A 57671-nucleotide genomic window follows, 5' to 3' on the forward strand; every position below is an offset into this window, starting at 1 on the left:
CTATTTTTCTCCATGCCCCGAATTTGACAAAGAGCCTATTTTTAAAATTGTTGGACACATTCTTTGAATTTAGTTATTAATTCAGGAATTAGTTCTTTATCTAAGCATGAAAATGCTATTCTTATATGTTCATCATCCATAGAATATACCCCGTACTTGTATTCGTTTAGAAATTTTAGTCTGAATTCGTGAGCGTTAATTGTGTTTGGTAGTTTAATAGTAAAGAAATAGCCAGAGTTGAATGGTAAGATAGTGATTAGTGTATCTATTTTTTCTTTAGCGATAGCTGATTTAAGTTCGTTGTATCTATCTTGGATAATACTGTCATTTTCTTCTTTTTCTTTAATTGATTCCTTATTATCTAATAATCTTATTGCAATTTGTTGAGATAAGTTTGAAGGAGAAGATGTAGTACTTCTTAAGAATCCTTGAGTTTTTTCTAAAAGTTTTTGTCGTAAAGATGAATCTTTAGTGTAATATGTGATGAAACCTACACGTAATCCCCAACTATAATATTCTTTAGTGATTCCATCTAATTTAACTATTAAGCAGTTTGAATTCTCTGCAAGTTTATATGTTGCACTAAGAGTAGGAGTTTTGTGATTATCCTCGAAAAACAGTCCGAAGTACGCATCATCAGAAACGATGATAAGTTGTTTATTTGGGTACTCTTTAGCAAAAATATTAATTACTTCAACTAATTGAGTTAATTCATCATCTGATGGTGTATATCCTGTTGGATTATTTGGGAAGTTTAATATTAATGAAATTTTATCTTGTTTTATACTATAGAGTGCATTTTTAAAGTTTTCAATACTAAATTTATTATTTTCATCAAATTGATTGTATTTATAGATGTTGTTGCCTAACTTAATAGTGTATATTTGTGCATAGTTTTGCCAAAACAGATTTGGTAAAAGTAGAGCATCTCCTGCTTCACTAAATAAGTTTGCCGCAATATCAATACCTTGTGTAATACCTGTAGTTACCATTGGTAAAGATAAATATTCATCTTTAATTTTTGGATTATCTTTTAAGATTTTTTCTTTCCATAATGCTCTCATTTTTGGTAATCCTGGCGTTGGAGAATATGGTAAATATTCTGAATTGTTAATTTCTGTAATTACTTTATTAATTGACGGCAATGCCATCGCTTTTTTATTTGCTGTAGCAATACCTATAGTAGCATTTATTGCCCCTTTAACTGCTGCTGTTTCTTTCGATTGAATCAGTACGTCTTGAGGTAAAATAATATTTTCACCTAATTTTGAAAAAAATGACATAGTATTCCTCCTATTTCGTATATAAATTAATTATACCACTAATAGCTGATTACTAAAAGATTTTAACAAGAGTATTTTTTTAATTATAGCTAAAATTTATTATTTGTGTTAGGATAGTAATATCTGATTAAAGTAGGAGAATTTGAATGAAAAGTGTAGATTTATTAAAAAATAAAGGTGTAATGAATTTTACTCCTATATTCTTACTAATTATTGCATATTCATTTTTACAAGGAATACTATTTGAATATGTTTTAAAAAATATAGTTGGTTATAATATTATTTCTGTTTTATGTTCGTATATATTTTCAGCGGTTATTTTATTATTTTTTGTTAAGTATTTTGAAAAAACAACGTTTGAATATTTTGGTTTTAGTAAAGAAAATTATTTAGATGCAGTTAAAGTAGGAGCAGGATTAGCTATATTTAGTATTGTAGGAATAGTAGCTATTTTATTGATGTCGGATAACATATCTCTATCCTTATCAAAGGATCTAAAAATTGGTACAATAATCATTCTTATTATATTAGTTTTAATGCAAGGCTTTTTAGAAGAGATTGTTTTTAGAGGTTATTTGATGACTAGATTAGCAGCGAAAAAAGGAAAATGGATATCTATTCTATTGAGTTCGATATTTTACTTAGTATTTCGTATGTCTAATCCAAGTACATCGAAATTAGATTTAATAAATATATTTTTAATATCAATTGTAATGTCATTATTATATTGGTATTTTGATAATATTTTAGTTATTGCAATTTTTCATGCTTTCTGGAATTGTATATCTGGTGTAGTATTTGGATTTAATATAAGTGGGATTAAAGTATCCGATACAATATTTACTGTTGAGGCAATTAGTGATAAGCAAATACTAACTGGAGGAAGTTATGGAATAGAAGGTAGTATTATTGCTACAGTTTTCTTTGCTATTTTAGGACTTTTAGTGTATATGGGCTTATATTTAAAAATGTTTAGAAGAATTGCAAAAAATAAATAGAAATTGAATAAGATATAAAATTTTAAGTTTTGAATTTTATATCTTATTTTTTTATTTTAAATTAAGATATAGTATGTTATTAAACTGTCGTTAAATAGTGTTAGTATTAATAATTTTATAGTACTATATGCTAGAAAATATAGTTAGAATATGTTATAATAATGTGTATCTTTTTGGGCTTTATATCGATTTGATAATAAAAAGATAATAAGATATAAGAAAAGTTCAATAATGCGAGGTGTAATTATGGTTAAAAATAAAGATGAAGTAAGATGTTCATTTTGTGGAAAAAATACTAATGAAGTTTTTAAAATGATTGCTGGGAATGACGTATTTATATGTGATGAGTGCGTTGATTTATGCTCAGATATTATCGAAGAAGAAATTGACTATAGAAATGCGAAAAATAAACCAGTGTTTAAGTTATTAGAACCTCAAAAAATCATGGAGCACTTGAATGAATATGTAATCAGTCAGGATAAAGCAAAAAAATCAGTAGCGGTAGCTGTTTATAATCATTATAAAAGAATTATTGCAAAAGAGAATAATGATATTGAGTTACAAAAGAGTAATATTGCTTTAATAGGTAGCACAGGATCAGGGAAAACATTAATAGCTCAAACATTAGCGAAGATGCTTGATGTACCTTTTGCGATTTCTGATGCAACTACATTAACAGAAGCAGGATATGTAGGTGAAGATGTTGAGAATATTCTTCTTCGACTTATCCAAAGTGCAAATTATGATATAGAAAGAGCTGAAAAAGGTATTATCTATATCGATGAGATTGATAAAATCGCTAAAAAAGGTGAGAATGTTTCAATAACTCGTGATGTTTCTGGGGAAGGTGTTCAACAAGCTCTTCTTAAAATTTTAGAAGGAACTGTTGCTAGTGTTCCACCACAAGGAGGAAGAAAACACCCAGGTGAAGAAATGATAAAAATAAATACGAAGAACATACTATTCATCATTGGTGGTGCATTCTCAGGTATTGAAGAAATCATTAAACGTCGTCTTGGGGAAAAAGTTATTGGTTTTTCTAAGAGTGATGAGTTAAATGACAATGAGGATATCATTTCTAAAGTAAAACATGAAGATCTAGTTAAGTTTGGTATGATTCCAGAATTTATAGGGCGTATTCCTGTCGTTTGTTATCTGGAAGAACTTGATGAAAAAGATTTAGTAAGAGTTTTAACTGAGCCTAAGAATTCGGTAGTTAAACAATATGAATATTTATTTGAACTTGATGGAGTAAAACTAGTATTTGAAAAAGAAGCGTTAGAAGAAATTGCTAAAGAATCGATTAAGAGAAAAACAGGAGCTCGAGGCTTACGTTCTATTATCGAAGAGCTGCTTTTAGATGTAATGTTTGAAATTCCAAGTAAAAAAGATATTAAAACATGCACGGTAACACGTGATAATGTAATTAATAAAACAAAACCAATTTTAAAATAAATAGGTTAGAGAGGAGTTCGTTTTGACAAAATATTATTTATTAGAGAATAGAGATTTATTCTTTCCGTCTAATACTTATACAATAGATGTAACGGACAAAAAATTTTTAAAAACGATAAAAACTGTAAAAAAAGATAAAATTCCAGTTTTTGTAACGTATAAGAGAAAACCAATTGATAGCTATGATGATTCATTTTCTGAAGAGGATGTATTTGATAGTAATGGGTTCAATGTTTTCTTTGGGACATATGGTCAACTTACAATTGATAAAAAAAATAAAAAGTATGAATATCATTGCTACGGTATAGCTGAGGTTAAAAGTGGTGTTTATAACAATAATCTTGTAGAACATTTAGATATTAATATTAGAGAGATTGTAGATAATGGTTTTGATAAAGCAGGATTATTAAATAGTATTAAAACAAAATTTGAAAGTTATTTAAAGAGAGAGAACTTTGATATAGACTACTATAAAACTGATGATTTAGAGAAATTTATAAATAAAAATATTAAATTTTTCCCAATCGATAAAATGCTTAAACAAAGAGTGTTGTTTTTACTAGATTTAGAGAAAAAAGCAATATTCTTAAATAGAAGTCTAGAAGCATTCTTAGTTGGTAATAGTTTTAAACGAGAAATTGATGAAAAAGTTCGTACAAATATAGATAATCAACAGAAAGAATACTTTTTACGTGAACAGATGAAAGTAGTTCAAGATGAACTAAGACAAATTTCACCTGAAGATGATGATATTGAAAAAATTCGTCAGGCGATTAATGAAATTGAATTATCTGAAGAAGATAAAGCAGTATTATTAAAAGAAGTAGATCGTTTAGAAAAAACACCTGTTATGAGTCCAGAACACTCAATTATAAGAACATATCTGGATACAGTAATTGCTTTACCTTGGAACACATTAACAGCAGATGAAATAGATATAAAAAATGCTGAAAAAATTCTTAATGAAGATCACTATGGTCTAGAGAAAATAAAAGAAAGAATTTTAGAATTCTTAGCTGTTAAAAAGTTACGTGATGATATGAAGTCACCAATATTATGTTTATCAGGACCTCCAGGTGTTGGTAAGAGTTCATTAGCTAAGTCAATTGCCGCTTCTATGGGAAGAAGTTTTGTACGTATTTCTCTAGGAGGAGTTCATGACGAAGCTGAAATTCGTGGTCATAGAAGAACATATCTAGGTGCATTACCAGGTAAAATCATTCAGTCGCTGAAAAAAATTAAAACTAAGAATCCTGTAATATTATTAGATGAAATTGATAAAATGGCATCTGATATTAAAGGGGATCCAGCAGCTGCGATGCTAGAAGTAATTGATCCTGCGCAAAACAATGAATTCGTCGATCACTATTTAGATATTCCATTCGATTTATCAAAAGTACTGTTTATTGCTACAGCTAATAATCTAAGCTTAATTCCAGCTCCGCTAAGAGACAGAATGGAAGTTATCGAATTAGAATCATATACAATTAAAGAAAAAGAAAATATTGCTGCTAAATATTTAATTCCACGTCAAATTAAAGAAAATGGTCTGAAAAAAGGACAAATTACTTTTAGTAAACAAGCTATTAATAAAATAATTAATGGTTATACGTATGAAGCGGGAGTAAGGAATTTAGAGCGTGTTTTCGGAGCTATCTGTAGAAAAGCTGCTTTGAAAGTTCTTCAAGGTGAAGAAAAAATTAAAGTTGGAGTTAATAACCTAGAAGATTTTGCCGGTCCTGAAAAATACAGTGGAAAAGATAAGAATGTAAAACCAGAGATTGGATTAGTTAATGGATTAGCATATACAGTAGTTGGTGGAGATACATTGGAGATTGAAACGAGTATCTCAAAAGGTACAGGAAAAATTATCCTTACTGGTAAACTAGGTGATGTAATGAAAGAATCAGCTCAAATGGCTATATCATTCTTACGCTCTAATGCAGAAAAATTAGGAATTGAAGGTGTTAATTTCTCAGAAATTGATATACATCTACATGTACCAGAAGGAGCAGTTCCTAAAGATGGTCCATCAGCAGGTATTACGATTACTACTTCAGTATATTCAGCTTTAACTAAAAAGCCAGTTGATAATAACATTGCGATGACTGGAGAAATGACTCTACATGGTAAAGTACTGCCAATCGGTGGGGTTAAAGAGAAAATCTTAAGTTCTGAAAAAATGAATATTAACACTATTATTATTCCAACTAAGAACAAAAAAGATTTAATTGACATACCTGAAGAAGTTCTTGAAAAATTAACTATTTACACAGTAGACAATATTCAAGAAGTGTTTAAAATAGTATTTGGAGAATAATAATGAAAAAGTTAAATACACATAATGTAGATTTACTTATAAGTGCCGTATCAAAAAAACAATATCCAGAACATGACAAACCAGAAGTTGCGATGTGTGGTCGTTCAAACGTTGGGAAATCATCTTTTATTAATACAATTTTAGAAAGAAAAAACTATGCTCGTGTTTCTTCTAAACCAGGGAAGACTCGTACACTAAACTTTTTTGATGTAAATGATCAAGTAGTTCTAGTAGACGTACCGGGATATGGGTATGCAAAATTATCAAAACCTGAAAAAGAAAAACTATATGATATGATAGTTGAGTATTTTACTAATAGTGAAAACCTTGGATTTGTATTACACTTAATTGATAGTAGACACAAGCCTTCACAAGATGATATTGAGATGAATGAATTTTTAAATTACTACGAGATACCATTCGTAATCGTTATGACAAAAATTGATAAAATATCAAAAAATGAATTGGCTAAAAATACGGGTATTATAAAGCGAGAATTAGACCTAACGAACAATATGGCTATTATTCCATTTTCTTCGGTTACAAAAATAGGTAAAGATCAAGTACTTAGTGAAATTGCTAAAGTATTAGAAGATTAAAAATTGAAATATAGATGAGAGGTGACTCGATAATCATGATTTCGTAGAAATAGATTTTGTCGAGTCACTTCTTTTTTTGATTACTCTTATAGTACAAGAGGTGTTTTTTTATAAATATTTTATCTTTACATGGTAGAATAAACCTGTTATAATAAGGTTTAGGTGAGTCAACAAAAAAAGTTGACATTTTTCACCGAAAAGTATTGACATACTTTTAGTTTAATGTTAGAATAATATCTAGCTTAGAAAACTTAGCGTTATAGATTCAACTTTTTCATTAAAACACTTCATAAACACACACACATAAAATTAATAAAAAAGTTGAAACATAAGGAGTACAAACATGGCAGTAAAAATCCGTTTAAAAAGATTAGGTGCTAAAAAATCACCTTTCTACCGTATCGTTGTTGCTGATTCAAGATCTCCACGTGATGGACGTTCTATCGAAACTATCGGTACTTACAATGCTGTTAAAGAACCAGCAGAAGTTAAAATCGATGAAGAGTTAGCATTAAAATGGTTAGGTAATGGAGCTCAACCTTCTGACACAGTTAGAAGTTTATTATCAAAAGAAGGAATTATGAAAAAATTCCACGATTCAAAATTAAATAAATAATATATTTAGCCCCTTAGTTAATAAGGGGTTTTTGTTTTATAAAAATTGTGCTATAATTAAATATAAAATTTTTAAAACAACCAATTTCATAATTAGTAATGAAAACAAATTAATATAAAAGGAGGATAATATATGGAATATTTAATAGAAATATTACCTAGTCTGATGAGTGGTGCACTTATAACATTAGAAGTGTTTTTTCTAGTTTTAGTATTATCGATTCCGTTAGGTGTAGTAATAGCGTTTATTATGCGCTTTAATATTAAGTTATTAAATTACTTTATTAATATCTATATATGGATTATGCGTGGGACGCCGTTGTTACTACAATTGATTTTTATATATTATGTATTACCATCTGTGGGAATACGATTTGATAGATTACCTGCTGCAATAATCGCATTTACGTTAAACTATGCAGCATACTTTGCTGAGATTTTCCGTGGAGGTATTGAATCAATACCAAAAGGGCAATATGAGGCAGCTAAAGTATTGAAATTTACTCAATTTCAGACAATTAGATATGTTATTTTACCGCAGGTAATAAAAATTGTACTACCTAGTGTATTTAATGAAATAATGAGTCTTGTTAAGGACACATCTTTAGTTTATGCATTAGGAATTAGTGATCTAATATTAGCAAGTAGAACTGCAGCTAATAGAGATGCTAGTTTATTACCGATGTTTGTTGCGGGGGCAATATATTTAATCTTAATAGGTATTGTAACAATCGTATCTAAACAAGTTGAAAAACGTTATAACTACGACAGGAGGTAATGTATGTTAGAATTAAAAAATATTAGTAAAAAATTCAAAGATAGACAAATACTTTCAGATTTTAATTTAACTGTAGAAGAGAATAAAATTTTAGCGATAGTTGGTCCTTCTGGTGGTGGAAAAACAACATTATTAAGAATGTTAGCTGGTCTTGAAAAAATAGACTCGGGTGAAATTATTTATAATGGTGAGTCTCTTCCGATTGATGAATTGGAAAAAAGAAATCTTTTAGGTTTTGTATTCCAAGATTTTCAGCTTTTCCCTCATCTTACTGTCCTAGAAAATCTAGTTTTATCTCCAATCAAAACTATGAATATGGCAAAAAATGATGCTGAGAAAAAGGCAATCGAATTGTTAGAAAGACTTGGTTTAGAGAAACAGATTAATAATTATCCAACATCATTGTCTGGAGGACAAAAACAGCGTGTTGCATTAGCTCGTGCTATGATGATAGATCCAAAAATTATAGGTTATGATGAACCGACTAGTGCATTAGATCCTGAATTAAGATTAGAAGTAGAGAAGTTAATACTTAAGAATAGAGAGCATGGTATTACACAAATTGTTGTAACCCATGATTTACAGTTTGCTGAAAACATTGCTGATAGCATTCTGAAAGTAGAACCGAAATAAGAGGTGATAAGATGAGAAAATTAAAATTCTTTCTAACACTTGTTATTACTGTTTTAATAATTACGGGTTGTGCTTCTGGAGGGAAAGATAAGCCTAAAAAAGATAATTGGAATGATTTTCAAACAGATAGGAAAATTGTTATTGGTTTCGATAATACATTTGTACCAATGGGATTCCAAGATAAAAGAGGAAAAAATGTAGGTTTTGATATAGATTTAGCAAATTCTGTCTTTGAGAAATATGGAATTAAGGTAGAGTGGCAAGCTATAAACTGGGATTTAAAAGAAACAGAATTAAAAAATGGGAATATTGATTTAATTTGGAATGGATATTCGAAAACTGCAGAAAGAGAAGCTGTTGTGCAATTTACTAAGCAGTATATGGTAAATGAACAGGTTGTAGTTGTAAAGAAATCTAAAGGTATTAAAAAAGTAACAGACTTAAAAGATAAGGTTCTAGGTGCTCAAAATGGTTCATCTGGATACGATACTTTTAATGAAAATCCAGATGTTCTTAAAAATATTGTGAAGAATAATGATGCTACTCAATATGAAAGCTTTAATGAGGCTTTAATCGACTTAGAAAATGATAGAATAGATGCATTATTAATTGATAGAGTGTATGCGAACTATTATTTAAAACAACAAAACAAATTAGAAGACTTCGATATTTTAAATGCTGGATTCGATAGTGAGGCTTTTGCAGTCGGAGCTAGAAAAGCAGATGTAACTCTTGTTAATAAAATTAATGAAGCATTTTATGAAATGTATAAAGAAGGTAAATTTCAAGAGGTTTCTAATAAATGGTTCGGAGAAGATGTTGCAACTGAAGAATTAAAAAGTAAATAACAATATTTGGGAATGACTCAAAATCATGATTTCGGGGAAACAAGATTTTGTTGAGTCATCCCATTTTTTGTAATTTGATATAACAAGTTATAGCTATATATATGGTTAAAAAATAAATAAGGGTGTCAACAAAAAAAGTTTACAAATATTAGTAAAAGTACTTGATTTTTTTTAGAATATTATTTATAATAAGTAGGTATGTGATTAACTCACTGAAAAATAACTCTGTTCGTATTAAAAGCGTTCAGGGCAGAAGGAGACGATAATAATGAGAGAAGGAATTCACCCAGATTACCGTAAAGTTGTATTCATGGATACTACAAGTGGTTTCAAATTTTTAAGTGGTTCAACTAAACCATCTAAAGAAACTATCGAGTGGGAAGATGGAAATACATACCCATTATTAAAAGTTGAGATCTCTTCAGATACACACCCATTCTACACAGGGCGTCAAAGATTCGCTCAAGCAGATGGACGTATCGAACGTTTCAACAAAAAATACGGTATCAAGTAAGAAAAATAAAACAGACATTTCTTTATTGGATTGTCTGTTTTTATTCTATTAGTAATTGTATAATATAAGCCCGAGGGGATATGTAATGATAGAAAATAGAAAATTCGGATGGATAGAATGTATTTGCGGTAGTATGTTCTCTGGTAAATCAGAAGAACTGCTAAGACGTATAAAACGTGGAGTAATTGCTAAACAGAATGTACTTCTATTTAAACCGTCTATAGATAATAGATACGAAGAGAACAAGGTCTCTACTCATAATGGAAATAGTTATGAATCTGTAAATATTGATAAAGCAGAGCAGATTTATGACTATATAAATGATAAAAAATATGATATCATAGGAATTGACGAAGTACAGTTCTTTGATGATAAAATTGTTGAAGTTATTAATAAACTTGCTGATGATGGAGTTCGTGTTATTGTTGCAGGTTTAGATATGGATTTCAAAGCTGAGCCATTTCATCCTATGCCTGAGATTATGGCTATTAGTGAAATGGTAACTAAGCTTCATGCTGTATGTAATAAATGTGGAAAAGAAGCTAGTCGAAGTCAAAGATTGATTAATGGTGAACCTGCTAAGTATGACGATCCAATAGTAGTTATTGGAGCAAGTGAATCATATGAAGCTAGATGTCGTCATTGTCACGAAATTAAAAGATAAATTAGGAGGAACAAATGGAAATTATTGGACAACTTGAGATAGTTGAAGAGCGTTATGAGAAATTAAACGAATTACTTAGTGATCCAGATGTTGTAAGTGATACGAAGAAACTTATGGAATATTCAAAAGAACAACGCTCTATTGAAAAAACAGTAGCTGTATTTAGAGAATATAAAGATATTGTTCAACAAATTAAAGATACAAAAGAACTTCTTGAAATTGAAGAAGATAAAGAAATGAAAGAAATGATGCAAGAAGAGATTAAGGAATTAGAACCAACTCTTGCACCTATGGAAGAAGAATTAAAAATTCTGTTATTACCAAAAGACCCTAACGATGGTAAAAACGTTGTTGTTGAGGTTCGTGGAGCAGCTGGTGGTGATGAAGCACAATTATTCGCAGGTGATTTATTGCGTATGTACACTAGATTTGCAGAATCTCAAGGATGGAAAGTTGATGTCTTAGAACGTTCTGAAACTGGAATCGGTGGTATTAAAGAAGCAATCTTCATTATTTCTGGTGAAGATGTATATTCTAAGATGAAATTCGAAAGTGGAGCACACCGTGTTCAACGTGTCCCTACAACAGAATCAAGTGGACGTATTCACACATCTACTGCAACAGTAGTAGTACTACCGGAAGCAGAAGAGATTGAAATCGATATTAATGAAAATGATATTCGTGTTGATACTTTCGCATCTAGTGGTGCCGGAGGTCAATCGGTAAATACAACTATGTCAGCTGTACGTTTAACTCACATTCCTACAGGTGTTGTAGTATCTATGCAGGATGAACGTTCTCAGATTAAGAATAAAGAGAAAGCTATGAAAGTTTTACGTGCTCGTGTATATGATAAATATCAACAAGAAGAACAAGCTAAGTTCGATGCTGAACGTAAATCTAAAGTTGGAACAGGGGATCGTTCTGAACGTATTAGAACATATAACTATCCTCAAAACCGTGTTACTGATCATAGAATTGGATTAACTATTCAAAAATTAGACCAAATTATGGAAGGTAAACTTGATGAAGTTCTAGAAGCACTTCGTATTGCAGAACAAGCTGAAAAAATGGCAGAACTTAATAAAGGTGAAGAACTATAATGAACAGAAGGCAAGCTATAACAAAAGCTTGTCTTCTTTTAAGAAGACAAGGAAAAGAAGAATCTTTAGCAAGATTTTTACTAATGTATATGTTAGACGAAACTCAACAGTTATTCTCGAATAGCCTTTCGGAGAAATTATCTAAAGAAAATGAAGAAAAATATTTTTCTTTAATAGAAAAACATATTAAAGAAGATGTACCGTTAAGTCATTTAGTAGGTTTTGAATATTTTTATAATAGGAAATTTAAAGTTACTAAAGATGTTTTATCACCAAGGATGGAGACTGAGGAGCTTATTTATAAAGTAGTTGAATATGTGAAAGCAACTAAGAAAAATAATTTAAAAATTCTAGACCTTTGTACAGGAAGTGGTATTATTGCTATTACATTAAAAAAAGAACTAGATCAATTCTCGATTGATGTTGTGGCTAGTGATATTAGTCAAGAAGCTATAAAAGTTGCAAAAGAAAATGCACAGTTTCATGATGCTACTATTAAATTTATACAATCGGATATTTTCGATAATATAGATGACAAATTTGATGTTATTGTTTCAAACCCTCCTTATATAGACCGTAAGGATAAGGTTACAATGCAGGATAATGTACTAAAATATGATCCACATCTAGCTTTATTTGCTGAAGAGGAAGGTATGTACTTTTATAGAAAAATTATAGAACAAGCAAATAATTATCTAAATGACAATGGAGTTATATTTTTTGAAATAGGATATGATCAGAAAGAAAAAATTATAAAATTAGCAGATTTGAATGGATATTCTGCTGAAGTTTATAAAGATATAAACGGCAGAGATAGAATGGCGTTTTTAGAACGTAAATAAAAAAGACGAGGGAGTGACTTAGAAAAATATCTAAGTTGATTAACTCTCGTCTTTTTTTCGTATGATAATCTGTTTAAAATCAAAAAATTATAGTTCCCTATATACTCCAACGCATTCTCCGATTATTTCCACATTACGTGTAACGATAGGTTCGTAATCAGGATTGCAAGGATAAAGAATAACATTGTCATTTTTCACAAAAATTTTCTTTAAAGAAGCTTCGTTCCAATCAGTTAAACGAACTGCTGCAATTTTCCCATTTCTAACTGAATTTTGTTGGCGGATAAATACTAAATCGCCATCAAAAATACCAGCTTCAATCATACTATCTCCCTTTACTCTCAGAGCAAAATCAGCTCTCATACCTTGATCTATAAAAATATGCTCATCATATTCCTCTTCAATATAAACGCCATCACCAGCACAGATAGTTCCAAGTATAGGTAGCTTAGAAACATCATCAGAAAAATCCTCTGTGTTAAATGATTTTTCTTTAGGAGTTTCGATATCCATTGTATCACTGTCGCCGACAAGCCAATCCGGATTAACAGATAAATATTCAGCTAAAATAATAAGTTTATCTCTTTTTGGAGTATATTTCCCTTTAGACCAATCACTAATTGATGATGGAGTAATATTAGTAGAACGAGCAAGTTCAGCTTGCTTTATATTCTTTTCTTTTAAACATTGTTTAAATCTAATACTAAATGTTGTAGTCATAATATTTTTTCCAATCTTTTTTTATCTATATATAAATTATAAAGTAAACCGTATATAAAATCAAGTAACTTTATAAAAAAAATTAAGAAATATGAATTTTTTGCTTGATTTTCGGTTTTCCGTATGGTATTATATAAGTACGATAAGAAATTAAGTTTTACGTATAAAAAGAAAGAAGGTAATTTTATGTTTATATATTGGATAATTATACTAGTTTTATTAGCAAAAGTATTTACTTTTTTTGAAACTAATAAATTAAAAATTGTAAAAAGAGGAAAGTTGAACCGTAAAGTGTATTAATATAAACATTTTCTGTTCTGAAGGTTATTATGATAAAAAAATATTGTTTACTACTTTAAGATTAGGTGTACTGTAATTAGAGCCTAATCTTATTTTTATATACTAATATATATCAGTTAATACTATTTGATAAATATTTTCATTAAATCTTGTAGCTATAACGTTTTCAATTGTGTTTTTCAGATAAAAACTATGTACTAATACTAGAAAATATTGTATAATAAAATTATAATAACAAAACTAGGAGGATTTCTTAAATGAAATTAGTATTAACTAGACATGGTGAAAGCCAATGGAACCTTGAAAACAGATTTACTGGATGGGTTGATGTAGACATCACTGATAAAGGTAGACAAGAAGCTATTAAAGGTGGACAAACTCTTAAAGAATTAGGTCTTACTTTTGATGTAGCTTACACTTCATACCAAAAACGTGCTATCAAAACTTTAAACCTATTCTTAGAAGAATTAGACTTATTATGGATTCCAGTACACAAAAGCTGGAGATTAAACGAAAGACACTATGGAGCTTTACAAGGTCTTAACAAAGCTGAAACAGCTGAAAAATACGGAGACGAACAAGTTCACATTTGGAGAAGAAGTTTTGATGTAGCTCCTCCTGCACTAGATAAATCTAGCGATATGTACCCAGGAAACATCGATAGATATAAAGAAATTCCAGAAGGAGAAATCCCAACAGGAGAAAGCTTAAAACTTACTATTGATCGTGTATTACCATACTGGGAAAGCGATATTTCTAAACAAATTAAAGCTGGTAAAAACGTGCTTATCTCTGCTCACGGTAACAGTTTAAGAGCGTTAATCAAATACTTATTAAACATCTCAGACGAACAAATCTTAGATCTTAACTTACCAACTGGTACTCCATTAGTATTTGAAATCGACGAAAACTTAAATATTATCTCAGCACCAGAATTATTCTAATAAGTAATGAAAAAGCTGATAATATTACTAACAACCTTGCTAATTTTGCAAGGTTGTAGTTCTAAAGGAGATATTTCTACTGAACAATTACAAAACCTTACAAATTCTGTTTCAATAAGCCAGCTAGAAAAAACAGAATTTAATAAAAAAGATAATAAATTAGTTATTACTACTAATGAAGAAGTGATAACTAAAGAAGGTTTTGAGACACTATTAAAATCGTTGAAATTAAATAGTTTTAATGGAAAAACAGTTAGTGTTGATGCTATAAATTTAAATGAGTTTAATAACAAAGACTTCAATATTGTTGTTGTTACTAAAAATAATAACACGGCTACATTTAGCGTTAAAGATAGTGCTAATAAGAGTTATGAAATTTCAAACACGAAATATTCAAAAGATTTTATGAAAAACAAATTAAATGCTTTTTCTAAAGAGTTAATTAGTTTTAATGAATTAGCAGGAACTATTCAAACTGATCTTGATAAAGGTCGTTCTTTAGGAGATAAAGTCGACAAATTTAAAGAAGTAACAGAGAAGGTAAATGCTTTGATGTTAACTTTAAAATCATTATCTAACGATACCATTGAATATGGAAAATTAGATGAAGTTAAGCAAAAAGTTCAACGTTTAGAGTCTTTAACTAAAAATGTTGTTACAGCTGTGAATACTTCAGTAGAAAGCAAGAAAGGTACTGCAATTGATGCTGCTTTCTTAAATATTAATGATATAGATAAGATTGCACGTGACCTTACGGCAATGTAAAACAAAGAAACCTAGAAGTAGTCTTAGCTACATCTAGGTTTTATTATTTGCTTAAATAAAATCAGTTGGTTTAATATTATCCATCCCAATCATTGGATCAATCGAGTTAATATTATGAAAATCTAGTATATACTCTTTAATTTCTTCTTCTAATTCAATATCTTGTATTTCCGCTTCTCTATCAGTAGTGAAGAACCATTCTAGTGCGGTTTGTCTAGTTACGACATTTGTTGGTTCAATAGATTTATAAAATACCTTTGAATCACCGCATAATATCATTTTTTTCTTAGCTCGTGTTATTGCTGTATATGTTAGATTTTTGTTTAACATAAAGTTATAATTATCTATAAATGGAATTATAACATTTTCAAATTCAGATCCCTGAGCTTTGTGAATTGAACAAGCATAAGATAGGGTGATTTGATTTAGCTCTGTTTTTTCATATGTTACATAATTGCCGTCATAGTCTATTACAATTTTAACTTTATTTCCTTCTTTATAAATTTGTTCAATATATCCAATATCTCCATTAAATATATTATCTTCGGGCCTATTTACCAACTGCATAACACGGTCATTGACTTTATATATTAATTCTCCATATTCTATTTGTTCTTCATTATCATTAAATCTCGATTGAATAGCTGTATTGATTTCGTTGATACCACTTGTCCCCTTGTATATTGGAGCTAGTATTTGGATATTTTCTTTTGCAGAACCTTTTATTAGATCATCATAAATGGCTGAGATGACATTTATCATTTCATTCTTATTCGCTGAGATAAATTCTTTATCATCGAAGTTTTCTAAGACATCGAATGGAATATTGTTTTTTATTGAGTGCGAAATATTAATAATACTTGAATGTTCACTTTGTCTAAAAATTTTATTTAATTTTACCGTAGAAATCGCTTTGGAATTAATTAAATCATTAAGGACATTACCAGGAGCGATAGAAGGAAGTTGGTCATTATCTCCAACTAGTATAATTTTAGCATCTTTGTTTATGATTTTTAATAAATTGTACATTAAGAATACATCAATCATACTAGATTCATCGATTATAACTAGTTCTGATTTAATAAATTTTTCACTTACAAATTCTTCCATGTTTTCATCTTCTGTACTCCAACCGATAGCTTTATGAATTGTTGAAGCATAAAAACCGGTGCTTTCTGACATTCTTTTTGCTGCTTTACCAGTTGGTGCACACAGAGTAAGAATACTTCTAGATTCATCTAGTAGGTCATGAATACTGTAATTTTTAATTTTTTGGAAGATTTTTATTACAGCTAGTATTATTGTAGTTTTACCTGTTCCAGGGCCACCTGTTAAAATAGCGAAGTTATTTTTAATGCAATTTTTGATTGCCGCTATTTGTACGATGTCGTATGATATCTCCAATTCATCTTCTACCTCTTCGATATATTTATCAAGTAGGTTGTCGCTGATATCAAAATCATCTTCGAGTTCTAGTCTTTTACTAATATCACTGTAAATAGAGTACTCTGAATAGTAAATTTCTGGTAAAAATACTCTGTCCTCAATTTCTATTAGTTTACCTGTATCTAATGCGTAATCATACGAACTTAGTATATCTTCTTTAGCTACGGCTATATTTCTAGATCCATATAATATATTAAATGTATTATAAAGTAGGGTATTTTTTGATATATATGTATTACCGGTTGAAAAACAATAGGAATTTATTGTATAAATAAAAGCATACAGAATTCTCTCACGGTCGTTTGCAGCTATTTCATTAGTTTCAGCTATTTTATCTACTGTTTTAAAGCTAATACCTTTAATATCTTTTATTAAGGAATAGGGATTTTCTGTAATAGTTCGAAGTGTATTATGTTTATAGAAGTTATATATTTTTAGAATTAAATTATTGCTAAGATTATACTCGTTTAGTTTAAGTATAATGTCTTGTGTTTGTTTATTTGCTACAATAGTAGCATATATTGTATCTTTTCGTTGCTCTGGAATACCTTTTATGTTAAATAGAGAATCTTTATCTTCATAAATCTTATCTAATGCATCAACTCCAAGTGTATCAACTATTAACTCAGCTGTTTTTCTTCCGACACCTTGGAAAATAGAGCTTGAAAGATAAGAAACAATAGCTTCTTTATCTTTTTCGATAACAGGTTCTACAACGATTGCAGATAATTGTGTTCCATATTTTCTATGCTGTACAATTTCTCCTTTGAAAGAATACAAATCATCTTCAACAAATTCAAAGTCGTTAAATGTACCGACAACGCTAAGATAATCTCCCTCAACAAAATCATACTGATCATTTAAAAATATTGATAAAATATAGTAATTGTTCTCTTTGTTATGAAAAATAATTTTATTTAAATAACCTTCTACAGTTTGCATAATTAACTCCTACTAATTTCTTTATATGAACAATGATAATATATTATAGAAAAAATGTCTAGTGTAGATGAAGTTGAATATAAAGTTTAATGTTCTTTATAAAATATTGGTAGGCTATATAATTTTATAGAGATAGAAAAATTATTATAGAAAATAAATATGTTATTTTAATTACAAACTATGTTTCGTTATGGCAATATTTTTTATAAAGTGTTATAATAATATGAAAACAATTAAAGGAGGTTAGATTTGTGATCACTGTAAAAGATATATATAATCAACTAAACGAATTAGCAGATGTTAAACTCGCTGAAAAATGGGATAATGTCGGCCTAATGTTAGGTGATAATAATAGTAATGTTAATAAGGTTTTAGTTTGCTTAGATGTAACTACAAAGGTGGTAAAAGAAGCTATAGATAATAATGTAGATTTAATAGTTTCTCATCATCCTCTTATTTTTAAACCATTGAAATCATTAGATTTTACAGATGATTTCAAGTCTAATATCATTAGAGACTTAATAAAAAATGATATTTCAGTAATTTCATTTCATACAAATTTAGATTCAGCAAAACTAGGGCTTAATGATCACTTGGCTAAATTGCTTGATTTAGATGATATTAGAGTCTTGTTTGAGCATAGTTTAGATAAGGAAGCTGGCTTAGGTAGAATTGGAAGATTATCCTCGTCGTTATCTATGGAAGATTTCATAGTATATATTAAAGAAAAATTCTCATTGGATACTGTTTCTGCTGTTATTGGAGATGATAAAGAAATTAGTACGGTAGCACTATTAGGAGGAAGCGGGGCTGATTTCCTATATTCACTACCAGAAGTTGATATCTACTTGACAGGTGATGTAGGCTATCATGCTGCACTTGATGCAATAGAAATGAAAAAGAATATTATTGATATCGGTCACTTTACAGAAAGTTTAGTAAAAGACTTATTAAAAGCTTATATTTCTAAACTGGGGATTGAAGTTATTAAATCAAATGTTGAGAAATCACCATTTAAAATTTTATAAAGGAGGAATGTAATATGGCAAAAGCAACACCAACTATGGAAGATTATATTGAAGTGATTTATTCTTTAGTAAAAAATAAAGGTTATGCACGAAGTGCTGATATAGCAGAAAAGTTAGATGTTTATCCATCTACTGTAACTAAAATGTTGAAAAAACTTGATGTTGAAGGCTATATTGTATATGAAAAATATAGAGGTATTGCCCTAACCGAGTTAGGAGAAAAAATGGGTGAATATGCTTTAACAAGACATGAACTGTTAGAAGATTTTCTAAGATTAATAGGGGTAGATGAGGATAAAGTTTACGAAGAAGTAGAAGGGATTGAGCATCATTTCGGTAAAAGTTCATTAGAAAAAATTAAAGATTTGATGAAATATTTAAGGGATCACAACTATAAAGCGTAATGGAGAATTAGAGTGGCAGATAAAGAGTATTTAAAATTATGTAATCATATTTTAGAAAATGGAATAGAAAAAGAAGATAGAACAGGTGTTGGTACTAAGAGCATTTTTGGATATCAAATGAAGTTTGATTTATCTGAAGGGTTCCCGTTATTAACTACAAAAAAAGTAAACTTTAATCTAGTTTGGTCTGAACTATTATGGTTCATCAAAGGAGACACTAATATTAAGTTTTTACTTGAAAATAAAAATAATATATGGAATGAATGGGCCTTTAAAAAATGGATAGAAAGTGATGAATATACTGGACCAGATATGACAGATTTTGGTCATAGAACACTAGTTGACGAAGAATTTTCAAAACAATATAAAGAGCAGATGGCTATTTTTAAAGAAAGAATTCTTTCAGATGAAGTGTTTTCAAATAAATTTGGTGATTTAGGTAATGTTTATGGGAAACAATGGAGAGATTTTAATGGTATTGATCAATTAAAAAATGTTGTTGAACAAATTAAAATAAACCCTTCTTCACGTCGTTTAATAGTTTCTTCGTGGAATCCAGCAGAAGTTGATACTATGGCACTTCCTCCTTGTCATTCACTTTTCCAATTTTATGTGAATGATGGGAAGTTAAGTTGTCAGCTATATCAAAGAAGCGGAGATGTATTTTTAGGCGTACCATTTAATATTGCATCTTATTCATTACTTACTATTTTAATCGCTAAAGAATGTGGTCTTGAAGTGGGGGAATTTGTTCATACGTTAGGTGATGCACATATTTATAAAAATCATTTTGATCAAGTAAAAGAACAAATGTCTAGAACACCTTATTCTTTACCAGAACTAAAAGTTAATGATTTTAACAGTATTTTCGATCTTAAAATAGATGATGTTGAGATTGTTAATTATGAAAGTCATCCATTTATAAAAGCACCAATAGCAGTTTAGGAGGTATAATATGTTATCACTAATAGTTGCATACGATAAAAATAAATCAATAGGTCAGGAAAACACTATTCCTTGGCGTTTGAAAAATGACATGCTAAGGGTTAAAGAATTAACAACTAACCAAACAATTATCATGGGTCGTAAGACTTTAGATAGCATTGGTAGAGCACTTCCAAATAGAATTAATAGGGTTTTAACTCGTGATAAGAATTCTTTAAGTCACTATTCAAATATCGAAGTATATACAGATGATTCTATTTTAGAAAATATTAAGACGGAAAAGGCTTATATATTCGGTGGAGGCATGATATATAATAAATATTTTGATAGATGTGACGAAATGTTTATAACAGAAGTAAATACAATTGTTGAAGCTGATACGAAGTTTCCTGAATTTGATGAAAATGAATGGGAATTAATTAGTAAACAAGAATTTTCAAAAGACGAAAATAATGAATTTGATTATGTATTTATACATTATAAAAGAAAGAGGAAAGAGTAAATGGTAGAAAAAGTAAAAGTAATTATTGATTCATCTAGTGATTTAACTTTTGATGAAATTGAAAAATACAATGTGGATGTAATTCCTCTGACAATTAATATAGATGGAACGGAGTACGATTATCGTACAATTAGCAATGATGAATATATTGAGAGAATGAGAACAGCAACTTCATATTCGACAAGTCAACCTGCAATTGGTAAATTTATAGAAGCTTTTGAAAAATGGACTAGTGAAGGTTATAAGGTAATTGTATTAACTCTGTCTTCGGCTTTAAGTGGAACTTATAATACAGCAGTTACTGCAAGTTCAGAATTCGAAGGAGTGTACGTTGTTGATACTAAGACAACAACACGAGGGATGGTTTTCTTACTTAAAGAGTGTCTAAAACAACTTGAAGAAAATGTAGCTGTAGAGGTAATTGCAGAGAACTTAAGAGAAAAAGCTAAAAATATTTTAACGTATGTTACGATCGATAAACTTGACAATTTGGTAAAAGGTGGTAGACTAAGTAAGTCACAAGCTTTAATCGGGGGATTACTAAATATTAAAGTTTTAACTCAATTAAAAGAAACTGAGTTAGTAGCCTTAGACAAAGTGCGTGGTAAGAAAAAACTTGTTCATACTTTAATTAAATATATTGAAGAAGAAAAACAAAATAGAACTATAAAAAGTATCAGCTTGCCAAATGCTTTAGCTGATGAGTATGTAGCTCCAATCAAATCAGAATTAAAAGAAGCTTTTGGTTATGAAGTAAGTGAAGATGAAATATTTACTACAACACCAATTATTTCGACACATACAGGAGAAAATGCAGTAGGTATCTTAGTAGAGTTAGTATAATCGGAGGTAAAGATTATGACAAATTTCGATGAAACAAGATTATTTGATAGCAACTTTTATGATAAAAATGATATTCACAACATTCTAAAAAATGTTGTTGAGACAATTAAGCAGCGTGGATACGACCCTATAAATCAGTTAATGGGATATATCAAAACTGCTGATCCAGTATATATTCCTAGAGATAATCATGCAAGGGAGCAAATAAGATTAATAGAAATGGATGATATACTAGAGTACTTATTATACTTTTTTATACAGGAGTCTTAAATGTTAGATAAAAGAATTATGGGCCTTGATTACGGATCAAAAACTATCGGTGTTGCCGTTAGTGATTTGTTAGGGTTCACTGCTCAAGGTATAGAAACTATAAATATTAATGAGCAGGTTAAAGATTTTAAAATTAAAAGAATTAAGGAATTAGTTCAAGAGCACAATGTAGGAACAATAGTAGTTGGTCTTCCTAAAAACATGGATAATTCTGTAGGTTTTAGAGGAGAAGCAACACTGTATTTTGTAGAGGTATTAAAAAAGAAAATAAAGAATGTTGAAATAATTTTACAAGATGAACGTTTGACTACAATGGGTGCTGAAAGAGTACTTCTTGAAGCTAATGTTTCAAGGAAAAAAAGAAAAAATGTTATTGATAAAATGGCTGCAGTATTAATACTTCAGACATATTTAGATAAATTAAATTAATATAAATTTCAGGAGGAAAATAAAATGCAAGAGAAAGATTTAAAAAACATTAGTATCGATAATACAGAAGAGGTGTACACACTTAGTACATTAGAAGGTGAAGAAAAAGAATACCGTAAAATTTTAGAGTTTACTAATCCAACAAACGGTAACTTATACTATATTTTCGCTGAAGAAGAAACAATTGATGAAGAGGAAATTAGTATTTTCCCAATGGTATGTGTTGAAGATGGTGAAGATAGCGTTAGATTTGAACCAGTTGAAACAGACGAAGAATATGACATGATTTCAGAAGTATTAGATACTTTCTACTACGATGAAAGCGAGTAAAAGATGAGAGAAGATAAGATTAGAAGAAGTAGAGAATTAAAGAAAAAAAATAGGAAGAAAAAGTCTATTATTCCTATAATTATTACTTTCTTTGTTATTCTAGGAATTGCGGCCTTATCACTATTTTACTATATGACAACTCCAGTTGATAAGACTAATAATAAAGATATTCCAGTTGAAATTAGAGAAAACTATGGTAGCGCAAAGATTGCTCAAGAATTAAAAGCTAAAGGTTTAATTAAAAACGAGGAAGTTTTTAAAATCTATGCAAGATTACACCCTAATACATCATTTTACGTAGGTAACTTTAATTTAAAACAAAGCATGAGTTTATCTCAAATCATGCAAGAGCTTGGTGCTAAAAATAAAGCGAACTCTGGTAATACATTTGCTTTAATAGAAGGTGATAGTATTCTTAAAATTGCTAAGAATTTAGAGAAGACTAACTTAAGTAGTGATGAGTTTTTAGAGAAAGTTAATGATGCTGAATTTATTAAAAAATTACAGAAACAATTTCCTGAATTAATTACGGATGAAGTTTATGGAAAAGATATTAAATATGCTTTAGAAGGTTATTTATACCCAGCTATTTATGACATAAGTGATAATGAAACCGTAGAGAGCTTAATTACTAAAATGGTTAAGTTAACTAACGAAAAAGTAGTACCATTGTACAAGAAAAATAATAAGACTTGGAAAATAAATGGACAAGATAAACAAATTTCTATTCATGATTATATGACAATGGCAAGTATTCTTGAAAAAGAATCTACGAAATCAGATGAGAATAAACTTATTGCAAGTGTATTCTTAAATAGATTAGCTCAAGGGATGAAATTACAGACTGACCCTTCAGCCAACTATGCAGCTGATAAGTTAACAGGAGCTCCAACACAGGCAGAATTGTCATTAAATTCACCTTATAATACATATGCTGTTATTGGTTTACCGCCAGGACCGATTTCATCGATTGGATCTGCGTCTTATGAAGCTTTAAATAATGCTGAGAATACAGACTATTTATACTTCTTACATGCTACTAAAGATGGAAAAGCTTATTTCTCAAAAACTTATCCAGAGCATGAAGAATTAGCTAAACAACATATCGAAGGTTATATTCCAGCTGGAAGCTAACTAATATATTAAATTCAATATTAATGTCAATTTTGTTTGAATTAATTTTAAACTACAATTGATAAGATAAGTGACGACTTGTAAATTAGATTTACGAGTCGTTACTTTTATATTAGGATTGCTAGTATTGAATTAATGCGCATTATGAGGTAAAATTAATTGTAAGATTAAAATTTAGGAGTTTTTATGCAACAGTATTTTATAAATGAAGATTTGAATGTTGAATCAACATATGAATTGTCTAAAGATGACAGTAATCATATTGTAAGAATTATGAGAAAGAAAATAGAAGATAAGGTATATGTTGTATTTAATAATGAAGTTAAATACATTTGTACAATTGTTGATAATAATGTGGACAAAGTTCTTATTACTCCGTACGAACAAGTAATAGGTACTAATGAATTATCAACCAAAATAACAGTGGCTATTCCGCCATTAAAAAATGATAAGATTGAATATCTAATGCAAAAATTAACTGAATTAGGTGTTAGTAATATAGTGCTATTTAATTCTGAGAGAAATGTCGCTAAGGTAAAGAAAGATAAGGTAGATTCTAAATTAAATAGATGGAATAAAATCGTAAAAGAGGCTGCTGAGCAGTCAAAGAGAAATATAATTCCTGATATCACATATGTTGATAGTTTAAAAGATTTAATTGCATTTTCTGAAAAATTTAATCATAAAGTTGTAGCTTATGAGAAGGAATCAGTAAATGAGGAAAATATCAACTTGAAAAATTTATTACACTCTGATTTAAGAAATAAAGAGGTTATAGCAGTGTTTGGAAGTGAAGGTGGACTTTCTGAACAAGAGGTTGATTTTTTAACTGTAAATAAATTTGATGTGATAGGATTAGGTAAGAGAATACTAAGAGCTGAAACAGCACCACTATATTTTGTTAGTTGCGTTGCATATTTTAGTGAATTTAATTAAAGGAGTTAAATTATGAGTGTTGAATTAAATTTAACAGCAAAGGAAATTTATGAAAAAGAGTTTAGAAAAAGTAGAGTTAAAGGATATAGTGAAGAAGATGTTAATGATTATTTAGATTTAATAATAGAAGACTATATGAAGTTAGATAAACTTATGACTAGACTTAAAGAATTAGAAATAGAAAATCAAAACTTAAAAATTAAAATAGAAGCTTTAAAAAATACAAGTCGTGAAGACAAACCTGTTCAGGTAACAAACTTAGATATCTTAAAAAGGTTATCGAAACTTGAAACAGCGGTTTTTGGAACAAATAATGTTGATCATGACTTATATTAATTATGTTTAGAGGAGAATTCCATGAATATTTTATTAATAGTTTCAGGGGGGATTGCAGCATATAAATCAATTGATTTATGCAGTTCTCTTGTGAAGCAGGGTAATAATGTTAAAGTAATACTTACAAAAAATGCTGAAAATTTTGTTACACAGTTACCTTTTCAAACTTTAACAAAAAATAGAGTTTATACTAGTACTTTTGAAGAGATAGACGAGAATGAAATACAACATATAGATTTAACGAAGTGGGCGGAGAGAATAATTGTAGCACCAGCTACAGCTAATCTAATTTCGAAATTCGCAAATGGAATTGCAGATGACTTGGCTACTTCATTAATGCTGGCGGTGAGAGATGTGACTAAAGTTTATATTGTTCCTGCAATGAATACATTTATGTATAGAAATCCAATTATCCAAGATAATATGAATAGATTAACTAAACTTGGTTTCAATTTTGTGGAACCTGATAGTGGGCTTTTAGCGTGTGGAGATGTAGGAGAAGGTAAATTTCCGTCTATCGAAAAAATTGAACGTTCTGTATTTCAAGAAGTTGACCAGGATTTAAAAGGTAAAAAGGTGTTGGTAACTGCAGGACCTACAAAAGAATTCATCGATCCATTTAGATGCTTAACTAATCCCTCTACAGGGAAAATGGGTATCTCTCTTGCAAATGAATGTGCAAGAAGGGGAGCAGAAGTAATATTAGTATCTAGCGTTGATAATGATACTATAAGCAGTAAAGTAAAAAAAATAAAAATCACTAGTACAAATGATATGTTTGAAGTGGTGAAAAATAATTTTAAAGATTGTGATTTTATTATAAAAGCAGCAGCTGTTTCAGATTATACACCCATACAAGTTTTCGATAAAAAAGTGAAAAAACAAGAAGGAAATTTAACAATTGAATTTCAAAGAACACAAGATATTCTAAAATATGTTGGAGATAATAAAACAGATAAACAAAAAGTTGTTGGGTTCGCTGCGGAAACAAATAATTTGATAGAGTACGCGAAAGAAAAGATAGTTAAGAAAAATCTCGATTTTATTGTTGCTAATGATATATCTAAAAAAGACATAGGTTTTGGTAGTGATGATAATGAGGTCTATGTTATAGATAGACATGATAATATTAAGAAAATTGATAAGAACAGTAAAAGTAATATAGCAAAAGCTATAATTGATGAAATATCAAAATAGATGAACTTTAATTTGAAGGAGGTGAGATTATGTATGCTGAGGTAATAATTGATGTAAATAATCATAATGTTAATCAAGTTTATTCTTATCTTGTACCTGAGGAGTTTAAAGACAGGGATATTGTAGGATATAGAGTCGAGGTTCCTTTTGGAACAAGAACGGTTCAAGGATATATAGTAGATACTAGAATAGAACATTCAGAAGTAGAAGCAACGAATAAGTTTAAATACATTAAAAAACTAAAAGACGATTTTCCAATATTAACTAAAGAAATGATTTTATTATCAAAAGTAATGGCTGATGAACTTTTTTGTACAAGAATACAGGCCATTGAAACAATTGTTCCGACTAGTTTAAAGAATAAGTATGTTGAATACTATGAGCTACTTGATGCTAATAAAACATTACTTTTAGATTATGCAAAACACTTCAATACGGATAACTTAATTGAAAAGAATAAATTTGAGAAGTTATTTTCAATTGAACAAATAGGATACTTAATCTCACTAAAAGCAATTAGACTGATAAGTAGAATTAAAGAAATTAAAAACAACGAAACCGAAGAGTTCTTTGTGTTAGACAAATATAAAGATGTTAAATTAACGAAAAAACAAAAAGAATTAGTCGACTATTTAATTACTAATGAAAAAATAAAGAAATCAAAGGTTAAAGATGAACTTAATATAGGTAGCTCTGTTACGAAAAAACTACTTGAAAAGAATGTAATTAGAGTTATTGAAGAAGATGTTAAACATGATATAAATACATCTATACTAGAAAATAATACGAAGCTAAGTGAACATCAACAAAAAGTTTATGACAGGATTAGCGAGAATTTTGATAGTAAAAAGTTCAATGAGTATCTTTTACATGGTGTTACAGGTGCTGGGAAAACAGAGATTTATATAAAACTTGTTGAAGCGATTATTGAAAAAGGGAAAGACGCTATAATATTAGTTCCTGAGATAATATTAACACCGCAAATTGAAAAGAAATTTAGAAAAGTATTTAGCGATAATATAGCGGTTATACATTCTAGATTAAATGCAAAAGAAAAGTACAATGAGTGGAAAAAAATTCGAGATGGTAAAGTTAAAATATGCTTAGGTACTCGTTCAGCAGTTTTTGCACCGTTTAATAATCTAGGTATTATTATCATTGATGAAGAGCATGAAAATAGTTATAAACAGACTGAGTCACCAAGGTATGATGCGAAGGATATTGCTAAAAAACGTGGAATCTATAATAAATCTACAGTAGTATATGCTAGTGCAACACCTTCGGTTGATCTATATTATAATTTTGAAAAGAATAATACTAACAAGTTATTAAAACTTACCCATAGGTTTAATAATAAATTACCGATGATAAATATAGTTCATACCGAAGAAAAAGAAGATGTTATTGCTAGTGAATTACTTACTAAGATAAAAGAAAAGATAGAGAAAAAGGAACAAGTACTCTTATTAATGAATAAGCGTGGATATACTAACTTTATTCGTTGTTTTTCATGTGGACATTTATATAAATGTGAAAATTGTGATATAAGCTTAAATTATCATAAGCATGATAATTCATTACATTGTCATTTTTGTGGATATCAGAAGAAAATTTCTAATATACCTAAGTGTTGTGAACAGCCAGAATTAGTGTCAGGGAATTATGGAATACAGCGTGTTGAAGAGTATCTGTATCAAAATATACCAGATGTTAGGATTACAAGGATGGACTCTGACACCACTAGTAGAAAAGGGTCATATGAAAGGTTGCTTACTGATTTTAAAAATCATAAGTCTGATATTCTATTAGGAACGCAGATGATCTCCAAAGGACTAGATTTCCCAAATATTACTTTAGTTGGTGTATTATCTATTGATAATATGATAGCACTACCTAGTTTTAAAGCAAATGAAAAATTATTCCAATTACTAGTTCAAACTGCTGGTAGGGCTGGACGTAGTGAGAAAGAAGGGGAAGTTGTCTTTCAAACTAATATAGCTAGTAATATACTAGATTTTGCAATTGAGCATAGCTATGAGAAATTTTATAAATATGAACTTAACAGAAGAAAGTTAATAGACTATCCACCGTTTTGTAAAATCTCTTTTATAACTATAAAAGGGTATGATGAACAAAAGACGGAACGTGTTGCTAAGATGATTTTTGATTTTATTAGTAAGAAGCAAACTAATTTATCAATATTAGGACCTAATAAGAGTTTATTTTATAAAATAAATAATGAATATAAATTCAATATTGTGATAAGATACCAAGATGAAGATTATAATAAGCTTTATCCTTTACTAAAGTATATTAATGATTATTTTGCCGAAAGCTTTTCTAGAGAGAAAATTACTATAACGATTGATAATTCTGCACTGGATTATATGTAAATAATTCAAATTAATTTGCATTAAAAATTAATCAGAGAATATAAAATAAATTTAAATAAATCAGCTCAAAATAGTTTTAATTTGAGTTGATTTTATTTTTTAAAAAAGCGGTAAAAATTTGAAAAAAACGCGATTTTATCGTATAATATAGTGATGTAGATTTATATTTAATGACTGGAGGAAGATTGTGGAAATAGAACAAGTTATAAAGATTTCACAACTCTATGATTTTTACTCTGAATTACTTAGTGATAAACAAAAACAGTATTTAGATGACTATTATTTTAATGATTTATCGCTAACAGAGATTTCTGAGAATTATAATATATCAAAACAAGCTGTATCTAATAATATTAAGAGAACAATATTAGAATTAGAACAGTTTGAAGAGAAGTTAAATTTAATTAAATTGAACAATCAGAGATTGTTTTTACTAAATGAGATAAAAAAATCAACTACTGATACAGAAGTACTAACGTATGTTGAAGAATTGATAAAACTAGAAAATTAGGAGAGCTTGTATGGCATTTGAGAATTTATCAGAAAGATTACAAAATACAATAGCTAAACTTACTGGAAAAGGTAAAGTTTCAGAAGCGGATGTAAAAGAAATGATGCGTGAAGTTAGGTTAGCTTTATTAGAAGCGGACGTTAACTTCAAAGTTGTAAAAGAATTTGTAAAGAAAATAAGTGAAAGAGCAGTTGGAACAGAGGTTATGAAATCTCTTACTCCGGCACAACAAGTAGTAAAAATTGTAAATGAAGAATTAGTTGAATTATTAGGTGGTTCTAATGTTGAATTAACCCAAGGTGGAAAAATTACTACTGTTATGATGGTTGGTCTTCAAGGGGCTGGTAAAACAACAACAGCAGGGAAATTAGCACTAAAAGTCAAAAAGACTATGAAGAAAAAACCGCTTCTTATCGCTGCTGACGTTTATAGACCTGCTGCAGTTCAACAATTAAAAACACTAGGTAAACAACTAGATATCGAAGTATTCTATGTAGATAAAGATCCAGTGGATATAGTTAAGGATGGATTAGCGTTTGCTAAGGAAAATTACTTTAATTATGTAATTATCGATACAGCAGGACGTTTACACATTGATGAATTATTAATGGATGAATTAAAAAATATTAAAACTGCTACTACACCAGATGAAATCTTACTTGTTGTCGATTCTATGATAGGGCAAGAAGCAGTTAATATTGCAACTTCATTTGATGAACAACTTGACATTACTGGTTTAGTATTAACTAAGTTAGATGGTGATACACGTGGTGGTGCTGCACTATCTATTAAGTCTATTACAGGTAAACCAATTAAGTTAGTCGGTATGGGTGAAAAAATGAATGACCTTGAGTTATTCCATCCAGAACGTATGGCATCTCGTATTTTAGGTATGGGTGACGTACTTACATTAATTGAAAAAGCTCAAGCTTCTATCGATGAAGATGAAGCAAAAAAAATGCAGGAAAAGATTCTTAATCAAAGTTTTACTTTTGAAGATTTCTTGACTCAATTAGAACAAGTTAAAAAATTAGGTAGTCTTAAAGACATACTTGGAATGATTCCGGGAATGGGTAAACTAAAAAATATGAATTTAGATGCAGTTGATGAAAAACAATTTGTCTATATTGAAGCTATTATTAAGTCGATGACAATTGAAGAAAGACAAAATCCTGATATTATAAATGTACCACGTAGAAAACGTATCGCACAAGGTAGTGGGCGTCCTCTTAACGAGGTTCATAAACTTATCAAACAGTTCGAAGAAATGAGAAAAATGATGAAACAATTCGGTGGGCTTATGAATGATAAATCTAAAAGAAAGGGTCTTGGAAGAATGTTTGGCGGCAAACTTCCATTCTAGTTAATTATGAATAATATAGTTTTATTCCAACCAGAGATTCCAGCTAATACAGGAAATATTGCACGTACGTGTGTTGGGACTAATACAAGATTACATTTAATTAGACCGCTAGGGTTCTCAATTGACGATAAACACGTAAAAAGAGCTGGTTTAGATTATTGGGAACATCTAGATTTAGTTGTTTGGGATAGTTTTGATGAATTTTTAGAAGCAACTAATGATAAGCACTATTATCTTATAACTAAATTTGGAACAAAAAATTATTGTGATTTTGATTTTTCAAATGAAGATAATGAAGATATCTATTTTATTTTTGGTAGAGAGACAAAAGGTTTACCAAAGGAATTTAGAGAGAAATATAGTGAACAGGCATTACGTATTCCAATGAGCGAAAATGTTCGTTCCCTAAACTTGTCTAATACAGCAGCGTTAATAATTTACGAAGCTTTAAGACAACAAAATTTTAATAAATTAAAATAGTAAGTGAGGGGAGAATTTAGGGTTTTTGTCTAGAATTATCCCCTCTCAATAAGAATATATAAGGAGAAAATCATGACATTTGTTGAAATTATAGATGATAATAACTTAGTAGAAGATAGTACAAAAGATATGTTACTAAAACTATTAGATTGTGCTGCTGAGTATGAAGGTGTTGATACTGAGATTACTGAAATGTCGTTATCATTTGTTAGTAAAGAAGAAATACAAGAAATTAATCGTGATTATAGAGGAAAAGATGTTCCTACCGATGTGATTTCTTTTGCTTTAAATGATGAGGTAGAAGATGAAATCGATATAATTGGTCTTGAAGATGAGATTAATTCTATTGGTGATGTAATTATCTGTGTTGATATTGCTCATGAACAAGCAAAAGAGTATGAACATAGTTTTGATAGAGAAATAGGTTTTCTTGCAGTACATGGATTTTTACACTTACTAGGTTATGACCACATGACTGAAGAAGATGAAAAAGAAATGTTTGGTAAACAAGATGAGATTCTTGAGAAGTTTGGTTTAAGGAGATAAGCATGTTTGAAGAACAAATTAAAACGGGATTTGTCACTATTATAGGTAGACCTAATGCTGGTAAATCTACGTTATTAAACAATATATTACAACAAAAAATAGCAATAATGTCAGATAAACCACAAACAACACGTAACATTATAAATGGTGTTTATACTGATAATGATTCACAAATTGTCTTTATTGATACACCTGGTATTCACAAGCCAAAACATAGACTTGGTGATTACATGATGAAACTTGCTAGTAGTGCAATTCAAGAGTCAGAGATAGTTTACCTAATTATAAATGCGAGTGAGAAGTTTGGTCCTGGTGATCAACATTTAATAAACATAGTTAAGGAATTAAAAGTCCCAACATTTTTATTAATTAATAAAATCGATTTAATCACACCTGAACAACTTATTCAGATTATTGAATTTTATAAAGATTTATATGATTTTGTTGAGATTGTTCCTATTTCAGCATTAAAGTCAATAAATGTTGATAATCTATTAAATACAACAAAAAAATACTTACAACCAAGTTTCAAAATGTATCCTGATGATGTAATTACTGATTCTCCAGAGTATTTTGTTATTTCAGAATTCATTAGAGAGAAAGTATTACAGTTAACAGAGCAAGAAATTCCTCATTCAATTGCTGTTGTAATTGATAGAATAGAGAAGCAACCAGGGAAAAAGAAAAATATCATCGCTACAATTGTTGTTGAAAGAAAATCACAAAAAGGTATGATTATTGGAAAACAAGGTAAGATGATAAAAGAAATCGGTTCTAGAGCAAGAAAAGATATAGAAGTTCTTCTAGGAGAGAAAGTATTTTTAGAGCTTTGGGTTAAAGTGATCGATAACTGGAGATCAAAACCAAACCAAATCCGTGACCTTGGCTATAGGGATGATATCTTTGACTAATAGAAACTTTGTTACAGGAATTATTATAAAAAAAATAAGATATAGAGATTACCATGAAATACTACATGTTTTAACTGAGCAAGGAAATATAGAAAGTTTTTTTTATGAAAATGTCCACAAAAGTAAGAAAAAAATTAAGGTGAGTACACCATATGAAGTATCAATTAATTTTTTTCCTACTAGCGGTATGAACAAAATTACAAATCTTGAAATTGAAAATACATATACAAATATTGTATATGACATATTAAAAAACAGTTATGTTGCTAATATGTTGGAATATGTTAATTTAATAAATGACGATACTTTTAATATGTATAAGTTATTAAAATTATGTTTAAAAAATATAGAAAATGATGTTTCTGAAAAACTTGTTTTAATATATTTTTTGTGTCAAATTTTAAAAGGTCAGGGTTTTATGTTTAAATATCAAAAAACAGATCAAACTTATGTAGGTTATAGCTTTTTAAAAAATAGCTTTGTTGATAAGTTTAATATAGATCATAGTATATATGGTCTTAGTGATTCACTAGTGAAACTTACATACTATATGACTGTTAAAAATATTGACTTTTTAGAAAGTTTGGAAATAGAAAACAAAGATTTAATTCGATTATTCTCATTTTTAAATATGGTATTTAAAGAATTTGTAGGAATAGAAACTAAATCTTATACTAAAATATTAGAACTAGAGGAGATGCTTGGTTCTAATTAAGAAAGAGGCCATATATGAATAATGCAATAGGAGTATTTGATAGTGGAGTAGGTGGACTAACAGTTGCTCGTGAGATTATGAGACAGTTACCAAACGAAACTATTTATTATTTCGGTGATGTTAAAAATTGCCCTTATGGTGATAAAACAAAGGAAGAAATAATAAAAAATACGGATAGAGCAGTAAAATTCTTAATAGATAAGGGAGTAAAGTTAGTTGTTTTAGCATGTAATACTGCAACAGCTGCGGCACTAGATTATCTGCAAAGTAAATATGAAGTACCAATTATTGGTGTTGTTCAACCAGGAGCGAGACGAGCTATACAAGCAACAGAGAATAATAAAGTACTAGTATTAGGAACAAAGTTTACAGCAAATTCAAAAGTATATGATATAGAAATTGAAAATATCAATTCTGATATTATAGTTTTTGATAAGGCTTGTCCAGCTTTTGTACCCTTTATTGAATCAGAGGGAAATCTTGATAATGAAGCTACTAAGAATTTAATAACGGAAACCTTAGGTAATACTAACACGCTTGGTGTTGATACTGTCGTTCTTGGATGTACTCATTATCCTATATTGAAGAAAGATATAGAAGAGTATTATGGTGATAATATTAAAGTTATTTCTTCAGGGAGAGAAGCAGCGCGTGAAGTAAGTACTGTTTTAGGATATGCAAAATTACATCAGAAAAAGTTAAATAAAAAAGAACACAGATTCTTTATTTCACAAGAAAGTGAAAATTTTAATAGTATTGCTTCAAAATGGTTAAATAAAGATATTAATGCAGAAGTAGTTGAAGTATAGGAGTGATAAAATGAAAGAATTAATTTTAGCATCGAATAATGCACACAAAGTTGAAGAAATTAAAAGTATATTGAGTGATTATAATATTCTAACATTAAAAGATATTAATTTTACTGAAGAAATCATTGAAGATGGGACAACTTTTGAGGAAAATGCTTTGATCAAAGCAAGAACAATCTCAAAATATTCAGGGAAAACTGCAATAGCAGATGATAGTGGACTTAGTGTTGATCTTTTAGATGGTCGCCCTGGAGTTTATTCAGCAAGATATTCAAAAGAACAAACTGATTCAAAAAATATAGAGAAAGTTTTATCTGAATTAGATGGTAAGAAATCAAATGCTAAGTTTGTATCAGTTATAGCGTTAGTTAAACCAGATGGTACAGAATTTACTTTTAGAGGAGAATGTCACGGTGAAATTATCTCTGAACAAAGAGGTAATAATGGCTTTGGATACGATCCTATATTCTATGTTCCTAGTTTAGATAAAACATTTGCAGAATTAAGTTCTGAAGAAAAAAATAGTATCAGTCATAGAAAAGAATCGTTGGAAAAATTTTCTAATTTCTTGAAAGAAGAAAATAATGAAAACTAAAATAATACGAGAAGATTGTATTGCCTGTGGTAATTGCAATGCGATATGCCCTGATGTATATGATTATGATGAAGATGGAATAGCATATTGCATTATTGACGATAATAATATGACTGAAGAAGTTGCTGAAAAGTATCGTAGTTTAGTCTTAGAAGCAAAAGATAATTGTCCTACAGAGGCAGTTTTTGTAGAAGAAGACTAGAAAGGAGAGAAGATTGAGCAATAAAAAGACAAAAAGTACAAAAAAAACAAGTAAAACCAATAAAAATAAGAAAACCACTAAGGTTAGTGGAAAAAAGACAAGTGTAAAGAAAGCTCCAAAGAAAAATGTTATTCCCGTTTTGCCTAAAGAAGCCTATCGTGGATTATATTTTGTAATTTCTGTTCTTATAGTAATTTTATCTGTTTTACAAATGGGATTTGTTGGTAGATTCTTTGATACACTTTTTAAATATTTATTCGGAAGTTTTAGTTATCTTATCTATATAATAATAGTTGCAACTCCAATATATTATATTATGAATAAAAAACTAAAAACTCCAGCAATTATAGTAATCTTATTAATTTTAGTAGATTTTCTATTCCAATTAATTTACATTGGAAATAGTGATTATAATTTATTAAGTTTTAACGATATTTATAATAATAGAGTTAGTTCATATGGGGGAGGATTATTATCATATTATCCTGTTAAATTCTTAATTTATTTATTATCTTACTATGGTTCATTATTAGTGACAATATCAGCTATTATAACAGTTATATTCTTATATTTTAATATTAATCATAGGGAGTTAGTCTTAAGGATTAAACATCATATAGTTAATGCATTTGATAAAAATGAATATGTAGAAGATACATTAGATGATTATCAAGAGGAAGATGATATTATTTATGATGAATATAATTCGACTGATATTAATAGAGAAAACTCTAATGAACAAAGATATAATAAAATTAAAGATAAAGATTTAGTTGTTGATATAAGAGAATTCAAAGAAGACGAAGAATTTTATGACGAGGAAGTTGTACAACGTCCTTCTAGAAAACAACCTAAGTTAAATAAAGAGCATATTACTGTTGAAGAAGAAACGGTTAATGACGTAGTTTCGGAAGAGTCATATGATAATTATCAACTTCCACCAGTTACACTATTGAATAATCCAGTTAAGAAACAAACTATTACTAAAGGTGATGTAGTAGAGAAATCAAAAATTCTTCAAAGTACATTTAATAACTTTGGTATTGAGGTTAAAATTGTTAAAGCAATAGTAGGACCATCGATTACACAGTTCCAAATATTACCAACTCCTGGAACTAAAGTTAGTAAAATAGTAAACTTGAGTAATGATATAGCATTAAATCTAGCAGCCAAAGATGTACGTATTGAAGCACCAATTCCTGGTAAATCATTAATAGGTATAGAAATACCGAATACGGTAAATGAGCTAGTAACGATGAAAGAGGTTTTTGTCAATGATGAAGATAATTCACCCTTATCTGTTGCATTAGGTAAAGATGTATCAGGTGAATCGATATTCACGAGAATTGATAAAACGCCTCACCTATTAATAGCAGGTTCTACAGGAAGTGGTAAGTCAGTTTGTGTAAATACGATAATTACAAGTATATTATTAAAAAATAAACCAGATAAGGTTAAAATGATAATGATCGACCCTAAGATGGTTGAGCTATCAATTTATGATGGTATTCCACACTTACTTACTTCTGTTGTTACAGATCCTGTAAAAGCAGCCGATGTTCTTCATAAAGTTGTTCTTGAAATGGAAAACAGGTACAGAGAGTTTGCAAGAGCTAGAGTAAGAAATATGGAAGGTTATAACAAAATTGCTGCAAAAGATCCAGACTATAAAGAACTTCCATATATAGTAGTTATTATAGATGAGTTAGCTGATTTAATGATGGTATCTTCTAAAGAAGTAGAAGAGTCAATTGCTCGAATAGCACAAAAAGCTAGGGCGGCTGGTATACATATGATAATAGCAACTCAAAGACCATCAGTTGATGTAATTACAGGGGTTATTAAAACTAACATTCCTTCAAGAATTGCGTTTGCGGTAAGTTCTAGTATTGATTCAAGAACTATTCTTGATAAATCAGGTGCAGAAACATTACTTGGTAAAGGTGATATGCTTTACTTATCAGCTGATTCAAGTAAACCTGTTCGTGTACAAGGAGCTTTCTTATCTGATGAAGAAGTAGAGAAAGTAGTCGACTTTGTTAAGAGTCAGTCAGAAGCACAGTACGATCCAAATATGACTCCAAGTGAAGTAAGTTCACAAAATGGAGGCTCATCAGGAGAAGATGTAGATCCGTTATATAAAGAGGTACTACTATTTATAGCTAAAACACAGAAAGCTTCTGCTTCGTTATTACAAAGGAGATTTAAAATTGGTTATAATAGAGCAGCAAGAATAATAGATATGCTAGAAGAAGATGGGTACATTGGACCTGTAGATGGAAGTAAACCTAGAAAAGTATTTTTAGAGAAAGAATACGCAGAAGATTATGAATAAAAACAAAACATTAGTTTACGTAAGTTAATTTATGTAAACTAATACTAAATTAGAGGTGAATAAAAGTGAAAAAAAATAGTAAATTATTAATAGGATTACTAACTATAGTAATTTTAGCAGTTATTGGATTATCTGCTTATGCATACCAAAAGCAACAAGCACTTAATAATAATAAACCAAAAGTTGAAAAGAAAAAAGAAGATTCTAAATTAGAGAAATTAATAAAAGAAACAGTTTCTAAATTTGATAAAGAGAATGATTTAAATAAAAAAATTGAAATATTTAAATCAATTCTTGATAAAAAGGATGAAGTAGCAAAAGAAAACAAAGATAAGCTAAACAGTGAGTATAATGACGCAATTAAAAACATGCGTGAAAAACTAAATAACGCTGTTAAGGATAAAATTAAAAATGCTTCATTAAATGATGAAGATAAGAAAAATTCTGAAAAAGTGGACTCTGTTAAGAAAGAGTTAAATGACTTACAATCTACTCTTGAAAAAGAAAAATCAGTTTTATTTGAAAAAGAAGAAGATTATAATTCTATCGCTCAGAGTATTAAAGATGCATTAACAGCTTTAGAGGCTCCTAAAACTACAGAATCTAATCAATCACAACAACAGCAGGAAACACAAACTCAAGCACATGCTAGTACAGAAGCAGCTGAAACACCAACTCCTCAACAACCTGCAAATACGTATACACCAAGCTATAGTAATAGTAGTAACTCTTCAAGTTATAGTTCTAATAGTAATACTTCTACTGAGACTAGTAGACCAAGTGCACCATCAAATAATACAGCAACTACTGGAACACCAACTAACAGTGGAGCTACTACAATTCCAGTAGCACCAACTACACCAGCAGCGCCAGCAGGGATAGAAGCTACGGGAAATGGAGAATAACCATATTAAAATACAGGATAAATCTAATTATCCTGTATTTTTTATTGTAGCATATTATAGAATATGTTATAATTATTAGTGAATTGAATTTATACTTTAAGTTAGAAGGGTAAGTAAAAAATAATGAATCTACCGAATAAAATAACATTATTTAGAACAATATTAATACCTGTATTTATACTATTTTTACTAGTTGATATGGGAGGAAGTATTTCTATTCTCGGAGGAAGAGAAATATCCTTAAATATTTTTATAGCTGCATTAATATTTATATTTGCATCATTTACTGATTTTATTGATGGTTATTTAGCAAGAAAATATAATTTAGTTACAAATATGGGGAAATTCTTAGATCCATTAGCAGATAAACTTCTAGTTGGAAGTGCATTTATTGTTATGGTTGAATTAGGATTAATGCACAGTTGGATGGTAGTTGTTGTTATTGCGAGAGAATTTGCTGTAACTGGTTTAAGACTTTTAGCTGTTGAAAAAGGTGAAGTCATACCTGCTGGTATATTAGGAAAACTAAAGACTATTAGTCAATTAATCGCCATAATTCTTATATTATTAGGAAATCCTATTTTTAATACTGTTGGATTTAAACTAGATTATATTCTATTATGGATATCAGTAATTTTAACGATACTATCTGGAATTGAGTATTTCAAAAACTCATTACACGTATTCAAATAATGTTAGTGATAGGTTCAACCTATCCTAGCATTTTTGTTTTTTTGGAGGTGTTTTTTATAAATGAATAAAATATTGAGAGATGAGGAGTTTAAAAAGAAATTTCCTATAGAACTTGTTAAGCATAATAGTGAGTGGGTACATTGGTATGAAGGTAAAAAGAAAAGTTTACTAGCTAAACTTGAAAAACATAAAGTAAGTTTATATCACATAGGTAGTACAGCTATTCCAAATATATATTCAAAGGATATAATAGATATAATTTTAGAAATCAATGAAAGTAATGATTTTGATAGTATAATTGATATACTGAATCCTGAGTGGGAACTACGTTGGAAAGAAGAGGATAGAGCTTTTCTAGTTAAAGGATATGGTGATGATGGTTTTCTAGATAAAGTATACCATCTACATGTAAGAAAAAAAGGTGATATTGAAGAAGTTAAGTTTAGAGATGTTTTAATAGAAAATCCGAAATTAGCAAAACAATATGAAAGATTAAAATTAGATTTAGAAACAACATATAAGTATGATAGAGAAGGATATACAGCTGGTAAAACGAAATTAATAAAAGATATTATAAAAGAATATGGTTTACATAAATAATTATATGTAAACCATATTCTTTATTTTACTTCTTTTTTATTGAAGTACTTAACTAACCCTTGAATTGCAACTATTGACCAGACACCTTCAAGTAAAACAAATCCCCATTGTTTTCCTATAAATGCGTCTATTCCAAGAATTAAAGCACCAATAGCATTTAGTAGTAGATAGTTAAGTGAAGTTGTTTTAAGTTTTCCTAATTGACTAAATACAAATCCTATAAGAATTAGTAATGATCCTATAACTTGAACAATAATACCCATTATTACCTCCATAAAAATTAATAACTTTTATATTTTACCTCAATTGGAGATATATTTCAATACTAATCATCTAGTTTATCAATGTTTTGTTTAATAATCTTTTTTGATTCATTAATGTATAGCATTGATGTGTCACTATTTGAATGGCCCATTTGTGTCATAATTATAGGTATATTCCCATTTGTTTTTAGAGCTAGTTTTGTACCGTAACTATGTCTTAATTTATGAGGTGACATTGGAACATTAAAGGCATCTGTATACTTCATCACTAATTTTTGAATAGCTCTTATTGATAGTCCAGTTTTATTTTTACTAATAAATACATAATCTTCTCTATTAAGTTTAAAAGGTAGGGAAGTAATGTATTCATTTAGTCTATCTAAAGCAGATTTAGTAATTATAACTGTATCGACCTTATTACCTTTTCTGATAACATTAATCTCACTATTTAGAAAATCAATATCTTTTACTTTAAGATTAGCAAGTTCATTAACACGAATTCCACTCTTTAAAAAAAGTGTAAGTATCGCTAAATCCCTTGCTTTATCTCTTAAGAAAAATGATTTACCGTGATTAGACAAAGTCTTTTCATATTCGAATTCAACATACTGTAAGAATTCTTCGTCTTGAGAATCTAAAAATATCTTTTCTGATATTTTCTTTGATCTTGAAGATAATGTTTCTTTAACACGGTTAATAGGGATTTTAAGCATAACATTTCTTTCGAAATAAGCTTTACCTTGCTCAGTTTCGCTTGTTACTGTAAGGAACTTATAAAGTGATCTCATAGCAGCTTTATAGTTATTTATAGTAGTTTGACTACGGTATTTACCATTAACTTGTTCACGAGATAGACTCTTGAAATAACTTTCCATTTCTTTTTTTGAAATATTTTCTAATGTAGAAAGACTAACATCCTTAATAAGTTCAGCATCAGATATAGTTTCTCTGATAGTCCAATTTAAAAAGTTCTTATATGTTTCTAGATATCTATGTAACGTTAATGGAGATAAATTGTCATAATATGTATCAATAAAATCTTCTATGTAGTCAGGAAATTCTGGAAGTATTTTGTTAATCTTTTGTTTATAATAATCGCGTTGATTCATTGGTATTACTACATTCTCCTTTAATTTGTAAATTATACATATAATATGTATTATGCGAACAATTATATTATATCATATTTAACTGATTCTTTCAATATATGTTTTATCCCCTCATATTTGAATCTTATTATTATTATATAGTTTTATTTAATTCTTACTAATTTGATTTTTATATATTAATGAGACTCAACATATTTTATCTTTATTGGTTCTTGTTGAGTTTGATTAGAAAGATATTTAAATTGTTTTTTTATATTTAAAAAGTACTACGTTTACGTGCTGGAAAATATACTTTACTAAGTAAGGAGCTTTTGGAGTAATTTATTTATTTTCAACTATATAATTATTATGATTATTTAGTTTCAGTTTCTTCACAAAAATATCACCTATTTAAACGCCGTATAAGCGTCCTAAAATTATTTTTTGTATAATTATTCCAAAAAGGACCAAAAACGCTCAGAATTGATTTAAATGCCCATTTTGATATTTTTTATAATTTTTCTATTATTTTTTTGTAATCTAATGTAAAAAGCTACCTAAGTTTCCTTAGATAGCTTAAAGTTTATCGCTTAATTATACACGCTCAACTTTTCCAGATTTTAAAGCTCTAGCAGAAACCCAAACTTTTTTAGGTTGTCCGTCTACTAAAATTGTTACTTTTTGTAGATTAGCTTTGAATTTTCTTTTATTTGCGTTCATTGCGTGTGAACGAGTATTTCCTGAACGAGCTTTACGTCCAGTTACGTAACAAACTTTTGCCATGAATTAATCCTCCTTTTGGAAATAGTTTATTCATAACATTTACTACATACACAAGTAATAATATAACATACCTTAACATAAATATCAAGTAAAAACTTTAATTTATAATAATTTTCTTTATGCAAACGATGTTATTATCAATATTATAATAAAGGCTATTACAGAAGATACAGTTGTTCCTATTGTCCAGGTCTTAAAAGTAGTTTTAAAATCTAAATTTAGATATTGTTTAAATAACCAAAATCCAGGATCATTTACATGTGAACAGAACATACTTCCTGCTGTGATGCTTAACATTATAAATACTGGTGAGTAACTTACAGTACTAACTAGTGGTTCGACAATAGCAAGCGTAGTTATTGCTGCTATTGTAGCACTACCTAATGATATTCTCAATATAGCAGCTACTAGGAAGCTAATAACGATTGGCGATAGATTAAGACCATTAGTTAGACTAACAATTTCATCAGTCACTTTAGAATCAACTAATACTTGTTTTAAACCACCTGCAGCACCATTAATTAATAATACCACTGCAATCGTTTTAAGAGATTGGCTTAGTAATGGAACAATTGTTCTTATTCTTAAACCTTTTGTTATCATTAATTCAATAATAGCTATTAATAAACTTATTATTAAAGCAGTAACAGGATTACTTATTATTGTTAAGATACCTTTTATTGCTTCAGATAAATTAGGTATACCTAAAACTATAGTAGGAATCGTAATTAATAGTACCGGTAATAGCATTAATAAGATAGCAAATGTAGTACTCATAGTTTGATTTTCAATTTTTAGAACGCTTATATTCTTTTCATTATTATCTATATTAACTCTTGTTTTTACTAAATTAGAATTAGTTAGTAGTAAACCACCTATAAAAGCTGTAGGTAAAGCAACTATTAATCCGTGGTAGAAAACTTCAGCCATATTTAAGTGAAATGTTTTTACTATTATACTTGGACTTGGATGTGGTGGGAATAAAGCGTGAATAGTTAGTACTCCTATACTTGCAGGAAGAGCAAGATATATCTTATCTAGTTTTAACTCCTTTGCTACTGCAAGAATAATTGGAATTACTAAAATAAAAGCCACATCAAAGAATAAAGAAAAACTTATACACATTCCAGCTATAAGTAAGCCTAATTGGATTCTCTTAACTCCAAATACACTAATCATTTTCTTTGCGGTAATCTCTACTGCACCTAATTCTTCCAATATTTTACCAAACATTGCTCCTAGACCTAATATTAATGATAAATGTCCTAGAAGGGATCCAGTCCCCTTCTCTATTGAATCTATCAATGTATTAGGGGGAAGTCCTAAAAATAATCCTAGAATAATAGCTACTATTAATATTGATAAAAATGGCTCAAAATGTAATTTTGTTATTAAAAATATAAGAGCACTAATACCAATAAATACTAACAATAATTTATAGGAATAATTTCCTAAAAAAAATGCTAATGATGAGTAGACTATTAATCCTAAGATAATAAATATCTTATCTAATTTCATTATATTCTCCTTAATTTTTCATTAGGTAATTATAACATTATTAATATAGAGAAGTAAAGGTAAACGCTTTATAATTTATTTTTTTAGGAGATCAGCAATTTTTTCGAAAGTTCTAGCATTTCGTATAGTAATAGACTTATAGAAACTTTCTTTTATTAGATACTTATGATATGAAGTTTTTAAGTAACTTGTTTCGTTGTATTTACCCCAGAATACGGCGTATTTACCGAAATGGACATCTTCATCTTGCAGAGCCATTTGTTTTATACGAGCTCTCATAATTGAATAGTTTACTTCATTTGTGTAGAATAATACATCTTTTCTATACAAATTGTTAAACCACCAGCTAGGTAAGTTTTCAAGTTCCTCAAGATATTCACTCTGACTAAGTATTACTCTATTAATTTTAAAAGGATAAATATTTAATATCTTTGATATGTTTTGATTAATAGTATCTATGCTATCAGTAGTATCAAATATTATATTTCCACTATTTATATATGAAACAACATTGGTATACCCTAAATGTGAAATCATCTCTTTTAACTCAGCCATTGATACTTTATTCTTTCCACCAACATTAATTCCTCTAAGTAATAGTACATAACGCATAAAAACTTCTCCTTCTTTTAAAAAAACTCTCTATCGTAATAATAGAGAGTTTTAAAATAATTCTTTTATTATGCTCTTGATACGTAAGAACCTTCTGCAGTATTGATAACTAATACGTCTCCTTCTTTAACGAATAGAGGTACTTGTAAAGTGTATCCAGTTTCAACTGTAGCAGCTTTAGTAGCTCCTTGTGCAGTATCACCTTTAACTCCAGGTTCTGTTTCAGTTACAGTAAGTTCTACTGTTGTTGGTAAGTCAATTCCTAAGATTTCATCACCAAACATTAAGATTGAAACTTCCATGTTTTCTTTTAAGAAGTTTAATTCATATTCTAATTGTGCTTCAGGTACTTCGATTTGCTCGTAAGTAGCGTTATCCATAAATACATATGCTTCACCAGTTGAGTAAAGGTATGACATTTTTTGGTTGTTGATTTGAGCTTTTGCAACTTTTTCACCAGCTCTGAAAGTTTTATCGTTAACAGCACCAGTACGCATATTTCTTAATTTAGAACGTACGAATGCAGCTCCTTTACCAGGTTTAACGTGTTGGAATTCCATTACTTTCCAAATGTTTCCATCAACTTCGATAGTAACTCCAGTTTTAAAATCATTAACTGATATCATTATTGTATTTCTCCTTTAAATTGTACTAATATTATTATAAATAAATTTTTTTTTAAAATCAAGGTAAAAACTAATAAATTTAGTGTAATTTATATAAAGAATAGTAATTAATCTATTTTAGTTTACATAAGTATATTTACGTAAACTAAAATTATTTACTTTCAATTACAGCTTCTACCATGTAGATTCTATTACCTTTTTTAATAAACTTATCTTCATATTCAGTATGAACATTATCTTCTTCATAGACACTATTAGTTAAATCTAGTGAAAGTCTATTAAAAGTAAATCCATATTTAGCATAGCTCATTAAGCTGTATTCGAATAAACCTTGGTTATCAGTTTTTTGAACTATTGTTTTATTTCCATTTAAAATAGCTTCATAACGAGCTAAGAACGTATGGAATGTTAAGCGTCTTTTCTCGTGTCTTGTTTTAGGCCATGGATCAGAAAAGTTTAGATATAGTTGATCAACTTCACCTTCTGCAAAATATTCTAGTAAATCTTCTGCATTTCCTGAAATAAGTTTTAAGTTTTCTCTATGAGTTTCTTCAACTTTGTCTAATAGAAATGTTAAGACAGTTGGTTGTGCCTCCATAGCTATAAAGTTAATGTCAGGGTGTTTTTCAGCAAGTGTATGAATAAACTTACCTTTCCCACTTCCTATTTCTAAGTGAATTGGATTATCATTTCCAAAAATTTCATTCCATTTTCCCTTATTATCCTTTGGTTGTAAAAATACAACTGGACTATTTTCTAGACGCTCTCTAGCATCTGCTCTATTTCGAACTCTCATTCATGCACCTTTCTATTTTAATTCTATTGTTTTATTAAATAATTGTTTGTTTTCTAATACTTTTTCTTTTGAACCTAGAACACAAGTATATGCTTTAGATTTCATGTTTTCAAATTCTATTGCTAATTTTCTTAAATCTTCTACTGTTGTATTTTTTATCTCATTTACAAGTTTATCATAAACTTCAAATGGAGAGTTAGTGATGTATTTGTTTAATGAATATGCAGCTTGTGCACTTGGCGACATTAGTACATCTAATGAATTTAGAGTACCTATAATATATTTATTAAGATCTTTTTCATCTGCATCAATATTAGCTACGTAGTTGTTAATATTGAAATATATTTCTAGAGTTTCTGTTAAGTTTGGATCACGATAAGACCATAAATTAAAATCACCAAAAGCATTAAATATCACTCCAGAACCATAGGCTCCATTTTTAACACGGACATTATTCCATAAATAGTCTAAGCTTAAGATATGTCTTAGTACTAGGTGGGTTCCAGTGTAATCATTTATATTATAACCTACACCAACGTATTGAACTAGTGAATCAAAGTAAAAACCTTCAGAATATCCTTGATCTTCTAATTTAATTTCAAATCCTTTTTGTTTGTCTAATTCGGTAGGATATTTAGTTAAATATGAAGATATAGTTTCTTTGAAGTTAGCGTATTCTTCTTTATTACCGACAAAGTTAACTAATAATCTGGCTTGATTAAAGATCAGATTTGTAACAGTGTATAACTGTTCTTTAATTTTATCACTACTTTGTTCATAGTTGCTTACCAATTCATTTATAAACATGTAGAAATCATATTCTCCGTGATATGAAGCAAGTTTACTTTGAGGATTGTAGAAACCACTAATACGACGTGCTACAAACGCATGTCCAGAATTTTTAAATCTACTTTCAAGCATTAATTTAATTTCTAAGAGAACATTGTATAGTGCTTCTTTATCTTCAAAATCAGCATTAAGTGTAGTTTCATCTAAGATTTTAGCCAGTTCCCCAGCTTTTTCTACTAAATTCTTAGCACTTATTATGAATTTCACTTCACATTCTTCACTCTTATGTTTTCTGAAAACATCTACATAAGAACTAATACCACCAAGATTTGCACCTATTTCTTTTATAACTTCAGCTTCAGTTTTATTTTTTGTATTAAAGTTAAATAATAAATAAGATAATACTGATGCATATTGAAGCTGTTCAACTTCAAAATCACTTATGTCAAATAGTAATTTAGAATATGAAATACCATTTGTTACAGCATCATAATGTGAGAAATTGATACCTTTGTATTCTTCAAAGAAAGTTTTTTCGAATGGATTTTTCAACTCTACTTCTTTAGCATTGACACTTTTAATCTTTTCTAAATCTTCTTTTTTATCAGTACTATTTTGCCATTTTTGAAGTGATTTAGTATTTTGAACAAGGGTTTCTAACTCAGTTTCTGATAAAGTAGCCTTATATTCAACTAAATCTTTTTCCTTATTGTCTTTTTCTAATGTTGGAATTAAGTGCAATACAGCCTGTTTATTGTTTTCAATTAGAAACTGTCTAGCAAGAGTTTCGTATTGTTTATTAGCATAGTTTTCTTGTAAATGAGAAATTACATTGTCTAAATCAAATGCATCTAATATATTATCTTCACTATATAACCATGTTCTTAATAATCTAATAGCATAAGATACACCCTTAGGTGATGAAGTTTTATTAATCTCTTCCTTGATAGAAAAGTTCTTCTTGTTAATTGAAGCTTGAACTTGCTCATAATCAAATCCTTTATCAATAATACCTTTTAATAAAGATTTATATTCTGCATCAAGACTTTCTAATTTATCATCACTTACATATTTAAATATAATTGAGTATACAGTTTCTTTACGATCTTTTTGTACATAACTATATACATCTTCACAAATATTGTTATCAATGAAGTATTTTCTAAATTCTGTATTACTACTTCCAAGAAGAATATCATCTATTATATCGATATTCTCAATTTTACTAAACTCATTACTATCACCAAGAATATAGTTATAAGCTACATATGCTTTATCTTTTACATCTTCATTAAAATATGTACGCTTAACAATATCCGTAGTAAAGTTTTCTTGACGTGATAAGCTATAATCACTATAGTCTTTATAATCGTAATTATCTAGATAACTATCAATATGATTCAGATATTGTTCAACATTTAAATCACCATATAAAAAGATATAGCTGTTGCTTGGGTGATAATTATAATTATAAGTCTCTAAAAATTCTTCTTGTGTAATCGAAGGGATTGCTTCTGGTTTTCCTCCAGAAGAATATTTATAAGAAGTATCACTAAATAGCTGTTCTGTTACATATTGTTCTAGTACTTCATCTACTGATGAATATGCACCTTTCATTTCATTGTAAACTACACCTTTATATATTAGTTCATCTTTTTTATCTTCAAGGTGATAGTGCCATCCTTCTTGGGCAAGAATATTTGGATTGTTTTTTAAGTTTGGATTAAATACTGCATCTAAGTATATATCCATCAATATTTCTAAGTCCTTTTCATTTTTAGACGATACTGGATACATAGTTTTATCAGGAAATGTCATTGCATTTAAAAATGTATTAAAAGAACCTTTAAGTAGTTCTACAAAAGGTTCTTTTACTGGATATTTCGCTGAACCACATAAAACAGAATGTTCTAAAATATGAAAAATACCATTATCATTATAAGGAATAGTTTTAAAACTAATGCTAAAACTTTTGTTTATATCATCATTTTCAAAGAATACTAATCTAGCACGAGTTTTAACATGCTCATAAAGATAAGCATTTGTATTTATATTTTTTAGATATTTCTTTTCTATAAGTTCAAATGTCATATTATTTAATTATTATAGTAGATTACATTTTTAGTAATGTAAGAACGTCATAACCTTGTAGTTTGTCCATACCGTTTAGACCATCTAATTCGATTAAGAACGCAATACCTACTACGATTCCTCCTAATTCTTCTACTAATTTAATAGTTGCTTCAATTGTTCCACCTGTAGCTAATAAATCATCAGTGATTAGAACGCGTTGACCTGGTTTAATTGCATCTTTGTGCATTGTTAAAGTGTTACTTCCGTATTCTAAATCATATTCGTATGAAATAACTTCACGTGGTAATTTATTAGGTTTTCTTACAGGAACGAAACCTATACCTAGTGAGTAAGATACAGGACATCCGATTATGAAACCACGAGCTTCTGGCCCCACTACTACATCAACTTGTTTTTCTTTTGCATAGTTTACAATTTGATCTGTAGCGTACTTATACGCTTCTCCATCTGCCATTAATGTAGTTATATCTTTAAAACTAATTCCTTCTTTTGGCCAATTTGGTACGATTGAAATGTATTTTTCTAAATTCATTTATTTTTATTTTCTCCTAAATGTTTTCTTAACTCAATTATTATACTATAAAATTACAAAATAAGCAATTTATAATACTGTTATTATAAGCTATAAAGAGATAATCCAAATTACTATCTTTATGATTTATTAGTGTGATAAAATAGAATATATAATATTTAACGTGGAGGTTAAAATATGAAATTTACATTCTCAGATTCAGCAATTGAATATATTTTAAAACAAATTAACAAATTTAACGAAAATACATATGATATAATAATAGACTATACAGATGGGAATAGTCCTTATAATGAAAATATAAGTGGTTGTCACTGTCAAGTATACGATAAGTACAGAGTATTAATAGTCAGTAAGAATGATGTAAATATTAAGTGGAGTAAATATGATAAGCAAGTTGAATCAAATCTTGGCTCTGTATTTTTCCCTTCTTATTACGAAATGATGTTTGATAAAAATAATGTTTTTGATTACAAGAATTTTACTCTTAATTTAAAAAGTGAAGCGGGAATAATTGCTGATCAAGTTCAGCTAATTATTAAATTATAATTTAAGTTAATTTTAATAAACTTTGTTACTATAGATTCTAAATATTAACAATGAAAGGAGAATAAATTTGAAGTCATTTCTTAACAGCAGAAAATTAACCTATATTCTATTTTTTGTGTATTTATTCATACTTTCATGGGTAATCGTAGCCAAAATGGATTGGACTTTATTAAAAAGTAGTAATCTTTCTTGGATAAATCATCCACGTGTACTACTTCATCCAGGAATAACATGGAGAACTGTTAATCTAATACCATATAGTTATTTCGATTTTGTGGAGGTACTATTAAATATACTTTTCTTCATACCATTCAGTTTTTACATAAAAATGTTATATCCTAAATCTTCAGGTTTTAGAGCAATAATATTAGGTTTTATGTTGAGTTTAACTTATGAATCAATACAATATGTACTAACTATTGGTTTTCCGGATGTAACAGATTTAATTGATAACACTCTAGGAGCGATTATTGGAGTAATTATTATTAATATTATCTCAGTTATCTTTAGAGAAAAATTAAGAATATATATGAATGTTATATTAATACTTTTTTCTGGATATATTATTCATGATATTCTATATCTTATAATTTAATACAAAAAAACGATAGATTCAAAAATTTAAATCTATCGTTTTTTGTTTTTTATATATAGTAGACTAATCTACTTTATCTTTTTCTTCTAAATCCTAATGTAGCTAGTACTACTCCTAGTAATCCTAATAATGCAGCTCCTGCACTATTCTCAGCTAGACCAGTTTTAGGAAGTATATTGTTTAATCTTTGTGATACAGTATTTTGTGAATTGTCAACTTTACTCTCTGTATTAGATGTGTTATTTAATCCATAAGAAGAATCATCTTTCTTAGCTTCTTTAGCTCTTGAAACAATAGTATATGTACTAAAGTGATCTGTATAGAATGTCAGTTTTCCATCACTGTAAGTGCTTGGAACTTTTTCTAATTTATCGGCATTTACATAGTATACTTCGAATGTTTCGTTATCATTAGCTATTACTGCTACAGTAACCGCTCTAGTTTCTCCATTATTATTAATTACATTTCCTTTATCATCAGTGAAGAATAAATCTAGAGTTTTTACAACATTTAATTTTTCATCAAGATTTTTTACTAACTCTTTTACTTTTTCAACTTTTTGTTCATTAGAATTTTGAGCCACAAATTTTATACCAGTAACATCTTTTTCTTTAAATTGAACTTTAACTTCTTCATCACCAGGTAATTTAGCGATAAGAGTATCAGTTACATTTTTCTTATCATCTACTGAAGGTGTGCTTGGTTGTTCAGAAGGAGACTCTTGAGGTTTCTCAGGAGTTACCTGCGGTTTATCCTCTGGTTTAGGTTGTTCAGAAGGCGTTGTTTGTGGTTTCTCCTCTGGTTTTGGCTGTTCCGGAGTTACTTGTGGTTTTTCCTCAACTTTTGGTTCTTCTTTCTTAACATCGGCATTAACTGTCGTCACAAGCTCAACTAATTTATCATCGATATTTGTAGCATTTTTCTCGAATAAAGTTTTAGTAATTCTATATTTATCTCCAGCTTTCATATCATTATCAGTAATTTCTAATTTTCTATCATCTTCATTAGAAACGCTTGTTGAACTAAGTTCTTTAACTTCATTACCGCGGATACGTTCTACCTTAGTAACAATATACCAGTTGCGACCATAGTCATCACTCTTAAGTAGTTCAGCCATAGGTTTTGTTTGTTTACTTAGGAACTCTTTATATTTATCTAATCCTTGTAAGATACCTTCTCCACCATAGAACTCAGAACGACCTCTATACCAGTGTAGAAGATTTAGAATTGTTAATTTCTCATCTTTTGGTTGAATAGTGATTTTATTATCTTTTGCAACAACATTTAATTCGATAGCTTGTTTTTGAGGATAGTAACCTTGTGTTACTTCAGGAGAAATTCCTAATAGTTTTGTATCAGAATCATTATATGGTAATGTTGCTGGTAAATTGTTATTAGCAATATCAAGAATATGTAGACTACCATTCGCTTTAATTAATTCTAATGGTATATTACTAATTTGGTTATTTACTAATCTTACAGTTGCTTTATTTTTTGCTAGTGTTTTCCATAAGTCATCAGATAAGCTATCGATATGGTTATTATTTAAAGCAAGAGTATTTAATTTTGTTAAATTAGCTCCATTTTCTGGAAGTGATGTTAATTTATTGTTAGCTGCATATAACTGTGTTAAAGAAGTTAAATTAGCAACACTGTCAGGAAGTTTAGTAAGTTCATTGTCAGTTACAGATAAGAATGTTAAACCTGTATTATTTTTAAATAAATCATTTGGAAGTGAAACAATCTTATTATTTGATAAACTTACTGTTTTTAGTTTTTTATTGTTAGCAAATACATTCGCTGGTAATGTTGATAACCATGATTGACTAAATTCAACAGATTCTAATTCAGAATTATTTGCAAACAAGTTTTCTGGGATATTACCTAAGTTGTTAGAAGATAAATTCACAGTTTTTAATTTTTTGTTATTAGCGAATAGGTTTCCTGGTAGTTTAGTAACACCATTTCCTCCTAAGTTAATACGCTCAATATTAACTGCATTTTTAAATAAATCTTCAGGTAATTCACCGAAGTTATTACTATCAGATGAGAATGATTTAACACCAGGTCCCATGTGTTTTAGTAAATCAAGATTGTAAATAGCACCTTTATCAACTTTTCCATCAATTTCTAATGAACCAATATTGATATCACCAGTGAAGTTTTTCAATTCATCTTCTGTCACTTTACCGTCTTTGTTAGTATCTACGCCATTAGCTATTAATTTCTTCTGAAGTAAGTCATCACTTTTCTTGCGCTCTTCATTATTTTTCTCTACTAACTCAAATCCATTCCATCCTTTTTTGATCTCAGGTTTGAATTTTAGTTTAACTGTCGTATATTTATCAAAGTTTCCTTTATCGCTTTCTAAAGAGCCCATATAAGAAACTATAACACCACCTAGATGTACTTGGTCTAGATCTTCAACCGGAAGTGTAAATAACGCTCTGTCATATTGACCTGCTGAGTTCTTCTCACCAAAGTTTTCTTTCACACCTGATTCCCATTTACCTTTGTTTTGGATGGCAAAATCATATAAACCATGAGCAAATAATGTATTTAACATTGTAATACTCATTTTTCCATCTTTAACTACTAATTTTACATTTTTGTCAAAGAATCCTTCTAGCATTGAAGTACCTTGTCTTCCATCAGCGTATAAAGCGTTAAATCCTAAAGTATATTCACCATCTTCTAATTTATCAGTAAGTGAATAAGTTTTTTCTTCTTGTTTTTCAGGAGTTTTTTCTGGTGCTGGTTTTTCTTCAACTACTTTATTACCAGTAGTATATGCTTTACTTTCGCTTCCGTCATTTGCTTTAAATACGATTGTATTATCTCCATCAAAGTTCCAAGCTTTAAATGCTTTAAGACTTTCTCCACCATCGTCGAAAGTAACGATTTGATCTTTCCAGTTTTTACTAAATAGTGATTTGTTGAAAGTTTTTCCATTAATAATTACTTCTTTAGTATTTTTAAGAACATCTTCCGCCTTAAATCCATTAACAAGAGAAATGTTTAATTCATCTCCGTAACCGTTCTTTTCTACTTTAGAAACTAAATCTTTTTGTGCATATGATGCGCTAGTAGCGGGCACCTCTTGTTTTGGTTCTGTAGGTTTTACATCTTCTTTTTTATCTGTTGATGTTGGATATGAAATTATTGTTCCATCAGCAAGTTTGACTTCTAGTTTATTATCTGAATCTTTTAAAGCCTTAACTAAGTCTTCGTTAAAGATTCTGATTCCAAGATATTTTGAAGTTGCTACTTTATCTTTGAAAACATCTTTATTTACAGTAGTACCGTTTAGAGTCACACTAGCGATTTCATCAACAAAATTATCATAAACAGAAGTGTCTGATAATTCTAATGTTAAGTGTTTATTGTGTTGCCAATCTTCACCTTTTTCTAATTTTGATATAGTATATTTAGCATTTGAAGCTGGTTTATTAGAATCAGTTTCACTATCTTTTGATGGTGTTGTTGTTTCATTGCTTGGTTCTACATAACCAGTGTCTTCATATGTTGTTTTTGAACCATCTGAAAATGTGAATTCAATTTTGTGCTTATCTTGTTTTTTATAATGCTCAGTTATTGCTTTATCTACAGCAGTCACCTGACCATCATATAGTTTATAAAATTTACTGTTAGTATTTTGACTATCAAATCCAAAATCTTTTCCATCAACTGTAAGTTTAGTTACTTTTGACCAGTAGTTTTTGTAAAGGTCAGAACCTTCTAAGAAGAAGATTAGCGAGTCATTTTCTACTTGTGGTTCTAAAATTTTTAAACCTTCATTTATTAATTTTGGTTTTGCTGTTGGATCTACATACCCTTTATCTTCATAAACAGCTTTTGATCCATCTTTAAAAATAAATTCAATTTTATGTTTATTTTGTTTATTATAATGACTAGTTATTTCATTATTATTAACATAAATAACGTTATCAAATAAAGAATAGTTTTTTGAAGAAGATGCTTCACTATTAAATCCGAAATCTTTACCATCTATTAAAAGTTTATCAATTTTATTCCAGTATCTTTTAAATAAAGTATCTGATGTGTCTTGACCTTCAACAGCGATCTCCAATCCACTTGATCCAATCTCAGGTTCGTAAACTTTAAAACCTGTACTTTGTTGATCTTGTGCATAAACTACTTTATTATCAAGATTTAATTTAGAATTATTGAAGTCTACAGAACCTATACTTAAACAAATAGGTACAGCCAATCCAATAATTAGTTTATTATTATATTTTTTATTCATGTTGTTCCTCCATAAAAACAATGATAATCAATATCGATTAATGATAAACCTATTATACTACAACAGGATAAAAGTTACAAGTGAAAACGTTGAAAATAAAAAAAAATTAGAGGTGATTTCAATGAATTTAGCATGCGAAATGCTGGATTCATAGGAATAACCCCTAATAAATTTCGTTCATAAATTTGTCACAATGAAAAAATAATTAATATAAAAAATTAAAATCTTTTAGTAATTAAATCATAGTGAGTTTCAATATCTTCAGGATCTGTTGCATATCCTCTAAGATCATAGTATTCTCCATCTTTTTCCATAACTGCTGTTGGGTAAGATTCAATCCCTAAATTAAGTGTTTTTATAAAGTCTGGGTGAATAGAATTAGAATTTTTAAACGCTATTGTTAATTTTAAAGCAAGATCATAACTATCTAGTCCATATTTTTCACATAATTCTACATATGTTTGTACATCGCTAAGACTCTTTCCTTCAATAAAGAACTTACATTGAACGTCATATGCAAAGTGTAATATTTGTGAATTAGGAATTAGCTTTTTTACCACATCCATAGCTATTGCAGGATGAACAGAGTTTAATATCATTTCACCTTCTTCAAGTACTTTATTATATTTTTCCCCAAACTCTACATTATACATTTCAGATATCTTTTTATTTCCTTCCTGGAAGTGACCATATTCTTTGATTTTTTTACTATTATCTCCAAAGAATAATCCACCAGAAATTATTTCAATTTCTATATCCGAATGATTCTCATAAAACTTAGTGAATATTTTATCGAATCCATAACACCAACCACAGTATGCATCCCAAAAGTATAAAATTTTCATTTATATCTCCTTCTAATTTATATTAAACTTCAAGTATTTTATTAATATTAGCAATACTTTCTTTTAAAAGTAAGTTTTCAACTTCAAATATTTTTTCCATTCTAATAAAACTTGATGATTTTTTCAAATCAACAGTTTTGTAATCTGGATTAAGTATTATAGTGTTATTTACAAACTTAATTAACTCTAATTCTTTAAATATCTGAATCATAATTTTTAAACTATCAACATTTGTTTTTAATGCCGTTAGTAATTTATCTAATTGTTGATCTACGTTTATTTGTTTGTTATTTGTTGAAAGTATTAAATTAAATAGTTTAATTAATCTATTTTTATCAATAAGATACACATCGGATAAAACTTGTTTCTCTTCACATATTAAGAATACTTTTTTAGGTTTTAGGTTTATTATTTTGTCTAGATATTCTTTAGAAGTTGGTATATCTAGTAAATAGATATATTCAAACTCCTTATCAATTAAGTTATCTATATCCTTGTATTGATAAAAGTTATTATCTTTATCATCTTTATGTTTAGAAAGTTTTAAACAATTCTTATCAATATTAGTAATATCATAATTTATGAATCTCAAATCCTCAAATAGAAATTCTTTAACATTTATATCAATAATGTGTGCTTGTAGTTTTGTTCGTCCATTAAAGTTATTTTTATCTATATTACACAGTAAGTCAATAATATCGTTTTTCTCAACTTTATCGAAAGTTACACTGTCTTTAAAAGTAATACAATCTAAATTCCCAACTTCATCTGCTATTGTTAGTCTTAAATATTGTTTATCAGAACCAAAGTATGCTTTATTCAGCACCATTGCATTTTCTATTAATACAGCTGGTTTTTCAAAATCCATTCCATATGGTTTTAAAGCATCTAATGAATTTAGAAATTGATAACTTATATCTTCTAATGAAGTGACAATATCGATGTTCTTGTTAGCTTTTAGATCATTATTTTGTTTAAATTCTTCAAATTCACTATCTAAAAATTTTTCAATTTTTTCAAAATTAGATTCTTCAAAAGAGAAACCAGCAGCTAATGTATGCCCACCGAATGCTACAAATAAATCTGAGATTTTATTCATAGCTACATAGATGTTAAAATCAAAAATACTTCTTGCAGAACCCTTAAGAATACCATCTTTTTCATTCATAATAAACACTGGTTTTTGGTATTTTTCAACAATATTGGATGCTACGATTCCTAGTACACCTTCGTGGTATTCACCAGAAACCATAATAACATTCTTCTGTTTTTTATCTGAACTTTCAATTTTATTTATTACATCTTGTACTATATCTTCAGTAACTTGTTTTCGTTCAATATTATACTGTTCAATCTGTTCAGCTAAAGCTCTTGCTGTTACAGGGTCTTCCGCCATTAGAAAAGTTAATCCTAATTTTGCACTATCCATTCTACCGATCGAATTTAATTTAGGCGCTATATAAAAACCTACAGTTTGTTCGTCAATTTTTGTATCTATACCTGATAATTCAAGTAGCATCTTAAGACCTATTCTTGGATCTTCATTTATTAATTCTAGTCCTTGTTTTACAAATATTCTATTTTCATCAGTAATTGAGACCATATCAGCTATCGTACCAATCGCAACTAAATCCAATAAGAAATCAGGAAAGATTTCTAATAATGCGTGGGCTAGTTTAAAAGCAACTCCTACTCCAGCTAATTTTTTAAATGGATAGTTACCTTCTGGATGTTCAGGATGAATTATTGCATATGCATTAGGTATAGTATCTTGTATTTTATGGTGGTCTGTTACGATCACATCACACCCTAATTCATTTGCTAAATCAACTTCTTCTACACCTGCAATTCCATTATCGACTGTGATAATTAGAGTTATTCCTGAATTAATAATTTTTGTAAAAGCTTCTTTATTTGGTCCATATCCCTCTTCAAATCGATTTGGAATATAGGATGACACATTCGCCCCCATAGATATTAATGTCTCTACTAATAACACTGTTGATGTAATTCCATCCGCATCGTAATCTCCGTAGACAAGAATTTTCTCTTCATTTTCTATAGCTTCATTTATTCTATCTACAGCTTTTTGCATATCGTACATTAAAAACGGATCATAACCTTCTTCATATTCATCTGAAAAATACTTTTTAACGGAAGTCATATCCGTAATATTCCTTGCGTTTAATATTTTTGCAATATTTTTAGAAATACTATATGATTCTAATTCTTTAATAAAATTTTCATCATAATTAGGATATATCCAATTATATTTTATGCCCATTTTTTCACCTCTTTTCTTCAAAAGTTATCATTTATTCTTTCTTATCTTCTATTTTTTCTTTTGTAAATAATAATTTTTCTGTTCTTTCGTATTTTTTAGCTAAACTTTTATACTTTTGATACCAATAGAAACTTGCAGCTAATATTCCCATAAAGAAACATACAAAGAATAAAATTGTTAAAGGTAATTTAACTGTAAAAAATATTAATGACACTGGCACTGAATTGTAGTTCATAATGAAAAATGTAATTATTGATACGAATACAATAACAATACCAAATACTTTATAAGGTAATTTATTATCCATTATTCCACCTCTCTTACCATACTAGCAAATTGTTCTTCATTAATTACCTCAATTCCTAACTGCTCAGCTTTAGCAAGTTTAGACCCTGCTTTCTCACCTGCAATTACAAGATCAGTTTTTGAAGTAACACTTCCAGTAACTTTTGCTCCATTTTTTTCTAAAAACTCTTTTGCTTCATTTCTTGTTAATTCAACAAGCTTACCAGTTAGAACGACAGTTTTTCCTGAGAAAATATTGTTAGTCTTAACCTCGTTAATCTCATATTGTGGATTCATTCCAATATTAATTAGATCTTTAATGAACTTAATATTATTATCATCAGACAAATAATCTAAAATAGATTCTGCTGTAATTTGTCCTACGTCATCAAGATTAATTAGTTCTTCTAATGTTGCATTCATGAAATTAGAAAGATTCAGATATTTTTCTGCAAGAATTTTTCCTGCTTTTTTCCCGACATTTAATATTCCAAGAGCATAGATAACTTTATCTAGTGAACTTTCTTTTGATTTTTCTATTGCGTTTAATAAATTATCAACTGA

At 28.8% G+C, this 57671-nt stretch carries 59 protein-coding genes (1 of these 59 running past the window's edge); 42 read left to right on the forward strand and 17 right to left on the reverse strand.

The features are described from left to right. Positions 1-41: 41 nt before the first annotated feature. Positions 42-1283 carry an aminotransferase class I/II-fold pyridoxal phosphate-dependent enzyme gene (locus O3884_RS00005; RefSeq protein ID WP_371451011.1) on the reverse strand — a complete coding sequence of 414 codons (1242 nt, stop codon included), beginning with the start codon at positions 1281-1283 and terminating at the stop codon, positions 42-44. 146 nt (positions 1284-1429) lie between these two features. Here O3884_RS00005 and O3884_RS00010 point away from each other — a divergent pair, with 146 nt between their 5' ends. From O3884_RS00010 to prmC, 12 genes are all read left to right on the forward strand, one after another. Then, a complete protein-coding gene (locus O3884_RS00010; protein ID WP_371451012.1) occupies positions 1430-2281 on the forward strand; it encodes a CPBP family intramembrane glutamic endopeptidase in 852 nt (283 codons plus the stop codon). Between the two features lie 246 nt (positions 2282-2527). Then, on the forward strand, positions 2528-3736 hold the full coding sequence (gene clpX / locus O3884_RS00015; RefSeq protein WP_294682436.1) for an ATP-dependent Clp protease ATP-binding subunit ClpX: 1209 nt from the start codon (positions 2528-2530) through the stop codon (positions 3734-3736). A 22-nt stretch (positions 3737-3758) separates the two neighbouring features. Continuing rightward, positions 3759-6056, forward strand: a complete 2298-nt coding sequence (gene lon, locus O3884_RS00020; protein WP_371451013.1) for an endopeptidase La — start codon at positions 3759-3761, stop codon at positions 6054-6056. Between the two features lie 2 nt (positions 6057-6058). Continuing rightward, on the forward strand, positions 6059-6655 hold the full coding sequence (gene yihA / locus O3884_RS00025) for a ribosome biogenesis GTP-binding protein YihA/YsxC (protein WP_294682432.1): 597 nt from the start codon (positions 6059-6061) through the stop codon (positions 6653-6655). Between the two features lie 343 nt (positions 6656-6998). Continuing rightward, positions 6999-7271 (forward strand): 30S ribosomal protein S16, encoded by a 273-nt coding sequence (gene rpsP / locus O3884_RS00030; RefSeq protein ID WP_003145074.1) that lies wholly within the window; start codon positions 6999-7001, stop codon positions 7269-7271. A 132-nt stretch (positions 7272-7403) separates the two neighbouring features. Beyond that, entirely contained in the window at positions 7404-8048 is a 645-nt protein-coding gene (locus tag O3884_RS00035) for an amino acid ABC transporter permease (protein WP_371451014.1), read from the forward strand. A 3-nt stretch (positions 8049-8051) separates the two neighbouring features. After that, positions 8052-8681: an amino acid ABC transporter ATP-binding protein gene (locus O3884_RS00040; RefSeq protein ID WP_371451015.1), complete on the forward strand. Its 630-nt coding sequence runs from the start codon at positions 8052-8054 to the stop codon at positions 8679-8681. Positions 8682-8692: 11 nt separating this feature from the next. Then, positions 8693-9529, forward strand: coding sequence for an amino acid ABC transporter substrate-binding protein (locus O3884_RS00045; RefSeq protein WP_371451016.1), 837 nt, complete (start codon positions 8693-8695; stop codon positions 9527-9529). A 268-nt stretch (positions 9530-9797) separates the two neighbouring features. Beyond that, entirely contained in the window at positions 9798-10043 is a 246-nt protein-coding gene (locus O3884_RS00050; protein ID WP_003145327.1) for a type B 50S ribosomal protein L31, read from the forward strand. An 85-nt stretch (positions 10044-10128) separates the two neighbouring features. Beyond that, on the forward strand, positions 10129-10707 hold the full coding sequence (locus O3884_RS00055) for a thymidine kinase (RefSeq protein WP_003145452.1): 579 nt from the start codon (positions 10129-10131) through the stop codon (positions 10705-10707). A 14-nt stretch (positions 10708-10721) separates the two neighbouring features. After that, on the forward strand, positions 10722-11810 hold the full coding sequence (prfA, locus tag O3884_RS00060; protein WP_371451017.1) for a peptide chain release factor 1: 1089 nt from the start codon (positions 10722-10724) through the stop codon (positions 11808-11810). After that, positions 11810-12652 (forward strand): peptide chain release factor N(5)-glutamine methyltransferase, encoded by an 843-nt coding sequence (prmC, locus tag O3884_RS00065; protein ID WP_371451018.1) that lies wholly within the window; start codon positions 11810-11812, stop codon positions 12650-12652. The genes prfA and prmC overlap by 1 nt, the downstream gene beginning before the upstream one ends. Positions 12653-12739: 87 nt before the next feature. Here the strand turns inward: prmC and O3884_RS00070 are convergent, their stop codons facing one another. Continuing rightward, on the reverse strand, positions 12740-13372 hold the full coding sequence (locus O3884_RS00070) for a LexA family protein (protein WP_371451019.1): 633 nt from the start codon (positions 13370-13372) through the stop codon (positions 12740-12742). A gap of 557 nt (positions 13373-13929) precedes the next feature. Between O3884_RS00070 and gpmA the strand changes: the two genes are divergently transcribed. Both gpmA and O3884_RS00080 read left to right on the forward strand, forming a co-directional pair. Continuing rightward, complete coding sequence (gene gpmA, locus O3884_RS00075) at positions 13930-14616, forward strand: 2,3-diphosphoglycerate-dependent phosphoglycerate mutase (protein WP_060914713.1); 687 nt, start codon at positions 13930-13932, stop codon at positions 14614-14616. 6 nt (positions 14617-14622) lie between these two features. After that, positions 14623-15381, forward strand: a complete 759-nt coding sequence (locus O3884_RS00080) for a hypothetical protein (RefSeq protein ID WP_371451020.1) — start codon at positions 14623-14625, stop codon at positions 15379-15381. A 51-nt stretch (positions 15382-15432) separates the two neighbouring features. On the opposite strand, the gene recD2 is transcribed toward O3884_RS00080, so the two are convergent. Further along, entirely contained in the window at positions 15433-17769 is a 2337-nt protein-coding gene (gene recD2 / locus O3884_RS00085; protein ID WP_371451021.1) for an SF1B family DNA helicase RecD2, read from the reverse strand. A gap of 251 nt (positions 17770-18020) precedes the next feature. Here recD2 and O3884_RS00090 point away from each other — a divergent pair, with 251 nt between their 5' ends. From O3884_RS00090 to O3884_RS00215, 26 genes are all read left to right on the forward strand, one after another. Continuing rightward, complete coding sequence (locus O3884_RS00090) at positions 18021-18797, forward strand: Nif3-like dinuclear metal center hexameric protein (RefSeq protein ID WP_371451022.1); 777 nt, start codon at positions 18021-18023, stop codon at positions 18795-18797. Positions 18798-18811: 14 nt separating this feature from the next. Continuing rightward, on the forward strand, positions 18812-19201 hold the full coding sequence (gene mntR, locus O3884_RS00095; protein ID WP_371451023.1) for a transcriptional regulator MntR: 390 nt from the start codon (positions 18812-18814) through the stop codon (positions 19199-19201). A gap of 6 nt (positions 19202-19207) precedes the next feature. Continuing rightward, positions 19208-20146 (forward strand): thymidylate synthase, encoded by a 939-nt coding sequence (locus tag O3884_RS00100; RefSeq protein ID WP_371451109.1) that lies wholly within the window; start codon positions 19208-19210, stop codon positions 20144-20146. Between the two features lie 10 nt (positions 20147-20156). Next, positions 20157-20648 carry a dihydrofolate reductase gene (locus O3884_RS00105; RefSeq protein ID WP_371451024.1) on the forward strand — a complete coding sequence of 164 codons (492 nt, stop codon included), beginning with the start codon at positions 20157-20159 and terminating at the stop codon, positions 20646-20648. Further along, on the forward strand, positions 20649-21491 hold the full coding sequence (locus O3884_RS00110; protein WP_371451025.1) for a DegV family protein: 843 nt from the start codon (positions 20649-20651) through the stop codon (positions 21489-21491). It abuts the gene before it with no gap. A gap of 15 nt (positions 21492-21506) precedes the next feature. Beyond that, positions 21507-21761, forward strand: a complete 255-nt coding sequence (locus O3884_RS00115) for an IreB family regulatory phosphoprotein (RefSeq protein WP_003144911.1) — start codon at positions 21507-21509, stop codon at positions 21759-21761. Next, positions 21762-22190: a Holliday junction resolvase RuvX gene (gene ruvX / locus O3884_RS00120; RefSeq protein WP_003145599.1), complete on the forward strand. Its 429-nt coding sequence runs from the start codon at positions 21762-21764 to the stop codon at positions 22188-22190. It begins immediately after the preceding gene. A gap of 24 nt (positions 22191-22214) precedes the next feature. Continuing rightward, entirely contained in the window at positions 22215-22520 is a 306-nt protein-coding gene (locus tag O3884_RS00125; protein WP_003145557.1) for a DUF1292 domain-containing protein, read from the forward strand. A 3-nt stretch (positions 22521-22523) separates the two neighbouring features. Beyond that, positions 22524-23654 (forward strand): endolytic transglycosylase MltG, encoded by a 1131-nt coding sequence (mltG, locus tag O3884_RS00130; protein ID WP_371451026.1) that lies wholly within the window; start codon positions 22524-22526, stop codon positions 23652-23654. A gap of 186 nt (positions 23655-23840) precedes the next feature. After that, positions 23841-24590, forward strand: a complete 750-nt coding sequence (locus tag O3884_RS00135) for an RsmE family RNA methyltransferase (RefSeq protein WP_371451027.1) — start codon at positions 23841-23843, stop codon at positions 24588-24590. A 12-nt stretch (positions 24591-24602) separates the two neighbouring features. Next, positions 24603-24926 (forward strand): DivIVA domain-containing protein, encoded by a 324-nt coding sequence (locus tag O3884_RS00140; RefSeq protein WP_294682640.1) that lies wholly within the window; start codon positions 24603-24605, stop codon positions 24924-24926. A 21-nt stretch (positions 24927-24947) separates the two neighbouring features. Continuing rightward, on the forward strand, positions 24948-26123 hold the full coding sequence (gene coaBC / locus O3884_RS00145) for a bifunctional phosphopantothenoylcysteine decarboxylase/phosphopantothenate--cysteine ligase CoaBC (protein ID WP_371451028.1): 1176 nt from the start codon (positions 24948-24950) through the stop codon (positions 26121-26123). Between the two features lie 29 nt (positions 26124-26152). Then, complete coding sequence (priA, locus tag O3884_RS00150; RefSeq protein WP_371451029.1) at positions 26153-28516, forward strand: replication restart helicase PriA; 2364 nt, start codon at positions 26153-26155, stop codon at positions 28514-28516. 187 nt (positions 28517-28703) lie between these two features. After that, on the forward strand, positions 28704-29027 hold the full coding sequence (ylxM, locus tag O3884_RS00155) for a YlxM family DNA-binding protein (protein ID WP_294682646.1): 324 nt from the start codon (positions 28704-28706) through the stop codon (positions 29025-29027). A 10-nt stretch (positions 29028-29037) separates the two neighbouring features. Next, the gene (gene ffh, locus O3884_RS00160; RefSeq protein WP_371451030.1) at positions 29038-30390 is read left to right on the forward strand and encodes a signal recognition particle protein; all 1353 of its coding nucleotides are present in this window, start codon (positions 29038-29040) and stop codon (positions 30388-30390) included. Between the two features lie 3 nt (positions 30391-30393). Further along, entirely contained in the window at positions 30394-30870 is a 477-nt protein-coding gene (gene trmL, locus O3884_RS00165) for a tRNA (uridine(34)/cytosine(34)/5-carboxymethylaminomethyluridine(34)-2'-O)-methyltransferase TrmL (RefSeq protein WP_294682675.1), read from the forward strand. Positions 30871-30942: 72 nt separating this feature from the next. Continuing rightward, positions 30943-31416 (forward strand): rRNA maturation RNase YbeY, encoded by a 474-nt coding sequence (gene ybeY, locus O3884_RS00170; RefSeq protein ID WP_060914727.1) that lies wholly within the window; start codon positions 30943-30945, stop codon positions 31414-31416. A 2-nt stretch (positions 31417-31418) separates the two neighbouring features. Further along, positions 31419-32327, forward strand: a complete 909-nt coding sequence (gene era, locus O3884_RS00175; RefSeq protein ID WP_294682652.1) for a GTPase Era — start codon at positions 31419-31421, stop codon at positions 32325-32327. Next, complete coding sequence (gene recO / locus O3884_RS00180) at positions 32311-33042, forward strand: DNA repair protein RecO (protein ID WP_371451031.1); 732 nt, start codon at positions 32311-32313, stop codon at positions 33040-33042. The genes era and recO overlap by 17 nt, the downstream gene beginning before the upstream one ends. Before the next feature lie 14 nt (positions 33043-33056). Beyond that, the gene (gene racE, locus O3884_RS00185; protein ID WP_371451032.1) at positions 33057-33851 is read left to right on the forward strand and encodes a glutamate racemase; all 795 of its coding nucleotides are present in this window, start codon (positions 33057-33059) and stop codon (positions 33849-33851) included. Between the two features lie 10 nt (positions 33852-33861). After that, entirely contained in the window at positions 33862-34446 is a 585-nt protein-coding gene (locus O3884_RS00190; protein WP_371451033.1) for an XTP/dITP diphosphatase, read from the forward strand. Then, the gene (locus O3884_RS00195; RefSeq protein WP_371451034.1) at positions 34436-34648 is read left to right on the forward strand and encodes a ferredoxin; all 213 of its coding nucleotides are present in this window, start codon (positions 34436-34438) and stop codon (positions 34646-34648) included. The genes O3884_RS00190 and O3884_RS00195 overlap by 11 nt, the downstream gene beginning before the upstream one ends. Before the next feature lie 211 nt (positions 34649-34859). Beyond that, positions 34860-36983, forward strand: coding sequence for a DNA translocase FtsK (locus O3884_RS00200; protein ID WP_371451110.1), 2124 nt, complete (start codon positions 34860-34862; stop codon positions 36981-36983). Between the two features lie 65 nt (positions 36984-37048). Continuing rightward, entirely contained in the window at positions 37049-37888 is an 840-nt protein-coding gene (locus O3884_RS00205; protein WP_371451035.1) for a hypothetical protein, read from the forward strand. Positions 37889-38011: 123 nt separating this feature from the next. Continuing rightward, positions 38012-38581, forward strand: coding sequence for a CDP-diacylglycerol--glycerol-3-phosphate 3-phosphatidyltransferase (pgsA, locus tag O3884_RS00210; protein WP_371451036.1), 570 nt, complete (start codon positions 38012-38014; stop codon positions 38579-38581). Between the two features lie 60 nt (positions 38582-38641). Then, positions 38642-39181: a GrpB family protein gene (locus O3884_RS00215; protein WP_371451037.1), complete on the forward strand. Its 540-nt coding sequence runs from the start codon at positions 38642-38644 to the stop codon at positions 39179-39181. A gap of 20 nt (positions 39182-39201) precedes the next feature. Here O3884_RS00215 and O3884_RS00220 read toward each other — a convergent pair whose 3' ends face one another. The 9 genes from O3884_RS00220 to O3884_RS00260 form a co-directional block, all read right to left on the reverse strand. After that, on the reverse strand, positions 39202-39444 hold the full coding sequence (locus O3884_RS00220) for a CBU_0592 family membrane protein (RefSeq protein ID WP_371451038.1): 243 nt from the start codon (positions 39442-39444) through the stop codon (positions 39202-39204). A 62-nt stretch (positions 39445-39506) separates the two neighbouring features. Continuing rightward, positions 39507-40553, reverse strand: coding sequence for a tyrosine recombinase XerS (xerS, locus tag O3884_RS00225; protein WP_060914343.1), 1047 nt, complete (start codon positions 40551-40553; stop codon positions 39507-39509). A 573-nt stretch (positions 40554-41126) separates the two neighbouring features. Further along, the gene (rpmB, locus tag O3884_RS00230) at positions 41127-41315 is read right to left on the reverse strand and encodes a 50S ribosomal protein L28 (protein WP_003144993.1); all 189 of its coding nucleotides are present in this window, start codon (positions 41313-41315) and stop codon (positions 41127-41129) included. 117 nt (positions 41316-41432) lie between these two features. After that, complete coding sequence (locus O3884_RS00235; protein ID WP_371451039.1) at positions 41433-42833, reverse strand: GntP family permease; 1401 nt, start codon at positions 42831-42833, stop codon at positions 41433-41435. 75 nt (positions 42834-42908) lie between these two features. Further along, on the reverse strand, positions 42909-43445 hold the full coding sequence (locus O3884_RS00240) for a DUF1697 domain-containing protein (RefSeq protein WP_371451040.1): 537 nt from the start codon (positions 43443-43445) through the stop codon (positions 42909-42911). Positions 43446-43513: 68 nt separating this feature from the next. After that, on the reverse strand, positions 43514-44071 hold the full coding sequence (efp, locus tag O3884_RS00245) for an elongation factor P (protein ID WP_003145634.1): 558 nt from the start codon (positions 44069-44071) through the stop codon (positions 43514-43516). Positions 44072-44222: 151 nt separating this feature from the next. Then, the gene (trmB, locus tag O3884_RS00250; RefSeq protein ID WP_371451041.1) at positions 44223-44867 is read right to left on the reverse strand and encodes a tRNA (guanosine(46)-N7)-methyltransferase TrmB; all 645 of its coding nucleotides are present in this window, start codon (positions 44865-44867) and stop codon (positions 44223-44225) included. A 12-nt stretch (positions 44868-44879) separates the two neighbouring features. Beyond that, positions 44880-47747, reverse strand: a complete 2868-nt coding sequence (locus tag O3884_RS00255; protein WP_371451042.1) for an insulinase family protein — start codon at positions 47745-47747, stop codon at positions 44880-44882. Between the two features lie 22 nt (positions 47748-47769). Further along, on the reverse strand, positions 47770-48282 hold the full coding sequence (locus O3884_RS00260; protein ID WP_003144963.1) for an adenine phosphoribosyltransferase: 513 nt from the start codon (positions 48280-48282) through the stop codon (positions 47770-47772). A 177-nt stretch (positions 48283-48459) separates the two neighbouring features. On the opposite strand from O3884_RS00260, the gene O3884_RS00265 reads away from it, so the two are divergent. After that, positions 48460-48831: an iron-sulfur cluster biosynthesis family protein gene (locus O3884_RS00265; protein WP_371451043.1), complete on the forward strand. Its 372-nt coding sequence runs from the start codon at positions 48460-48462 to the stop codon at positions 48829-48831. Between the two features lie 67 nt (positions 48832-48898). Beyond that, positions 48899-49426, forward strand: a complete 528-nt coding sequence (locus O3884_RS00270) for a VanZ family protein (protein WP_371451044.1) — start codon at positions 48899-48901, stop codon at positions 49424-49426. 73 nt (positions 49427-49499) lie between these two features. On the opposite strand, the gene O3884_RS00275 is transcribed toward O3884_RS00270, so the two are convergent. The 5 genes from O3884_RS00275 to ligA all read right to left on the reverse strand — a co-directional run. Then, positions 49500-53693 carry a leucine-rich repeat protein gene (locus O3884_RS00275; protein WP_371451045.1) on the reverse strand — a complete coding sequence of 1398 codons (4194 nt, stop codon included), beginning with the start codon at positions 53691-53693 and terminating at the stop codon, positions 49500-49502. A gap of 218 nt (positions 53694-53911) precedes the next feature. Next, the gene (locus O3884_RS00280) at positions 53912-54538 is read right to left on the reverse strand and encodes a DsbA family protein (RefSeq protein WP_371451046.1); all 627 of its coding nucleotides are present in this window, start codon (positions 54536-54538) and stop codon (positions 53912-53914) included. 22 nt (positions 54539-54560) lie between these two features. Further along, positions 54561-56822, reverse strand: a complete 2262-nt coding sequence (gene recJ / locus O3884_RS00285) for a single-stranded-DNA-specific exonuclease RecJ (protein WP_371451047.1) — start codon at positions 56820-56822, stop codon at positions 54561-54563. Between the two features lie 31 nt (positions 56823-56853). Continuing rightward, the gene (locus tag O3884_RS00290; protein WP_371451048.1) at positions 56854-57129 is read right to left on the reverse strand and encodes a LapA family protein; all 276 of its coding nucleotides are present in this window, start codon (positions 57127-57129) and stop codon (positions 56854-56856) included. Continuing rightward, positions 57129-57671, reverse strand: partial view of an NAD-dependent DNA ligase LigA gene (gene ligA / locus O3884_RS00295; protein WP_371451049.1) — the end only. The gene runs 1449 nt beyond the window's last position; only the last 543 of its 1992 coding nucleotides appear in the window; its start codon lies beyond the right edge, outside the window — the gene reads right to left on this strand; it ends in the stop codon at positions 57129-57131. Before ligA ends, O3884_RS00290 begins: the two co-directional genes overlap by 1 nt.

The organism is Gemella sp. 20925_1_85 (genome assembly GCF_041433735.1).
Taxonomy (GTDB): Bacteria; Bacillota; Bacilli; order Staphylococcales; family Gemellaceae; genus Gemella.

What these genes read in the sequence shown, in the direction of transcription:
- O3884_RS00005 (WP_371451011.1), bottom strand. Translation starts at nt 1,283, where the DNA reads ATGTCATTTTTTTCAAAATTAGGTGAAAATATTATTTTACCTCAAGAC.
- O3884_RS00010 (WP_371451012.1), top strand. Translation starts at nt 1,430, where the DNA reads ATGAAAAGTGTAGATTTATTAAAAAATAAAGGTGTAATGAATTTTACT.
- clpX (WP_294682436.1), top strand. Translation starts at nt 2,528, where the DNA reads ATGGTTAAAAATAAAGATGAAGTAAGATGTTCATTTTGTGGAAAAAAT.
- yihA (WP_294682432.1), top strand. Translation starts at nt 6,059, where the DNA reads ATGAAAAAGTTAAATACACATAATGTAGATTTACTTATAAGTGCCGTA.
- rpsP (WP_003145074.1), top strand. Translation starts at nt 6,999, where the DNA reads ATGGCAGTAAAAATCCGTTTAAAAAGATTAGGTGCTAAAAAATCACCT.
- O3884_RS00035 (WP_371451014.1), top strand. Translation starts at nt 7,404, where the DNA reads ATGGAATATTTAATAGAAATATTACCTAGTCTGATGAGTGGTGCACTT.
- O3884_RS00040 (WP_371451015.1), top strand. Translation starts at nt 8,052, where the DNA reads ATGTTAGAATTAAAAAATATTAGTAAAAAATTCAAAGATAGACAAATA.
- O3884_RS00045 (WP_371451016.1), top strand. Translation starts at nt 8,693, where the DNA reads ATGAGAAAATTAAAATTCTTTCTAACACTTGTTATTACTGTTTTAATA.
- O3884_RS00050 (WP_003145327.1), top strand. Translation starts at nt 9,798, where the DNA reads ATGAGAGAAGGAATTCACCCAGATTACCGTAAAGTTGTATTCATGGAT.
- O3884_RS00055 (WP_003145452.1), top strand. Translation starts at nt 10,129, where the DNA reads ATGATAGAAAATAGAAAATTCGGATGGATAGAATGTATTTGCGGTAGT.
- prfA (WP_371451017.1), top strand. Translation starts at nt 10,722, where the DNA reads ATGGAAATTATTGGACAACTTGAGATAGTTGAAGAGCGTTATGAGAAA.
- prmC (WP_371451018.1), top strand. Translation starts at nt 11,810, where the DNA reads ATGAACAGAAGGCAAGCTATAACAAAAGCTTGTCTTCTTTTAAGAAGA.
- O3884_RS00070 (WP_371451019.1), bottom strand. Translation starts at nt 13,372, where the DNA reads ATGACTACAACATTTAGTATTAGATTTAAACAATGTTTAAAAGAAAAG.
- gpmA (WP_060914713.1), top strand. Translation starts at nt 13,930, where the DNA reads ATGAAATTAGTATTAACTAGACATGGTGAAAGCCAATGGAACCTTGAA.
- O3884_RS00080 (WP_371451020.1), top strand. Translation starts at nt 14,623, where the DNA reads ATGAAAAAGCTGATAATATTACTAACAACCTTGCTAATTTTGCAAGGT.
- recD2 (WP_371451021.1), bottom strand. Translation starts at nt 17,769, where the DNA reads ATGCAAACTGTAGAAGGTTATTTAAATAAAATTATTTTTCATAACAAA.
- mntR (WP_371451023.1), top strand. Translation starts at nt 18,812, where the DNA reads ATGGCAAAAGCAACACCAACTATGGAAGATTATATTGAAGTGATTTAT.
- O3884_RS00105 (WP_371451024.1), top strand. Translation starts at nt 20,157, where the DNA reads ATGTTATCACTAATAGTTGCATACGATAAAAATAAATCAATAGGTCAG.
- O3884_RS00110 (WP_371451025.1), top strand. Translation starts at nt 20,649, where the DNA reads ATGGTAGAAAAAGTAAAAGTAATTATTGATTCATCTAGTGATTTAACT.
- O3884_RS00115 (WP_003144911.1), top strand. Translation starts at nt 21,507, where the DNA reads ATGACAAATTTCGATGAAACAAGATTATTTGATAGCAACTTTTATGAT.
- ruvX (WP_003145599.1), top strand. Translation starts at nt 21,762, where the DNA reads ATGTTAGATAAAAGAATTATGGGCCTTGATTACGGATCAAAAACTATC.
- O3884_RS00125 (WP_003145557.1), top strand. Translation starts at nt 22,215, where the DNA reads ATGCAAGAGAAAGATTTAAAAAACATTAGTATCGATAATACAGAAGAG.
- mltG (WP_371451026.1), top strand. Translation starts at nt 22,524, where the DNA reads ATGAGAGAAGATAAGATTAGAAGAAGTAGAGAATTAAAGAAAAAAAAT.
- O3884_RS00135 (WP_371451027.1), top strand. Translation starts at nt 23,841, where the DNA reads ATGCAACAGTATTTTATAAATGAAGATTTGAATGTTGAATCAACATAT.
- O3884_RS00140 (WP_294682640.1), top strand. Translation starts at nt 24,603, where the DNA reads ATGAGTGTTGAATTAAATTTAACAGCAAAGGAAATTTATGAAAAAGAG.
- coaBC (WP_371451028.1), top strand. Translation starts at nt 24,948, where the DNA reads ATGAATATTTTATTAATAGTTTCAGGGGGGATTGCAGCATATAAATCA.
- priA (WP_371451029.1), top strand. Translation starts at nt 26,153, where the DNA reads ATGTATGCTGAGGTAATAATTGATGTAAATAATCATAATGTTAATCAA.
- ffh (WP_371451030.1), top strand. Translation starts at nt 29,038, where the DNA reads ATGGCATTTGAGAATTTATCAGAAAGATTACAAAATACAATAGCTAAA.
- ybeY (WP_060914727.1), top strand. Translation starts at nt 30,943, where the DNA reads ATGACATTTGTTGAAATTATAGATGATAATAACTTAGTAGAAGATAGT.
- era (WP_294682652.1), top strand. Translation starts at nt 31,419, where the DNA reads ATGTTTGAAGAACAAATTAAAACGGGATTTGTCACTATTATAGGTAGA.
- recO (WP_371451031.1), top strand. Translation starts at nt 32,311, where the DNA reads ATGATATCTTTGACTAATAGAAACTTTGTTACAGGAATTATTATAAAA.
- racE (WP_371451032.1), top strand. Translation starts at nt 33,057, where the DNA reads ATGAATAATGCAATAGGAGTATTTGATAGTGGAGTAGGTGGACTAACA.
- O3884_RS00190 (WP_371451033.1), top strand. Translation starts at nt 33,862, where the DNA reads ATGAAAGAATTAATTTTAGCATCGAATAATGCACACAAAGTTGAAGAA.
- O3884_RS00195 (WP_371451034.1), top strand. Translation starts at nt 34,436, where the DNA reads ATGAAAACTAAAATAATACGAGAAGATTGTATTGCCTGTGGTAATTGC.
- O3884_RS00200 (WP_371451110.1), top strand. Translation starts at nt 34,860, where the DNA reads ATGGGATTTGTTGGTAGATTCTTTGATACACTTTTTAAATATTTATTC.
- pgsA (WP_371451036.1), top strand. Translation starts at nt 38,012, where the DNA reads ATGAATCTACCGAATAAAATAACATTATTTAGAACAATATTAATACCT.
- O3884_RS00215 (WP_371451037.1), top strand. Translation starts at nt 38,642, where the DNA reads ATGAATAAAATATTGAGAGATGAGGAGTTTAAAAAGAAATTTCCTATA.
- O3884_RS00220 (WP_371451038.1), bottom strand. Translation starts at nt 39,444, where the DNA reads ATGGGTATTATTGTTCAAGTTATAGGATCATTACTAATTCTTATAGGA.
- xerS (WP_060914343.1), bottom strand. Translation starts at nt 40,553, where the DNA reads ATGAATCAACGCGATTATTATAAACAAAAGATTAACAAAATACTTCCA.
- rpmB (WP_003144993.1), bottom strand. Translation starts at nt 41,315, where the DNA reads ATGGCAAAAGTTTGTTACGTAACTGGACGTAAAGCTCGTTCAGGAAAT.
- O3884_RS00235 (WP_371451039.1), bottom strand. Translation starts at nt 42,833, where the DNA reads ATGAAATTAGATAAGATATTTATTATCTTAGGATTAATAGTCTACTCA.
- O3884_RS00240 (WP_371451040.1), bottom strand. Translation starts at nt 43,445, where the DNA reads ATGCGTTATGTACTATTACTTAGAGGAATTAATGTTGGTGGAAAGAAT.
- efp (WP_003145634.1), bottom strand. Translation starts at nt 44,071, where the DNA reads ATGATATCAGTTAATGATTTTAAAACTGGAGTTACTATCGAAGTTGAT.
- trmB (WP_371451041.1), bottom strand. Translation starts at nt 44,867, where the DNA reads ATGAGAGTTCGAAATAGAGCAGATGCTAGAGAGCGTCTAGAAAATAGT.
- O3884_RS00255 (WP_371451042.1), bottom strand. Translation starts at nt 47,747, where the DNA reads ATGACATTTGAACTTATAGAAAAGAAATATCTAAAAAATATAAATACA.
- O3884_RS00260 (WP_003144963.1), bottom strand. Translation starts at nt 48,282, where the DNA reads ATGAATTTAGAAAAATACATTTCAATCGTACCAAATTGGCCAAAAGAA.
- O3884_RS00265 (WP_371451043.1), top strand. Translation starts at nt 48,460, where the DNA reads ATGAAATTTACATTCTCAGATTCAGCAATTGAATATATTTTAAAACAA.
- O3884_RS00275 (WP_371451045.1), bottom strand. Translation starts at nt 53,693, where the DNA reads ATGAATAAAAAATATAATAATAAACTAATTATTGGATTGGCTGTACCT.
- O3884_RS00280 (WP_371451046.1), bottom strand. Translation starts at nt 54,538, where the DNA reads ATGAAAATTTTATACTTTTGGGATGCATACTGTGGTTGGTGTTATGGA.
- recJ (WP_371451047.1), bottom strand. Translation starts at nt 56,822, where the DNA reads ATGGGCATAAAATATAATTGGATATATCCTAATTATGATGAAAATTTT.
- O3884_RS00290 (WP_371451048.1), bottom strand. Translation starts at nt 57,129, where the DNA reads ATGGATAATAAATTACCTTATAAAGTATTTGGTATTGTTATTGTATTC.